Source organism: Kitasatospora humi, assembly GCF_020907985.1.
In the GTDB taxonomy this organism is placed as follows: Bacteria; Actinomycetota; Actinomycetes; order Streptomycetales; family Streptomycetaceae; genus Kitasatospora; species Kitasatospora humi.
The window spans coordinates 56,442-112,950 of record NZ_JAJJPA010000015.1; the positions used below are offsets into that span (position 1 = coordinate 56,442).

Here is a 56,509-nt window from a genome sequence, read left to right on the forward strand (position 1 = left end):
TCCGCGAAGAGCGCCCGCAGCCGCTCCATCCGCACCTGGCGGCCGGGCACGTTCACCGCGCGCAGCAGGGCGACCCAGGTGGTCACGAGGGCAGTACCGACCGCAGCGCCTCCTCGCTGCGGGCCACCACCGCGTGCCCGTCGTCGGCGGTGATGATCGGGCGCTGGATCAGGACCGGATGCTCCGCCAGCGCCGCGATCCAGCGCGCCCGGGTCGCGTCGCCGCGCTCCCACCCGCGCATGCCCAGCTCCTTGGCCACCGCCTCGTCGATCCGGGTGATGTCCCAGGGCTCCAGGTGCAGCCGGCCGAGCACCGCCTCCAGCTCGGCCACCGACGGCGGGTCCTCCAGGTAGCGGCGGACGGTGTAGTCGAGGCCGGCCGCGTCGAGCTCGGTGAGCGCCACCCGGCACTTGCCGCAGCGGGGGTTGATCCAGATCTCCATGGGATCAGGGTATGCGGTGGCACCGGCGCAACCGGGACCTTGGTCCCGTCCCGCAGAGTCGAAAGCCCTCGGCCGGGCCGCGGTCGGTTGGGCGACGATGGAGGGCATGCCCCCACAGATCCGCGACCCGAGGAGCCCCGCCGTGTCGGCGGCCACCGAGCCGTGCCACCCGGCGGCGCCGCAAGCGGCCGCGCCCGGCTCGCCGCCGCACTGGGTCCGCTGGCTGCCGGTGCTGCTGCTCTTGACCGACCTGCTGATCGAGGCGCTCTTCCCGCAGGCCACCGCGGCGGGCTTCCTGCTCACCGGTCTGCCGGTGCTGGTCGCCTTCGGCTTCGGACCGTTGCCCACCGCCCTGTCCGGTGCGGGCGCGCTGGGCCTCCAGCTGCTGCTGGCCGCCCGCGTCGGCCACCTCTACGAGCACCACCACCTCTGGGCATACCTCTCCACCGCGCTCGCCGGCCTGGCCGGCGTGATGCTCGCCGTGCAGCGGGTGCGGCAGGCCCGCCACCTGGTGCTGGCGAGCACGGTGAGCGAGGCGCTGCGCCGCACCGTGCTGCACCCGGTGCCGGAGCAGGTCGGCGAGCTGCGCACGGCGGGCCGTTACCAGGCCGCCCAGGCGGAGGTGGCGATCGGCGGCGACCTCTACGAGCTGTGCGACACCCCGTTCGGCACCCGGGTGCTGCTCGGCGATGTGCGCGGGAGCGGCCTGGAGGCGGTGCGGGCGGCTGCCGACCTGCTCGGGGCGTTCCGGGCCACCGCCCATGAAGTGGGTCAACTGGTCGAGCTGGCCGAGCTGTTGGATCGTCAGGTGCGCCGCGGGGCGGTGGAGAGCGGCGACGAGGAGCTGTTCGTCACGGCAGTGCTGCTGGAGCACCGGCGGGGTGCGGACCGGCTGGACGTGGTCAACCGGGGCCATCTGGACCCGGTGCTGCTCGGGCGCGCCGGAGTGCGGACGGTGCACTGCCCGCAGGACCTGCCGCTGGGCCTCGGGCACCTGCGCGGCCGACCGGCCCCGGCGGCGACCGGCATTCCGTTCGCCGCCGGCCAGACGCTGCTGCTGCACACCGACGGCGTCACCGAGGCCCGGGACCGGGACGGGCGGTTCTACCCGCTGACCGCCCGGCTGGCCACCCGGTACCACCACCGCCCCTCGGTCACGCCCGAGCAACTGGTCTCGTTCGTCACCGAGGACCTGGTCCGGCACGCGGGTCCGGCCCGCGACGACCTGGCCCTGCTGGCGCTCACCCCGGTGCGTTGAGCCGTGGGAAGCCGTGGCAAGAGGTGATCAGCCCCTGAAGAGGTCGTGCCCGACATCCGGCGGCACCACGTCCTGGATCGGCTTGCTGCCCCGCCCCGGAACGTGCTCGCCGGGAACGGGCCGGTGGCCCACCCGGTGCAGCAGCACCGCACCGTCATCCGCGTAGACCTCCTGGTAGCCGTGGGCCAGCAGCAGCCGGAGCCGCTCCCGCTGCTGCTGGTCGGTGGAGAACGGGAACGAGCGCCCGACGGACCGGAGCAGGACGTACTCGCAACCGCGCGGCGCCTGGTCGACCAGCACCACGTGGTCGCGCGCGGTCAGCCGGGGCGCGATCGGATTGTCCGCCTCCACCCAGACGCCGTTCGGGATCAGCTTGGCGGCCTTGAGCAGCGCGACCTGGCGGTGCCCCGGCGACCACTGCGCCGGGACGGCCAGCTCGGCCAGCCCCAGCGGCACGGCGGTGGCCAGGCTGACGCCCGCCAGGCCGACGCCGAGCCAGTGGACCCGCCGGGTCCCGACCGGGCCGTGCAGGCGCCCGAGCACCTCGATGGTCGCGGTCAGCAGGATCGGCCACAGGAAGGCGTCGTAGTGCCGGGCGACCGACCAGTGGTTGGGGTTGCTGGAGAGGATCCGCTCGGCCAGCAGCGGCACCGCGCAGAGGGCGGTGGCGGACCGCAGCGGCAGCAGGAAGAGGGTGCCGAACAGCCAGAGCAGCAGCAGCGGCTTCAACGCGTGGTCGGTGGCGGCCCGCAGCAGCAGCACCGGGTCGGTGACGGCGTGCACCGCGGCCGTGGGAGCGTCGGGGCCGATGGCGTCGTAGTGCCAGTAGTAGCCGGGCTCGCCCCCCATCGCCGGGATCAGCCACTGGACGGTGACCACGGTCGCCGCGAGGCCGGAGAGGAGGAGCCCGCCGCCGGTCAGGCGGGCGGCCCGGTCCTCGATCGGGTCGCGGGCCCGCCACAGCAGCACCACGCCGTAGGCGGCGACCATCAGGCCCAGGTCCTCCTTGGTGCAGCAGAGCAGCACCGCGGCCAGCACCACCGTGCGGTACGCGCGGGCCGTGCCGCGTTCCAGCATCAGCAGGGTCAGCGGCACGGCGAAGCCGACCTCGTGGAACCCGACCTGGGAGGCGACCAGCAGCGGCCAGCCCAGTCCGAAGACCAGGCCGGCCAGGTCGCGGGCTCGGCGCCGCAGCCCTGGTTCGGCGGCGGCGAAGGCGTGGTCGCTGATCCGCCGGATCAGCGGGACGCCGGCGGCGAACAGCAGCGCCTGGCCGAGCAGCAGCGAGCGCGGGTCGTCCCAGATCCAGTACAGGGGCGCCAGCAGCGCCAGGATCGGCGAGAAGTGGTCGCCCAGCAGCGAGAAGCCGGGCGGGAAGTCGTGGTGGTAGTACTTCAGCGTGGAGACCGGCAGGCCGAAGTGGGCGTAGCCGCGCACCCCCTGGTCGAAGATGCCCAGGTCGAACCCGCCGAGCCCGACGGAGGACCAGGCCCGCATCCCGGTGCCGAACGTCACCGCGAAGCACAGCCCGGTCAGCAGCAGGGTGCGCCGGGTGTCCGAGAGGCGTCGCGGAGCGCGGCCCTCCCGGACGTCGGGTCCGACGGTGGTGGCTTGCGGCGGTGCGGTCTGGGGGCTCACGACGTTCCTTGCTGGCGGTTCAAGAGGTGTGCGGCTGCCGGGCAGTTGCTCCTCCCAGTGGTTGTAGCGCTTGACGAGACGCTGGTAGCGCCGGAAAGCGGGCAGCCGGTCAAGGTCCAGCCGTTCGAGGGACGCGGTGGCAGGCGGAGCCGGCGATTCCGGTGTTCGGCAGCCGACGGAACCGCTCGGGGGCTCCACCGCGGTAGGTGGCGTGTCGTCAGCGCCGGCCAGGTGACCGGGGTGCGTGTGGCGAACGGGAGTTCATCGATCCACCGTCGTGCGTGGCCCGACCCGTACCGACGATCGGGCAGGCGGATCGCCGTCCTCCGCCGGGACGTGTCCAGTGCCGGCCACGGGCGGTGCCAGGGCATCGGAGGCGGGGTCGCGTGCGGCCCGGTTCTCCGAAATCCGACTGACACAGGCTCGTCAGTGCGACAGGATGTCTGTTCGTCGTACTGGCGAGTGAAAGGCAGTCCGCATGCCGCACCCCGCACCGACACGGATTCCCGAGCCGACCGAACTGCTCACCGCGGAGCTGGTGGTGGACGTGGCCGCCCCCGTGGCGCCGGCCATCTCGCCGGACGGTCGCCTGGTGGCCTACGTCGTGGTCGCGAACAGCGGGAGGGACGGACGTCCGCACGGCTCTCTCTGGGTCGCCGCCGCCGATGGCAGCGCAGCCCCGCGCAGGTTGACCGACGGCACGGCCCACGACGCAGCCCCGAGATGGGCGCCGGACTCCGCTTCCCTGTTCTTCACCTCCGACCGCGAGGAGCAGGGCGCCGCTCAACTCCAGCGGATCCGTCCGGACGCCGGCGGGGACGCCGAGGCCGAGGCCCTGACCAGGTGGCGCGGGGGCATCTGCGACCACTACCCGCTCGCCGACGGCCGCACCGTCGCGCTGCTCGCCGAGGACGAGCCCACCGCGGAGGACGAACGCCGGGCGGCCGAGGGCGACGACGCGAAGGTCTGGGGCCGGCACCTCCCGGTCACCCGGCTGCGCCTGCTCGACGTGGCGACCGGCGTGGTCCGCACCGTGGACGGCCTCGGGGACCGCGATGTCGTGGAGGTGACCCAGCGTCCGGACGGCGGCCCGCTGGCCGTGCTGAGCTGGGCCACCCCCGAGCTCGACCCCGGCGTCACCACGGCGAGACTGCATCTGGTCGCCCCGGGGACGGGAGCCGTCCAGGACCTGGGCCCAGTCGGATTCGAGGCGCAGTCCCCGGTCTGGTGGAACCACGACGGTGAATGGCACCTGGCCCACCTGGCGGTGACCCCGGGGCACTTGGTGGGCGCGCTCGCCGTGATCGACACGGTCCCGCCGGCGACCGGCCCGACCGTCGGGCAGCGCAATCTCACGGTCGGCATGTCCGCCTGCCCCACCGAGCTGGTGCAGGTCGCCGACGGGCCGCCGCTGGCGCTGTTCGCCGACGGGCTGGACACCGCGCTGCACCGGCTCGATCCGCGGTCGCTGCGGTTCCACCGACTGTCCTGCGTGCCGGGCATGCTCGCCGGGCTCACCGCGAGTCACTCCGGAGCGGGCCTCGCCGTGCTGATGAGCACCGCGCGCGAGCCCAAGAACGTCCACGCGGGACCCACGGGCGGGCCACTGCTCCGGCTCAGCGACACCAGCCCCGAACTGCGCACGATCCGCTGGGGCGTCCAGGAACGGCTCGGCTACCAGGCGGCCGACGGACTCCGGTTGGACGGTCTGCTGATCCTGCCTGTCGGCCGGACCCGGGACGAGGGCCCGTTCCCGCTCGTCACCATGGTCCACGGCGGCCCTTACTTCCGCCATGCCGACGAGTTCACGCTCAGTGTGGTCGACTGCGGCCAGTGGCTGGCGACCGCCGGATACGCGGTCTTCCTGCCCAATCCCCGGGGCGGGTCGGGCCACGGGCAGGAGTTCGCCGCCGTGGTGGCGGGCGCGGTGGGCGGTGACGAGTGGACCGACATCCTCGCCGGGATCGACCTGCTGGTCGCCGAGGGAGTCGCCGATCCCGAACGCTTGGGCATCTCCGGCTGGAGCCACGGCGGTTTCATGGCGGCCTGGGCCATCGGCCAGACCGAGCGGTTCAAGGCTGCCGTGACGGGCGCCGGCATCAGCGACTGGGGCATGCAGGCCGGGACCGGCGATTGGGGAGTCATGGACGCGGCGCTCGGTGGCAGCACCGGCTGGAACGGGCCGGGACCGCACATCCACGACCGGAACAGCCCGATCTCCTACGTGTCCCGGATCCGCACCCCGGTCCTGATCCTGCACGGCGAGGAGGACACCAACGTGCCACTCGGCCAGGCGGTCCACTTCCATCGCGCCCTGCGCCACTTCGGCGTCGAGCAGGAGTTCGTCGTCTACCCCCGAGAGGGCCACGGGCTTCACGAGCGCGCCCATCAACTCGACGCCCTCCGGCGCATCCGCGCCTGGTACGACCGCTGGCTGTGAACCCGGGTGGGCAGGTGCGATCGACGAGTGGCGAAAGCCAGTCCTCCGGACTCCGCGGCCCGCCGCGGTCATGCTCACCAGCCTGCCGCGACCACAACCGCGTTCCGCCACCGCCGGAAGCGGTGGTGGGCGGTCGACCGGGCGCCGAACTCACGCGGCACCTCCGGCCGCCGCCCATCCGCCTCGAAGTGCCGGATCACACCTTCGAACCGCAGCCGCAGCCGCCCGGATGCGAGCCGTACTCGCCGGCCGGCACCCACGGCTCAATGAACTCCCGTTCTGCTGGCGGCAGTCGGGCTCGCGGCACGCGAAACGCCCACCGGATCAAGCCCCTTGCGAGGGCGAGGGCGCAGATCGATCACGGCTTGTTGCGCGCCCTAGTGGATTGACTCCAACTCCGCCCGCTGGAGGATCAGATCGGCTTCCGCGGCGACCGGGGGCAGCCGTCGGGCCTGACGTGTCCTCAGGCCGAGGTGGATCAGCACCGCGATCAACACCGGCGCGTAGGGGGCCGAGGGCAGCTGCCAGGACCAGGGCAGGCCCCGGCCGTCCTGGTTGGGCGCCAGCCACATGGCGTACGACAGGAAGGCCACCGACACCGCGGCGAGCAGGCACCGGGCCGGCCAGGTGCGGGCCTCGGCGGCGAGCAGGACCAGCAGCGGGACGCACCAGACGAAGTGATGGGTCCAGCTGATCGGCGAGATGAGCAGAGCGGCTACCGCGGTGGCCACCGCACCCCAGGCCTCGGCCCGGGGCAGCGCCGCCGCCGACCGGCCGGCCGCCACGGCCACGGCCAGGCCCAGCAGTCCGACCAGTGCTGCCACCACCATGACCGCGCTCCCGGGATGGTCGGTGTGCAGCAGCCGGGCCGCGACGCCGCGCAGCGACTGGTTGTCGACCAGCTGGACCTCGCCGACCCGCCGGGTGTCCCAGAGGTACCTCGTCCAGAAGCTGCCCGAGGCACCGGGCAGCGCCACCCAGCCGATCAGCGCGGCCGCCAGGAAGGTGCCGATCGAGACCGCCGCGGCCCGGACCTGACGGGTGAGCAGCAGGTAGACCACGAACAGCCCGGGAGTGATCTTGATGGCGGTGGCCAGCCCGATGCCGACGCCCTTGGGGGTGCGGGAGTCCGAGCGGGTCATGTCCCACAGGACCAGGCCGAGAACGGCAAGGTTGACCTGGCCGTACTGCAGGGTGGTGAAGACCGGCTCCAGCCAGACGCCGAAACCGGTCCCCAGGAGCACCGCGGCCGCGTGGTACCGCCGGCCGGACCAGCCCGCCAGCTTCACCGAGAGGTGGACGGCGACGGCCAGCAGGCCGATGTTGAGGAACATCACGATGATCCGCAGCGTCGCGGCCGGCACCCAGGCGCTCGGCGCGAAGAGCAGCGCCGCGAACGGCGGGTAGGTGGCGGCCAGGTTCCAGCCGGGCAGCCGCATCGCGTACAGGTCCTGGCCGTGCACCACGGCCGCGCCCTCGGCCCGGTAGACCAGCATGTCCACCATCGAGTGGTGCTGGTGGTACCGGAGCGCGGCGAACACCGCGAGGGACAGCAGCGACAGGACGGCGGCCGGCCAGACGGCCGACTGCACCGTACGGGGGATGGCGGGACCGTCGGACGTGTGACCCCGGCCCGGTTCGCCCCAGAATCGCCGATCACTCGCGTGCACTGGGACGACCCCCTGTTGAGACAGCCCGGGCCATCCCTCGGCCCGGACGAGATCTGCCACCATATCCGACCCGTATGTGTGCAGCCTGTGAGGATGGATTCGTATGCGATCTTCATGGGCGCGAAACGGCGCTTCGTGATCGGTCCTCCGAAGACGGAAGAGGGCAGGTCGCGGCAGGGCCTCCGTCCACTCGGGGGGGAACGCAGGCCCTGCCGCGAGAGCGCCGCGAGACGGGGGCGGACTCTCAGGGGGTTGAGCGGGCGGCCATTGGTCGCGTCGGACGGTTACCAGCCCCGGCCGCCACTCGCGCAGCACCGGTGCAGGTCGGCCAGTCGCCGACCTGCACCGATCTGCTGGCCTTACCCGTATTTCCGCAGGTCGGAGACCCTTTACAGGTCGTAGTAGAGCTCGAACTCGTGCGGGTGCGGACGCAGCGCGATCGGGGCGATCTCGTTGGTGCGCTTGAAGTCGATCCAGGTCTCGATCAGGTCCGGGGTGAAGACGCCGCCGGCCAGCAGGTACTCGTGGTCGGCCTCCAGGGCCTCCAGCACCGCGGGGAGCGAGGACGGCACCTGCGGCACGCCGGCGTGCTCCTCGGGGGCCAGCTCGTAGAGGTCCTTGTCGACCGGCTGGAGCGGCTCGATCTTGTTCTTGATGCCGTCCAGGCCGGCCATCAGCATCGCGGAGAAGGCCAGGTAGGGGTTGGAGGACGGGTCGGGCGCACGGAACTCGATGCGCTTGGCCTTGGCGTTGGAGCCGGTGATCGGGATGCGGATCGCCGCCGAGCGGTTGCGCTGCGAGTAGACGAGGTTGACCGGGGCCTCGAAGCCGGGCACCAGGCGGTGGTAGGAGTTCACCGAGGGGTTGGTGAAGGCCAGCAGTGAGGGGGCGTGCTTCAGCAGTCCGCCGATGTAGTAGCGGGCGGTGTCGGACAGGCCCGCGTAGCCCTGCTCGTCGTAGAAGAGCGGCGCGCCCTCGGCCCAGAGCGACTGGTGCACGTGCATGCCGGAGCCGTTGTCCCCGAAGATCGGCTTCGGCATGAAGGTGGCCGTCTTGCCGTTGCGCCAGGCCACGTTCTTGATGATGTACTTGAACAGCATCAGGTCGTCGGCGGCGTGCAGCAGGGTGTTGAAGCGGTAGTTGATCTCCGCCTGGCCGGCCGTGCCGACCTCGTGGTGCTGGCGCTCGACCTGCAAGCCGGCCTTGGCCAGCTCCAGGGACATCTCGGCGCGCAGGTCGGCGAAGTGGTCGACCGGCGGGGTGGGGAAGTAGCCGCCCTTGTACTTGACCTTGTAGCCGCGCACGTCGCCCTCGGTGGAGCCGGTGTTCCAGGCGCCGGCCTCCGAGTCGATGTGGTAGTACGAGGCGTTGGCGCTGGTGTCGAAGCGCACCGAGTCGAACACGTAGAACTCGGCCTCGGGACCGAAGAAGGCGGTGTCGGCGATGCCGGAGGAGGCCAGGTAGGCCTCGGCCTTCTTGGCGATGTTGCGCGGGTCGCGGCTGTAGGCCTCGCCGGTGATCGGGTCCTGGATGAAGAAGTTGATGTTGAGGTGCTTCTCGCCCCGGAACGGGTCCAGTCTGGCGGTGGCCAGGTCGGGCACCAGGGCCATGTCCGACTCGTGGATCGCCTGGAACCCGCGGATCGACGAGCCGTCGAACATCAGCGTCTCGTCGGGATCGAAGGTGGCTGCCGGGACTGCGAAGTGCTGCATGACGCCAGGCAGGTCGCAGAACCGCACGTCGACGAACTTGACGTCGTTCTCCGCGATGAACTGCTTGACCTCGTCCGCGTTCTTGAACATCGGAGTCTCCTCTACCCGTCCGTCGGCCGGCCGTCCCAACCGTTTCGGGGTGGGCTCACGATAGGAACAGGCCGTTTCCCCGTGGTGACTCATTCGTTTCCCCCATGTTAAGCAGCCTCCTCGGGACGGATGGCAAAGCCGGGCGGGTCGGGGCAAATCGCTTCCCGGACGGGAACCTCCCCGCCGAATGGACTAGACCAGTAGTGGCGGTCGCTGGACGGGGATTCACTCGCAGGGGGAGTCGCCGCCGGTGCGCCCGGTGCGCCCGGTTACTGTGGATCCGTGGACAGCAGAGAAGCACTGGGATCGTGGCTGGAGGGCCCCAAGGCCGCAGCCGAGCGCATGGGGGCCGACTTCGGCTACCGCGGTGAGCGGCTGGGCCGCCCGCAGACCGGTCCCGGAGCGGTGGCCGGGCCGGGCCGGCGGATCGGCGCGCTGTTCGTCGACGGCTGGATCGCCAACATCATCTCCCTGGGCCTGCTCGCCCACGGCGACCTCGCCAAGGCCAACATCTACGGGCTGCCGGTCTTCTTCGCCGTCAACGCGATCCTGCTGGCGACCGCCGGCACGACCTTCGGCAAGCGGCTCTTCGGACTGCGGCTGGTCCGGCTGGACGGCAGCCGGGCGACCATCCCGCAGGTGCTGCTGCGCACCTTCCTGCTCTGCCTCGTGGTGCCGGCGCTGATCTGGGACCGGGACCAGCGCGGGCTGCACGACAAGGCGGTCGGCACCGTCGAGGTCCGGATCTGAGTCCTCGGAATCCTCGAGGACGGAACGCGTGAGAGGGGCCCTGCCGCCGGCGGCAGGGCCCCTCTCACGCGTTCCGTCCGTGTCCGACCGGCCTCAGCGGGCCTGGCCGCCCTTGGGCATCCGGGCGCCCTTGGGCATCGGGCCCTTGGGGATCGGCGCCCGGGAGAGCAGGTCACCCAGCGCGCGCAGCCGGTCGTTGGTCTCGGTCACCTTGGCCCCGGTGATGGCCCGCGGCAGCCGCATCAGGGTGATCTGCAGCTTCTTCAGCGGCACCTCGCCCTCGCCGTTGCCGACCATGATGTCGTGCACCGGCACGTCGGAGACCACGCGGGCCATCTTCTTCTTCTCGGCGGCGAGCAGCGGGCGGACCCGGTTCGGGTTGCCCTCGCCGATCAGCGCGATGCCGGCCCGGCCGACCGCGCGGTAGACCGCGTCCTGGTTGCGGGTGACCGCGACCGGGGTGGGGTTGGCGCTCCAGCCGCGCCGCATGTTGTTCAACACCGCCGCGACGGCGCCCGGCTGGCCCTCCATCTGGCCGAACGCGGACCGCTCGGCCCGGCGGCCGAAGACGATCGCGACGGCCAGGACGGCCACGATGAAGCCCAGGATCCCCAGGTAGATCGGGTGGCCGATCAGGAAGCCGATGGCGAGGAACACGCCGAACGTCAGGAGGCCGATGCCCCCGAGGATCAGGCCGATCTTGGTGTCGACCTGCTTGGTCATGATGTACGCCTGGCGGATCTGTGCGAGCCGCCCAGGAGTGTCGGATTTTTCCCTCGCCATGAGGGTCATGGTACGTGGCGCGACCTGCGGACAACGAAGCCCGGTCCCGATTCGGGTCGAACCGTGATCCGACGGCCCGCGTCGCACGCCCCCGGCACAGCCGCGGGGCCCGGTCGTTCGCACGACCGGGCCCCGCCGACTGTCAGGCCTCCGCGGCCGAGCGCCGCTCCAGCGCCTGCCGGTAGAGCCGGCCGGCCCGGTAGGAGGAGCGCACCAGCGGGCCGGACATCACCCCGGCGAAGCCCAGCTCCTCGGCCTCCTCCTGCAGCTCCACGAACTCCTGCGGCTTGACCCAGCGCTCCACCGGGTGGTGGCGCAGCGACGGGCGCAGGTACTGGGTGATGGTGATCAGCTCGCAGCCGGCGCCCACCAGGTCGGCCAGCGCCTGGCTGACCTCCTCGCGGGTCTCGCCCATGCCCAGGATCAGGTTGGACTTGGTCACCAGGCCGGCCGCCCGGGCCTGGGTGATGACGTCCAGCGAGCGCTCGTAGCGGAACGCCGGGCGGATCCGCTTGAAGATCCGCGGCACCGTCTCGACGTTGTGCGCCAGCACCTCGGGGCGGGACGAGAAGACCTCGGCCAGCTGCTCAGGCACCGCGTTGAAGTCGGGGATCAGCAGCTCGACGCCGGTGCGGCCGGCCGCGCGCTCCGCGGTCATCGCGTGCACCTGGCGGACCGTTTCGGCGTACAGCCAGGCGCCGCCGTCCTCCAGGTCGTCGCGGGCCACGCCGGTGATGGTCGCGTAGTTCAAGTCCATGGTGACGATGGACTCGGCGACCCGGCGCGGCTCGTCGCGGTCGAACTCGGCGGGCTTGCCGGTGTCGATCTGGCAGAAGTCACAGCGCCGGGTGCACTGGTCGCCGCCGATCAGGAAGGTCGCCTCGCGGTCCTCCCAGCACTCGAAGATGTTGGGGCAGCCGGCCTCCTGGCAGACCGTGTGCAGCCCTTCCTTCTTCACCAGCGAGTGCAGTGCGTTGTACTCCGGGCCCATCTTGGCCCGGGTCTTGATCCACTCCGGCTTCCGCTCGATGGGGGTCTCGCTGTTGCGGACCTCCAGGCGGAGAAGCTTCCTGCCGTCGGGTGCGACAGCGGACACGTGCGGCTCCTAGAAGTAGACGGGAGTACCCCCAGGGTACGCCTGTGCTTGTACGGTCGGCATCGGGCCGTTGCCCGGCAAACGCAGGGCAACACCGCTACCCGTGGGTAGATTCCCGGGCGCGCCCTGCGGATCGCGCCCAGGCCGGCCCGGGCCGTTCGGCGCCGGCCGGGCTCAGCGGGCGGCCGGCTCGGGCAGTTCGGCGAGCACCTCGGCGAGGCGCCGCTCCACCGCCGGGATCACCTCGGGCACCGGCACGTCCCGGCTCAGCTCGGAGCTGAGCGAGGCCACCCCCGCGTCCCGGATGCCGCACGGGATGATCCGGTCGAACCAGGTCATGTCGGGGTTGCAGTTGAGCGCGAAGCCGTGCATCGTCACGCCGCGCGCCACCCGGACGCCGATCGCGGCCAGCTTGCGGTCGTCGCCGCGCTGCCCCGCGTTGGACGGCGCGTACTCCGGGCCGGCCAGCCGCGGGTCGATGCCCAGCGGCAGGCCCATCCGCAGGGTCAGCTTGCCGATGTCCAGCACCTGCGCCGGGTCCACCTGGACGCCCGGCAGCTCGTCACCGAGCACCCAGACCCCGCTGCGGCCCTCCACCCGGGTGGTGGTCACGGCGAAGTCGGTGCAGGCCCGGATCAGCGCCTCCTCCAGCCGGCGCACATAGGCCACCACGTCCATCGGCTCGGGCAGCTTGACGATCGGGTAGCCGACCAGCTGGCCCGGGCCGTGCCAGGTGCCCTCGCCGCCGCGGTTCACCTGGACCACCGGGGTGTCGTCCAGCGGCAGGTCCTCCGGCTTGGTGCGCTTGCCGGCCGTGAACACCGGCGGGTGCTGGAGCAGTAGCACGGTGTCGGGGATCTCGTCGGCGAGCCGCAGGGCGTGCAGCCGCTGCTGCTCCTCCCACGCCTCCTGGTACGGGACCAGCTCCTCGCCGTTGCCCAGCCGGACGAACCGCACGTTCTCGCTCACCACTGCTCCTAGCCCAGACGACGCGAGCGAGCGCGGCCCCCGGCCGACCCGCCAACCTCGCCACTGTACGCCTGCCGGTCAACCGTGCGAGAGCAGCGCCAGCCGCAGGGCCAGCTGCAGCTCCAACGCGCGTTCCGGCCCGTTCCAGTCCCGACCCAGCAGCACCTCCACCCGGTCCAGCCGCTGCACCACCGTGTTCACGTGCACGTGCAGCTCGTCCTTGGCCCGGGTCAGGCTGCCGCCGCAGGCGAAGTAGGCGCGCAGGGTGCGGACCAGCTCGGTGCCGCGCCGCGCGTCGTACTCCAGCAGCGGCCCGAGGGTGCGGGCCACGAAGCCGGCCACCTCGTGGCCGTCGCCGAGCAGCACCCCGAGGAACCCGAGCGAGGCGGCCGAGGCGCCGTCGCCGGTGCGGCCCAGCGCGTGCAGGGCGCGGACGCAGCGCGCCGCCTCCGCATGGGCGGCGGCCAGCCCGGCCGGGCCGGCCGCCGGACCGCCGGCGCCGACCGTCACCGGCCGGCCGGCCAGCCGGGCCAGCCGCCGCGCCGCCGCGGCGGCCGTCCCGTCCGCACCGGCGCCCGGCTCCGCGGGCAGCAGCAGCACCACCGCGTCGTCGTGCTCGGCGCTGACCGCGCGGGCCCCGGCCGCCGGACGCCGCCCGAACAGGTACTGGGTGGCGGCCCCGGCCAGCCGGGACCGTCCCTGCGGCCCGGCCTCGGCGACCAGCACCAGGTGCGGGCGGGACAGGTCGACGCCGAGCCGGCGGCCCCGGGCCAGCAGCGCGGCCGGATCGCGGTCCGGCGCGGTCAGCAGATCGGTGAGCAGCTCGCCGCGCACCCGGTGCTCGGCCTCGGCGGCCGACCGGCGCAGCAGCAGGAGCAGCGCGGTGACCACGCCCGCCCGTTCGAAGAGCCGGCGGTCGGCGTCGTCCAGGTCCTCCCGTCCGGAGAGCAGCAGCGAGCCCAGCAGCTCCTGGCCGGCCAGCACCGCGCAGACCCAGCCGTCGCCGTGCCGCACCGCGCGGCCCTCGGTCCGGGACCGCTCCACCGCGTCGGCCAGCGCCGCCGCGGCGGCCCGCCCGGTACGGGAGTACCCCCGGCCGGGGGCGGGGGGAGGGTGCCCCTCGGCGTCCCGCACCGCGATCCGGCCACCGAGCAGGGTGGCGACCTCGGCGGCCACTTCGGCCACGTCCGCGCCGCGCAGCACCAGGTCGGTCAGTCGGTCGTGGACCTGCTCGGCCCGGTGCACGGCCGCCGCGTGCGCCCGGATCACGGTGTTGGCGGCGTTGAGCTCGGCCAGCGCGGCCCGGGTGTCGGCCAGCGCGGCGGCGGTGTCCAGCGCGATCGCGGCGTGCGCGGCCAGCGAGCAGAGCAGCGCGACCTGGTCGGGGGAGAAGGCGCGCGGCTGCCGGTCGGCCGCGAACAGCACCCCGACCACGTGGCCCCGGCCGTCGGCCGCGGACGCTCCCGTCCCGAGCAGCAGCGGCACCCCGAGGATCGCCACCAGGCCCTCCTCCGCGACTCCCGCGTCGATCCGCCCGGTGTGCCGGAACCGCTCGTCGGTGCGGTAGTCAGGGGTGGCGTACGGCCGGGCGGTCTGGGCCACCAGGCCGCCGAGGCCGTCGCCCAGGCTGAGCCGCAGGTTCTGGAAGAGGGGCGAGACCGAGCCGTCGGTGACCCGCATGTAGGTGTCGCCGGCCACCTCGTCCGGCAGGGTCAGGTAGGCGGTGTCGGTGCCCAGCAGCAGCCGGGCCCGGTGCACGATCGCCCGCAGCACCTGGTCGAGGTCGCGGGAGGCGGCCAGGTCGGTGGCGGTGTCGAAGAGTGCGGTCAACTCGGCTTCGCGCCGCCGGTGCTGTCCCAGCGTCCGGTGGACGGTGAGGGCCAGCGCGGTGGCCTCCTCGATCTCGGCGAGCGCCTCGGGCCCGGCGCCGTCGCGGCGGGCCCGGGCGGGTACGGCGGCGTAGTCCTCGGCTGCGGCTCCGGAGGCCAGCAGGTCGAGCAGCCGGCGCAGCGCGGGTGCGGCACCCGGGGCGGGCGGCGGTGCGGGGTCGCTCATGGTGCCCGACATGGTGTCAGAAACCGGCCCGGCGGCGGAAGATCACGGTGTGTGGGCAGCCACCACAGTACTGCCGTCCGGCATGGTGTTCACCGCCATGGCGGGCTCGGCGCCGACGACCCGTGCAACTCCAAACCACAACCGGCCCGTGTTCAGCGGATCGGACGCGTGCCCTTCACCCGTTCGGAGGATTGGCCGGCCATATCCGCCCAGAGCGCCCGAATGCTCGCTACATTCACGCCGATTCCCGACAGGGGCGTCGCGAACGGCACCGGGGGCCCGGGCCGCGGCGTCCGAGAGGTGTTGACTGATCATGTCCCAACGGCCTGCAACCGACAGCCCGGCCTACCATTCGCTCGACCCGGTGGACCCGCTGGACCCGCACGAGCGGCAGTCCGACCCGGCGCCGCACGGCGCAGCCCTGCCCGGGCCGCGCCAGGACGCCGGACAGCAACCGGACGGACCGGACGGGCCGGCCGCCGACGCCGCCGCGCACTCCGAGGCCGGCCGGGCCCAGAACCCGCTGCTGGCCGCGCTGATCGAGGAGGCCGGCTTCTCGCACGCGGGCCTCGCCCGCCGGGTCGACCAGCTGGGCCTGGAGCACGGCCTCGACCTGCGCTACGACAAGACCTCGGTGACCCGCTGGCTGCGCGGCCAGCAGCCGCGCGGCGCCACGCCCGCACTGATCGCCGAGGTGTTCACCCGTCGGCTCGGCCGCCGGCTCTCCGCCCAGGACATCGGCCTGGACGCCTGCGCCCCGGTCTACGCGGGCCTGGAGTTCGCCGAGACCCCGCAGGAGGCCGTCGACATCGTCGCCAGCATGTGGCGCAAGGACACCGGCCCGCAGTCCGAGCTACGCCGGATCGCCTTCACCCCGGCCGGTCTCGTGGTCCCCAGCCGCGACTGGCTGATCGGGCGCAGTGACGAACAGGTCGCCAGGGACGGCTCGGCGGGCATCTACGTGTCCGGCCCCGACGGGCCGCTGGCCAAGCTGGACCCGGCCCTCGACCACCCGGACCCGGGCGGTCGCGGCCCGCGCGGCACCCCGGCGGGCCGGGTGCCCTCGCAGGCCCGGCGGCCACTGGTCTCCGGCACCCGCACGGTGCCGCTGCCCGGCCCGGGCCAGGCCGGCGCGGCCGGTCACGACGAACGGCCGCGCCCGCAGCGGGCCGGGCTGCGGGTGGGCCGGGGCGACATCGCCGCGGTGCGCGCCGTGGGCGACCTGTTCCGGGCGCTGGACAACGCCTACGGCGGCGGCCACGCCCGGCAGGCCCTGGTCCGCTACCTGGAGAGCGAGGCCGAGCCGATGCTGCGCGGCCGGTACGGCGAGCAGATCGGCCGGGCGCTGTTCGGCGCGGTCGCCGACCTGACCAGACTCGCCGGCTGGACCAGCTTCGACATCGCCGCGCACGGGCTGGCCCAGCGCTACTTCGTGCAGGCGCTGCGGCTCTCCCAGGCGGCCGGCGACCGGGTGCTGGGCGGCTACGTGCTGATCACCATGAGCCAGCAGGCCGTCCACCTGGGCCACGGCCGGGAGGCGGTGCAGCTGGCCCGGGTCGCCCAGCAGGGCGTCGGCAGCTCGGCGCCGGCCGCCGTCCAGGCGCTGATGCACGCGGCGGAGGCCCGCGGGCACGGGATACTGGGCGACGTCCGGTCCTGCACCACCGCGCTGGTGCGGGCCGAGCGCTCGCTGGCGCTCTCCCGGACGGGCGACGAGCTGCCCTCCTGGGCCCGGTTCTTCGACGAGGCCCAGCTGGCCGACGAGTTCGCGCACTGCTACCGGGACCTCCAGCAGTGGCGGCCGGCCATGCAGCACGCCGAGAAGTCGCTGCGGTTGCGCTCCTCCGGTTACGCCCGCAGCCGGGTGTTCTGCCGGATGGTGCTGGCCGCCGCCCGGCTCGGCATGGGCGAGGTGGACGAGTCCTGCCAGCTGGCCACCGAGGCGCTGCGGGCGGCGGGTGAGATGCGCTCCGCGCGCACCGTCGAGTACCTGCGGGACTTCCACCGGCGGCTGGCCCCCTACCGGGGCAGCCCGGCCGCCCGTGCCTTCGAGGAGGCCGCCCGGCAGGCGGGGGTGCTCTGACCGGGCGTCAGCTGCCGCCCGGCGGGCGGGCTGCTCTGACCGGGCGTCACCTGCCGCCCGGGGTTGACGGGGTGCCGGGCCGGCCCGCCCGGCACCCCGTCAGACGCCGCTCGGCGCACTGCCGTCAGGCCGCCGCGCGGTCCTGGCCGGCCCCGGTGGCGGTGATCCCCAGGTCCCGCAGCACGGCCAGGGCCGCCCGGCGGCCGGAGACCATCGCGCCGTGGGAGCTGCTGGTGTCCCGGTGGTCCCCGCAGACGTAGAGGCCGGCCAGCACCCGGACCGGTCGGTGGAAGTTGTGCGGTGGCGGCATCGCCGGTACGGCGTCCGGCAGGTGACGGACGCTCAGGAAGTCCCAGTCCCGGGCGGGCACCTGGTAGAGCTCGGCGAGCCGGGTGCGGACCAGCGGCTCCGCCGCGGCGGGCCCGCCCGACCACGCGCGCCGGCCCAGCACCGTGGTGGCGACCAGTGAGCGGCCGGCCGGGGCGTAGGAGCGGTGCACCTGGCTGAGCACCAGGGAGTGCGAGACCGGCGCCGGGCCGACCGTGTGGTCCGCGTCCAGGAGCAGCAGCGGTTCGGTCAGCGGGGCGTCGGCGCAGGAGTGGTAGAAGGTCGTCACCGGGTGGAAGTCGGGCAGCCGCAGCCCCGGCAGCAACTCGACCGCGGACCGGGCGTCGGTGGCCAGCAGCACCGCGCGGGCACCGATCCAGCCGTGCTCCTCGGTCTGCACCCCGTCGGCGCCGACCGAGGTGACCCGGGTGTTCAGCTGGACGGCGCCGGCCGGCAGCATGGCGGCCAGCTGCGCGGGCACCGCTCCGGTGCCGGCGGCGGGCAGCGCCAGCCGGCCGCGGGCGTAGCCGCGCAGGACCAGGTCGGCCACCCGGCTGCTGGTGCCGAGCGCCGGATCGCTGAGCAGCGCGGTCAGCAGCGGACGCAGGAAGCCGTCCACCACCCGGTTGGGCAGGCCGCGTTCGGCCAGCGCCCGGGCGGCGGTGGTCTCCGGCCGGGCCAGCAGTTTGGGGACCGGCGCCGCGGCCAGGCGGCTGAGGGCGGCGCCGAGCCTGGCCTTCTCCAGCGGGCTGCCCAGCGGCGACCGGGAGGCCACCTGCCGGGTGCCGCCGAGCTGCGGGCTGCCGACCCGGTAGCGCCGGCCGGCGCTGTGCACCAGGACTCCGGGTGACAGCGGGCTCAGTCGCAGGTCGGCCAGGTCGAGCCGGCGGGCGAGCTCGGGGAATCCGGTGTTGAGCAGGTGGCCGCCGTGTTCCAGCCGGTATCCGTCCAGCTGGTGCCCGGCCATCCGGCCGCCGATCCGGTCGGTCGCCTCCAGGATCCGCACCTGGAGTCCGGCACGGTCCAGCGCCCGGGCGGCGGTGAGTCCGGCCAGTCCGGCGCCGACCACGACCACGTCGGGGTCGTCGGACCGGCTGCGGCGGGTGAAGTCGTGTGGGGTCACGGGTGAGCTCCCTCCCTGGTCCCGGATCTCCGGCCGGCGGACGGCTGCGGGCATGCCGGGATGGTCCAGGGGGTGATGCCCCGTCAGATGCTTGATCAGGCGGGCCGACCGCGCCGGATCCCCTGCCTCCGCGCGGTGGCGGTGGCACGGGCTGGGGGCACGCGATTGCGCCGTGCGCCGTCGCGTGCGCCCCTACGCCGGGGGTAGCGGGTGTGCGCGCGGTGCCGTGGTCAGGCCCGTGCGCTGCGGATCGTCAGCATCCCGACCGTCCGCGTCGCCCACTCGCGCACCATGCGTCACGCGGCCCGCAGGGCGTCGGCCACGTGCGGGTGGGCGAACCGGAAGCCCGCGGTGAGCAGCTTGTGCGGCAGCACCCGATGGCTGCCCACCACCTCGATCGCCATCTCGCCCAGCACCAGCCGCAGCGCCCACTCCGGCACCGACAGCACCGTGGGCCGGCCGAGCACCCGGCCGAGCGCCCGGGTCAGCTCGGCGTTGGTCACCGGGTGGGGCGCAGTCAGGTTGACCGGGCCGCTCAACTCCTCGCAGTCGATCAGGAAGCGGAGCGCGGCGACCTGGTCGGCCAGCGAGATGAAGCTCCAGTACTGCTCGCCGCTGCCCAGCCGTCCGCCCAGGCCCAGCCGGAAGAGCGGGAACAGCCGGGCACCCGCCCCGCCGGCGGAGCTCAGCACCAGCCCGGTGCGCGGGTGCACCACCCGGATGCCGGCCTCCGCGGCCGGATGGGCCGCGCCCTCCCACTCCATGCAGACCCGGGCCAGGAAGTCGTCCCCGGGCGGCGCGGTCTCGTCGACCACCCGGTCGCCGGTCTGCCCGTAGTAGCCCACCGCCGAGGCGCTGACCAGCACGGACGGCGGGGTGTCCAGCCGGGTCAGCGCGTTGGCCAGGGTGAGGGTGCCGTCCACCCGGCTGTCGCGGATCCGCTGCCGGTAGGCGTCCGTCCAGCGGTGGTCGGCGACCCCGGCGCCCGCCAGGTGCACGACGGCCTCGGTGCCGGCCAGCCCGGCCAGGTCGACCTCGCCGCGGACCGGGTTCCACCCCACCCCCACCGAGCCGTCGGCCTGCACCCCCAGCCCGGTCCGGTGGCGGACCAGCCGCAGCACGTCATGTCCGTCGGCCAGCAGGGAACGGACGAGGGCGGAGCCGATCAGCCCCGAGGAACCGGTGACAGCGATACGCATGGGGCCATCCTGGCAGCCGGAACCGGCCGGACCGCTGCTGACCCGCCCTCAGGTCTCCCGCCCTGTCTGGGAGTGCGCCCCGCCCGATACGGTGAGCCGGTGAGCACCTCCACCCCTCCCGGCTGGTACCCGGACCCGCGGGCCACCGGGCACGAGCGCTACTGGGACGGCCGCGTCTGGACCGAGCAGGGCCGGCCGACCGCACCGGCCGCGGGTCCGGTCTCCGACGCCTCGCCGGCGTACGGCCATCCGGCGATCCCGGAGTCGCTGGTGCTCTCGGAGCCGCCGGAGCCCGCGGGGTACGCCGGCCCGCCGCCGGCCCGGACGCCGGGCGGCGCGCCGCTCGACCCGCCACGACCCAAGCGCACCGGGCTGATCATCGGCATCGCGGCGGGCGGGGTGCTCGGACTGGTGCTCGCGGGCGGCCTCGCCCTCACGCTGTCCGGCGGCTCCGTCCGCAGCAGCGCCGCGGCGGGCGCACCCGCACCGGTCCCCGGCGCCGCCCGGCCCACCCACCAGCCCGACGGCGTCCAGCCGTTGGCCCCTCCGCAGTCCCTGCCGACCAGCGGCACGCTCCAGGACCGGCAGCACGGCTGGAACGTCCCGCTGCCCCAGGGCTGGCAGCCGGTCGGCCCGGACGGCGGCCACACCCTGGCGCTGGTCACCGGCCGGTACGACTGCGGCACCCCGGGCGGCTGTGTGCGCGGCAGCTTCTCGATCGACGCCGACCCCACCCGCGGCAGCGACGCCAAGCAGGTGGCCCAGGCGGCCATGGCCTCCTACGTCCAGCAGAAGTACGGCTCGGACGACCCCGATGTGCAGGGCGGCGGCGCGATCATCGTGGCAGGCCGCGCCGGGTTCGCGGTCCGCTGGCACCTCACCCCGCAGCAGGGCGCCTCGGTCTACCTGCTGCTGGTCGCCGTTCCTGCCGCCGACGGCGAGTTCACCACCATGGTCGGCTCGGTCGACGACAACTCCAAGGCGCCCGACCACTCGATCCTGGACCGCATCGCCGCCGGCATCACCGCCCTGGTCCCACCCACGGGGAGCGCCCAGCCGGGAGCTTAGGCTCTGCTGATCGCCGCGACGCCCGCCGGCCCCGGCGCCTGCTGGTGCGGGACGACACCCAGCGGTGGACGCCCGCCGCGCCGGCCCCCTGGTCAGTCGCCGAACCGCTCCCAGAGCCGGGGGAAGCGCCGGGCCAGCGTCCCGGGGTCGTCGAAGTCGAACGGCTGCCCCTCGGGCCGGCGGGGTTGGCGGGTGCCGAGGTCGGGCAGCGGCAGGCCGGTGAGCTGCTCGTGCGCCTCGTCGGCGGCGTAGCCGATCTCCTCGGCGTCGCCGTCCTCCTCCTCGTCGAAGTCGGGCACCAGCTCGGCCAGGTCGTCCGGGCGGTGCACGGCGCCCTCGAAGACCTCCCGGCCCTGGGCGATCAGCCAGCAGCGGAAGTAGTCGAACGAGTCCTCCGAGGCCTCGCCGAGCAGCAGCCGGGCAGCGCCCCACAGCTCCCAGGTGTACGCCCGCCGGAACCGAGCCTCGAACAGCCGAGCGAAGTCGATCACTTCGTCCGGCGTCAACTGCACCAGCCGCTCCACCAGCAGATCGGCCTGGTCCTGCGGATCACCGTCCGCGGCGTCCCGGGCCTCGTCGATCAGCTGCCAGAAGTCGGTCTCGTACATCACGCCCACCAGCATCGCCGCTGGGGAGCGCGGATGCATCGGTACGCGCCGGGGGAGCGGGGCGTGCGCTCGCCGGGTTGGGGTAACGCCGACTCGGTCGGGGCACCGCCCGCTCGGTCCGGGCACCGGAACGCCGCCGGCCGGTGCCCCACGGGGGGACACCGGCCGGCGGAGCTGCAGCAGACCCTTACAGACCGAGCTCGACCTCGAACTCGCCCGCCTCCAGGATCTCCTTGACGGCCACCAGGTAGCGGGCGGCGTCGGCGCCGTCCACCAGGCGGTGGTCGTAGGAGAGGGCCAGGTAGGTCATGTCGCGGATGCCGATGGCGGTGCCGCCGTCGGCCTCGATGACGACCGGGCGCTTCACGGTGGCGCCGATGCCCAGGATGGCGGCCTGGTTCGGCGGCACGATCACGGTGTCGAAGAGGGCGCCGCGCGAGCCGGTGTTGCTGATGGTGAAGGTGGCGCCGGACAGCTCGTCCGGGGTGATCTTGCTCTCGCGCACCTTGCCGGCCAGCTCGGCGGTCTTCTTGGAGATGCCGGCGATGTTGAGGTCGCCCGCGCCCTTGATGACCGGGGTCATCAGGCCCTTCTCCGAGTCCACCGCGATACCGATGTTCTCGGTGTCGAAGTAGGTGATGGTGCCCTCGGCCTCGTTGATCCGGGCGTTGACCACCGGGTGGCTCTTCAGCGCCTGGGCGGCGGCCTTGACGAAGAACGGCATCGGCGACAGCTTCACGCCCTCGCGGGCCAGGAACGAGTCCTTGGCCTTGCCGCGCAGCGACATGATCTTGGTGACGTCCACCTCGACCACGCTGGTCAGCTGGGCCTGCTCGTGCAGCGCCTTCATCATGTTGTCGCCGATGACCTTGCGCATCCGGCTCATCTTGACCGTCTGACCGCGCAGCGGGGACGGCGCGGCGGCGGCCTTCGGCGCGGCGGCAGCGGCCGGAGCGGTGGCCGGCACGGCGGCAGCGGCGGCCTTCGCGGCCTCGGCGGCGGCCAGCACGTCCTGCTTGCGGATCCGGCCACCGACGCCGGAACCGGTGATCGCGGAGAGCGCGATGCCCTGCTCGGCGGCGAGCTTGCGGACCAGCGGCGTGACGTAGGCGTCACCCGAGTCGGCGACCGGTGCGGCCGGTGCGGCCGGTGCGGCAACCGGAGCCGGGGCCGCCGGGGCCGCAGCCGCGGGAGCCGCAGGGGCGGCCGGGGCCGGAGCCGGGGCGGCGGGGGCCGGGGCAACGGCGGGGGCCGGAGCCGGAGCCGGAGCAGCCGGGGCGGCGGGGGCCGGAGCAGCGGCGGGAGCCGGAGCCGGAGCCGGAGCGGCGGCCGGGGCCGGAGCGGCCGGGGCAGCCGGAGCGGCCGGAGCCGCACCCGCCGCGCCGATCAGCGCGAGCTGGGCGCCGACCTCGGCGGTCTCGTCCTCGCCGACCAGGATCTTCACCAGGGTGCCGGCGACCGGCGACGGGATCTCGGTGTCGACCTTGTCCGTCGAGACCTCGAGCAGCGGCTCGTCGACCTCGACGGTCTCACCCTCGGCCTTCAGCCAGCGGGTGACGGTGCCCTCGGTGACCGACTCGCCCAGCGCGGGCAGCAGCACCGGGGTGGCGTCGCCGGCGGGGGCGGCCGGGGCGGCGGCCGGGGCCGGGGCGGCAGCCGGAGCGGCCGGAGCCTCGGCGACCGGAGCCGCGGGGGCGGCCGGGGCGGCGGCGGGAGCCGGAGCAGCCTCGGCGGCGGGGGCCGGGGCGGCGGCCGGGGCACCGGAGCCGTCCTCGATGATCGCCAGCTCGGCGCCGACCTCGACGGTCTCGTCCTCGGCGACCTTGATCGAGGCCAGGATGCCGGAAGCCGGCGCGGGGATCTCGGTGTCGACCTTGTCGGTCGACACCTCGAGCAGCGGCTCGTCGGCCTCCACTCGCTCACCCTCGGCCTTCAGCCAGCGGGTGACAGTACCTTCGGACACACTCTCGCCCAGCGCGGGCAGCGTTACTGAGACCGCCATGGTTTCAGCGACTCCTATCAAGTCTTGCGTTCAGGGAAGTCCGTGTGGACGGACCGGACAAGTGGTGCGGGCGAGAGCTGCTCAGTCGTGCGCGTGCAGCGGCTTGCCGGCCAGCGCCAGGTGCGCCTCGCCGAGCGCCTCCGACTGGGTCGGGTGCGCGTGGATCAGCTGCGCGACCTCGGCGGGCAGCGCCTCCCAGTTGTAGATGAGCTGGGCCTCGCCGACCTGCTCACCCATCCGGGCGCCGACCATGTGGACGCCGACCACGGCGCCGTCCTTCACCTGGACCAGCTTGATCTCACCGGCGGTCTTGAGGATCTTGCTCTTGCCGTTGCCGGCCAGGTTGTACTTGACGGTGACGACCTTCTCCTTGCCGTACAGCTCGACCGCCTTGGCCTCGCTGATGCCCACGGAGGCGACCTCCGGGTTGGAGTAGGTCACCCGCGGCACACCGTCGTAGTCGATCGGCACGGCCTTGAGGCCGGCCAGCCGCTCGGCGACCAGGATGCCCTCGGCGAAGCCGACGTGGGCCAGCTGCAGGGTCGGCACCAGGTCGCCGACGGCCGAGATGGTGGGCACGTTGGTGCGCATGTACTCGTCGACCAGGACGTAGCCGCGGTCCATCGCGACCCCGACCTCCTCGTAGCCCAGGCCCTGCGAGACCGGGCCGCGGCCGATCGCGACCAGCAGCAGGTCGGCGTCGATCTGCTTGCCGTTCTCCGTCGAGACCCGCACGCCGGCCTCGGTGTACTCGACGCCCGAGAAGCGGGCCTTGAGCTCGAACTTGATGCCCCGCTTGCGGAATGCGCGCTCCAGCAGCTTGGAGGAGTTCTCGTCCTCCAGCGGAACCAGGTGCGGCAGGGCCTCGACGATGGTGACGTCGACGCCGAAGGACTTCCAGACGGAGGCGAACTCGACACCGATCACACCGCCGCCGAGGATGACGGCCGACTTCGGGATCCGGTCGAGCTTGAGGGCGTGGTCGGAGGAGATGATCCGGTCGCCGTCGATGGTCAGGCCGGGCAGCGACTTCGGCACCGAGCCGGTCGCCAGCACGATGTGGCGGCCCTCGACCCGCTGGCCGTTGACATCCACCGAGGTGGCCGAGGAGAGCCGGCCCTCGCCCTGGATGAAGGTGACCTTGCGCGAGGCGACCAGGCCCTGCAGCCCCTTGTACAGGCCGCCGACCACGTCGTCCTTGTACTTGTGGACGCCGTTGATGTCGATGCCCTGGAAGGTCGCCAGCACACCGAAGTCGGCGGCTTCCCTGGTCTCGTCCGCGATCTCGGCCGCGTGCAGCAGCGCCTTGGTCGGGATGCAGCCGCGGTGCAGGCAGGTGCCGCCCAGCTCGCCCTTCTCGATCAGGGCGACGCTCAGCCCGAGCTGGGCGGCGCGGAGCGCCGCGGCGTAGCCGCCGCTTCCGCCTCCGAGGATGACTACGTCGAAAACGGTGCTGGCGTCGTTCGCCACGTCACGTCCTCCATGCAATGGGTGTGGATCGTCCGGGCCGGTGCTGGTTCCGCCAGTACTGGTCGGAGGCCCTTGTGAGGCGCCCAGTCGTGCCGGAAATACATCTTCGCACTTGTTCACCGCGCCTGATGTCCGGGTCCGCGCCCCGGGGGGTCGGACGGCCGGGGCAGGACCCTGCCAGGACCCGGAATGACCCCTGTCTGCGCAGGTCAAGCCGGTGATCAGGCGGCTCCGGCGGGCCGCCGCGCCGAATCCGGCACGGCCCTATTCCACTGTGTGGAACAAAGTTTCGCCGGAGGCGAACAGAGAGATGAACGTGGCCTGCCGGGCTACCAATCGGTAACCCGCGGGAAAGCCAAAGGGCCCGGTGCGAGAAGCACCGGGCCCTTTCGGAGGAGCGGGGTCAGCCCGCGGTCTCGACCGCCAGCTGCACCAGGGTGCGCACCGCGGAACCGGTGCCGCCCTTCGGGGTGTAGCCGTACGGGGCGCTCTCGTGGAACGCCGGACCGGCGATGTCCAGGTGCGCCCACTCGATGCCGTCGGCCACGAACTCCTTCAGGAACAGGCCGGCCACCAGACCGCCGCCCATCCGGTTGCCCATGTTGGCGATGTCGGCCACCGGGGAGTCCATGGTCTTGCGCAGCTCGGCCGGCAGCGGCATCGGCCAGGACTGCTCACCGGCCCGGCCGGCGATCTCGTGCAGCCGGTCGCGGAACTCGTCGCTGCTGCTCATCACACCGAAGGTGCGGTCGCCCAGCGCCAGCACCATGGCACCGGTCAGGGTGGCCACGTCGACGATGGTGTCCGGGTTCTCCTCGCCGGCCCGCACGATCGCGTCGGCCAGCACCAGGCGGCCCTCGGCGTCGGTGTTGAGCACCTCGACGGTCTTGCCGCCGTACATCCGCAGCACGTCACCGGGGCGGGTGGCGGAGCCGGACGGCATGTTCTCGGCCAGCGCCAGCCAGCCGGTCACGTTGACGGCCAGGCCCAGTCGGCTGGCGGCGACCACGGCGGCGAACACGGCGGCGGCCCCGGCCATGTCGCACTTCATGGTCTCGTTGTGGCCGGCCGGCTTCAGCGAGATGCCGCCCGAGTCGTAGGTGATGCCCTTGCCCACGAAGGCGAGGGTGCCCGTGGCCTTCGGGTGGGTGTAGGCGACCTTCACCAGCCGCGGCGGGTTGGTCGAGCCGTTGCCGACGCCCAGGATGCCGCCGAAGCCGCCCTTGGTGAGCGCCTTCTCGTCCAGCACCTCGACCTTGAGGCCGTGCTCCTTGCCGACGGCCTGCGCGATGGCGGCGAAGGACTTCGGGTTGAGGTCGTTCGGCGGGGTGTTGACCAGGTCGCGGGCCCGGTTCATCTCCTCGCCCAGCACGGTGGCGCGCTCGACCGCGGCCTTGATCTCCTTGCTGCCCTTGCGGCCGGTCAGCACGGTGAGCTCGCCGACCGGCTCCTTGCCGCCCTCGGTGGTGCGGTAGGCGGTGAAGTCGTAGGCACCCAGCAGGCCGCCGAGCGCCACCGCCTCGGCCTCCTCGGCCGACTCGGCCGGCAGCAGCAGGCCCGCCTTCTTGGCCCCGGCCAGGGTGCGCGCGGCGACACCGGCGGCACGGCGCAGCGCCTCGCCGTCGAAGCCGTCCTCGGCGGCGTCACCGAGGCCGACGGCCAGCACGAAACCGGCCTTGACACCGGCCGGTGCCGGCAGCTTGGTGGTCTCGCCCTCGGCGCCGGTGGCACCCAGGGTGGCGAGGAGGTCGGTCAGCTTGCCCTCGAACGCCTCGGCCACGGCTTCCGCGCCGGCGGCGACCACCAGGCCCTTGGGGCCCTTGGCCACGCCGATCACCAGGGCATCCGCGCGCAGCGCGGTTGCGGAGGAGGTGCTCACAGACAGTGCAGTCACGTATTTGCGTCCTGTTCTTTCGCGGTCCACGGCCGGATTGCGGCATGGCTACAGCCCAAGCATGCTCCGTCGTGGCGGCGCAGGGCTACGGTGCGCATGGTAGTCCGCAGGTTGGGATGCCGTGCCCCTCGGGTTGCAGACGGTTCTTCAGGGGCCGAGCGCGACCGCGGCCAGCGCGGCAGTGCCGGCCGTCTCCACCAGTGCCCCCAGCACGTCGCCGGTGATCCCGCCGAACCGCCGCACGCAGCGGCGCAGCAGCGCGACGGCCGCCAGCTGGCCGAGGACCAGGGCCAGTGCGTACCGAGGGTGACGGCCGATCAGTGCCACCGCCGTCGCGGCGAGGACGGTCACCGCGACCGCCGCCCGGGTCGGCACGGTCGCGGCCACCATGGCGCCCAGGCCGCCCGGTCGGGCGGCCGGCACCCGCTCGCGGCATCCCCAGGCCAGCGCACACCGCCCGGCCGCGCCGGCGGTCAGGGCGGCCAGCAGGCCGCGCTCCGCCGAATGCCCGAACTGCTCGGCCAGCAGGGCCATCTGTCCGACCATCAGCAGGACGAGGGAGAGCACGCCGAACGGGCCGATGTCGGACTGCTTCATGATCCGCAGAGCGTCCTCGGCGGGCTTGCCGCTGCCGAGGCCGTCGGCCACGTCGGCCAGTCCGTCCAGGTGCAGCCCGCGGGTCAGCACGGCCGGTACCGCCACCGCGGCGACCGCGCCGAGCAGCGGCCCGGCGCGCCAGCCGAGCAGAGCGCCGACGGCCCCGGCCAGCGCCCCGACCAGCAGGCCGACCAGCGGCGCGGCCAGCATGGCCCGGCCGCCGGCCGCGCGGTCCCAGCGCTCGACCCGGACCGGAAGGACCGTCAGGGTGCCGAAGGCGAAGCGCAAGCCGGGCAGCCGCAGCCCGGGCAGCCGTTCGTCCGGCGTGCTCAGAGCTTGCCCAGCAGCTCGGCGGCGGTCGGCAGCGGGCGCGGCCGGCGGGGTGCGGACGGCAGCGCCGGCTCGAACAGCTCCTCCGCCAGGGTGTCGGAGGCGGCCTGCAGCAGCGGCAGCGCCAGGGTCGCGCCGACGCCCTCGCCCATCCGGATGTCCTGCTCGTGCAGCGGGGTGAGGGTGAGCCGGTCGTAGGCCTTGGCGAGGGCCGGTTCACCGGTGAGCACGGCGGCCCGCCACCACTCCGGCGCCCGGAACGCCACCCGCTGGGCGATCAGCGCGCAGGCGGCCGACACCACGCCGTCCAGCACCACCGGCAGCCGGCGCACCGCGGCCTGCAGCAGGAACCCGGTGATCGCCGCGAAGTCGGCGCCCCCGGTGGCCGCCAGCAGTGCCAGCTGGTCGCCGAGCACCGGGCGGGCGCGGCGCAGCGAGTCGCGGATCGCGGCGCACTTGACCATCCAGATCCGGTCGTCGATGCCGGAGCCGCGGCCGCAGACCGCCGCCGCGTCGGTGCCGCAGAGCGCGCCGACCAGCACCGCCGCGACCGTGGTGGAGCCCACCCCGAGGTCGCCGAGCAGCACCAGGTCGGTGCCGAGCTCGGCCTCCTCGTCGGCCAGCGCGGTGCCGACCGCGAAGGCCGCGGTGGCCTCCTCGCGGGTGATCGCGTCCATCCGGTCGATCCGGCCGGAGCCGCGGCGCACCCGGTGCGCGGTGACGTCCTCGGGGAACTCCTCCACCGGGGCGTCCACCGCCACGTCGACCACCCGCACCCCGGCGCCGTAGCGGCGGGCCAGCCGGGCCACCGGGGCGGTGCCGTCCAGCACCGCGTGCACCCGGCCGGCGGTGCCGCCGGCCGGGGACAGCCGGGAGACGCCCAGCTCGGCGATGCCGTGGTCACCGGCGAAGAGCAGCACCTTGGGCGCGCTGACCGGTCGCACGGGGGAGGCGCCCTGGACCGAGGCGAGCCAGTTGCCCAGCTCCTCCAGGCGTCCCAGCCCGCCGTGCGGCTGCTCCAGCTCCTGCCGGCGCTGCTCGGCGGCCCGGCGGGAGGCGTCGTCCGGCCGCTCGACCCGGGCGGCGAACATGTCGAGATCCACGGTGGTGTCCATCGCGGGGAACCTTACCAATCAGCCCCGGGAGTGGGGTCGCCAGTGGCGGGCCGGATCTTCCGGACGTCCTTCACCGTCATCACCTGGCCGGCCACCACCAGCAGCACCTGGTCGGCGGCCTCGGCGACGGCCATGTTGAGCCGCCCCAGCGCGTCCCGGAACCGCCGGCCGGACGCGGTGGCGGGCACCACGCCCAGTCCCACCTCGTTGCTGACCAGCACCACCCGGCGGGAGGTCAACCGGACGGCGTCCGCCAGCTCGGTGCACCGCTCGGTCACCGAGGCCTCGGCGAACCGGGCCCAGTCGCCGTCGTCCCAGGCCCCGGCCCGGTCCATCACATGGGTCAGCCACAGGCCCAGGCAGTCGATCAGCACCGGGGCAGGGTCGGATCCGTCGGCCAGCACCACGTCCAGGTCACAGGTCTCCGCGGTGCGCCAGCCGGCCGGCCGGCGCTCCCGGTGCAGCGCGACCCTGGCCGCCCAGTCGGCGTCGCCCGCACGGCTGCCGCCGGTGGCCACGTAGAGGACGTCCGGGTGCTCGGCCAGCAGCTGTTCGGCCCGGGTCGACTTGCCGGACCGGGCCCCGCCGAGGATCAGGGTGCGTGTCATACGCTCCATCCTGGCCCACCGGGGTTGACCGGTGGCAGGGCGGGCAGTCTGCCTGTCTGGAGTTCGCACGACTGAGACGACAGAGACGGAGTGGACCCATGGCGTGGACCTGGCAGTACCTGGGAGCGGACGGCGCGCAGCTGAGCCCGGCGACCGGCGCGGGCGAGGAGTTCTCCAGCCAGGGCGACGCGGAGAGCTGGATCGGCGAGGAGTGGAAGGGCCTCAAGGCGGACGGCGTCGACAGGGTGGTGCTGCTGGACGACGGCGCGCAGGTCTACGAGATGAGCCTGCAGGAGGGCTGACGGGTCCGCCGGGGCGGGCCCTACTTGGTGCCCACCAGGTGCAGCAGCGCGGCGACCTGGCGGTACGGGTCCTCGCGCCCGGCCCGCTCCTCGGCGTCCAGCAGGCGGCCGAGCTGGCGGCCGTCCACCGGGGCGGCGTGGTCCGGCGTCGCGTCGGTGAAGACCCGCACGCCGTACCAGTGCCGCAACGGCACCGACACTTCGCGCAGGGTGGTGGCCAGGTCGGCGAGCCGGTCGGCGCGGGCGGTCAGGCCGAGCCGGTTGGTGTAGTGGTCGGAGTCGAAGGCCTGCAGCGCGGCCCGCCAGTCGCCGGTGAGGCCGGCCCGCATGGCCAGCGCGTCACGGTTGCGGGCGAGCAGCGAGAGCAGGCCGCCGGGCGCGATCATCCGGGCCAGCGAGGCGATCAGCGGGCCCGGGTCGGGCAGGTACATCAGCACCCCGTGGCAGAGCACCACGTCGAAGCTGCCCGGGTCGAACCAGCGCCCGCAGTGGTGGCCGTCCCCGCTGAGCAGCCGGACCCGCTCGCGCACCTCGGGCGGCTCGGCGGCGAGCACCGCCTGGGCGGCGCCCAGGGTGACCGGGTCGGAGTCCAGGCCGGTGACCCAGTGGCCGGCCCGGGCCAGCCGGACCGCCTGGGTGCCCTGGCCGCAGCCGACGTCCAGCACCCGCAGCGGCGCCTCCACCACCCGCATGCCGAAGTGCTGCAGCAGCTGTTCGGCCAGCTGGCGGCCCACCATCTCCTGGCGGACCAGGTTGTGCAGTCCGCCCTGCCGCTCCAGCCAGGCTCCGGCGCCGCCGGCGAACGAGCCGCTGCGGGCCGGCAGGCCGTGCTGCTGGCCGCCGTGGTCGCGCTCGTGGCCACCGCCGGTCTGGCCGGGCAGCGCGTACAGGCCGGGCCCGGTGCCCGGAGCGGCGGGGGCCCAGTCGTACGGCAGCGGCTGCGTGGTCAGGGGTGCTCGCCCCGCTTCACCTGCGGCTTGGGCAGCCGGAGCCGGCGCAGCTGCAGGTTGCGCATCAGGCCGTACATCACGGCGCCGCGGGTGTCGGCCTCCGGGAACCGGTTGGTCAGCGACCGGCGCAGGCCGAGGCCCAGGCGCACGAAGTCGACGATCACCAGGATCAGGAAGATCAGGAAGAGCAGCGTGGAGAGCAGCTGCAGGGCCGGCACCCGGACGATGCTGAGGATCAGGATCAGCACGGCGAACGGCAGGAAGAACTCGGCCACCGACCAGCGGGAGTCCATGTAGTCGCGGGCGAACCTGCGCACCGGGCCCTTGTCACGGGCCGGCAGGGCGCGCTCGTCGCCGTTGATCAGGGCCTCGCGCTGCTTCTCGCGCTCGGCCCGCAGCCGCTCCCGGGACTGCCGGGCCGCCTCCTTGCTGTCCTTGGGCACGCTCACCCGGGTGCGGCGGCTGGCCTCGGCCTCGCTGCGCTTGGGGGTGGGGCGGCCCTTCTTCGCCTGCGGGTCGCGAGGCTGGGGCGCGGCGTCCTGCTCGGCCAGCGCGGTGGCGGAGGAGGCGGCTTCATCTGAACGGCGTCGGAACACGATGACAAGGGTACGGGGTGACCGTCCCGTACGGCGGCCCCCGTCCCGCGCGGGACGTGAGTAGGGGATGCAGATCCACCCAGGGGAGGAGGCCGGGACGGGCCCGGTCGTAGCAGTCTTGTTGCAACCGGGTGTACTGCGGTGATCGCCCCGCTGCACCTACACTCGCAGTAGATAATTCGGTACGAGAGAGCAATCCGCAGCCCGGAGAAGGGGGCACCCGAGGCCCATGAGCGACGGAATCATGAAGCGTATGGGGCTGATCTTCCGCTCCAAGGCCAACAAGGCACTGGACCGGGCGGAGGATCCCCGCGAGACGCTGGACTACTCGTACCAGAAGCAGCTCGAGCTGTTGCAGAAGGTCCGCCGGGGTGTCGCGGACGTCGCCACCTCGCGCAAGCGGCTGGAGCTCCAGCTGACCCAGCTCCAGCAGCAGTCCGCCAAGTACGAGGAGCAGGGCCGCAAGGCGCTGTCCCTGGGCCGGGAGGACCTGGCCCGGGAGGCGCTGACGCGCAAGTCGGCGATGCAGGGCCAGATCAACGACCTGCAGGTGCAGTACCAGCAGCTGCAGGGCGAGGAGGAGAAGCTCACCCTCGCCTCCCAGCGGCTGCAGGCCAAGGTGGACGCCTTCCGCACCAAGAAGGAGACCATCAAGGCCACCTACACCGCCGCCCAGGCGCAGACCCGGATCGCCGAGTCGTTCTCCGGCATCTCGGAGGAGATGGGCGACGTGGGCCTGGCGATCCAGCGGGCCGAGGACAAGACGGCGCAGATGCAGGCCCGGGCCGGCGCGATCGACGAGCTGCTCGCCTCCGGTGCGCTGGACGACCCGAGCGGGCTGCGCAAGGACGACATCGAGGCCGAGCTGGAGCGGGTGGCCGGCGGCAGCGACGTGGAGCTGGAGCTGGCCCGGATGAAGGCCGAGCTGAGCGGCGGCTCCACCGGCCCGGCGCAGCTGGAGCAGGGCAACGGCGGCGGCGCGCAGCAGCACCAGAACGGGCACGGCCAGCAGGACACCCCGCCGCCCACCATCAACTACCAGAAGTAAGTCCACCGGCTCGAACAGCAGGGAGAAACACCGCATGATCATGCGGATCATGGCTGAGGGCCAGTTCGAGGTGGCGGACGAGCACCTGAACCGACTCAACCAGCTCGACGACGAGCTGCTCAAGGCGCTGGACTCGGACGACGAGGGCAAGTTCCGCACCGCGCTGGACAACCTGCTCGGCGCGGTGCGCGAGGTGGCCGTCCCGGTGGCGGCCGACTACCTGGGCCCGTCCGACTCGATCCTGCCGCGCGACGGCGCCACCATCGAGGAGGTCCGGGAGTTGCTGCGGGGCGAGGGCGACGGCCTGATCCCGGGCCTGCCGGAGTAACGGTCCACCGAACGCCGAAGGGGCGGCACCCGCGAGGGTGCCGCCCCTTCGGGCGTGGGAGAAGAATCGTTACGGCAGGGCCAGCATCCGGTCCAGGGCCGCCTTGGCGTACTTCTCGGTCTCCGGGTCCACCGTGATCACGTTCGGCACCCGCCCCTCGACCAGCGACTCCAGCGCCCACACCAGGTGCGGCAGGTCGATCCGGTTCATCGTGGAGCAGAAGCAGACCGAGCGGTCCAGGAAGACGACCTCCTTGTCCGGGTGCGCCTTGGCGAGCCGGCGGACCAGGTTGAGCTCGGTGCCGATGGCCCACTTTGAGCCGGGCTCGGCGGCGTCCAGCGCCTTGATGATGTACTCGGTGGAGCCGACCAGGTCGGCGGCGGCGACCACCTCGTGCCGGCACTCGGGGTGCACCATCACGGTGACGCCCGGGATCCGCTCCCGGACCTCCTCCACCGAGTCCAGGGTGAAGCGGCCGTGCACCGAGCAGTGCCCGCGCCAGAGGATCATCTTGGCGTCGCGCAGCTCCTCGGCGGTCAGGCCGCCGTTCGGCTTGTGCGGGTTGTAGAGCACGCAGTCGTCCAGCGAGAAGCCCATCTCCCGCACCGCGGTGTTGCGGCCCAGGTGCTGGTCCGGCAGGAAGAGCACCTTCTCCCCCTGCTCGAACGCCCACTCCAGGGCCCGCTTGGCGTTGGAGGAGGTGCAGATGGTGCCGCCGTGCTTGCCGGTGAACGCCTTGATGTCGGCGGAGGAGTTCATGTAGGAGACCGGCACGGTCACGTCGGCGACACCGGCCTCCCGCAGCACGTCCCAGCACTCGGCGACCTGCTCGGCGGTGGCCATGTCGGCCATCGAGCAGCCGGCCGCCAGGTCCGGCAGCACGACCTGCTGGGCGTCGCCGGTCAGGATGTCCGCCGACTCGGCCATGAAGTGCACGCCGCAGAAGACGATGTACTCGGCCTCCGGGCGGGCCGCCGCGTCGCGGGCCAGCTTGAAGGAGTCGCCGGTGACGTCGGCGAACTCGATGACCTCGTCGCGCTGGTAGTGGTGCCCCAGGATGAAGACGCGGTCACCGAGCTTGGCCTTGGCGGCGCGGGCGCGCTCGACCAGCTCCGGGTCCGAGGCGGGCGGCAGGTCGCCGGGGCACTCGACGCCGCGCTCGCTGTTCGGATCGGCCTGGCGGCCGAGCAGCAGCAGGGCCAGCGGCGTGGCCGTCGGCTCGGTGAAGGTGCTGTCAACGGTGGTGGTCACGGGCGGCTGCCCTCCTGTGCGGCCGGACAGAACCAGCCTTCTCGTCTATCTGACGCTATCTATCATAACCTCGTCGGCGGCACTCCGACGATGGCCATCGTGTCGATGTGACGCGATCGTCTCGACGGATCGGCGTGACGTCAGGTCGACTCGACTCAGTGCGCACGGGTCCCGGCGATCATGGCCGGAAGCGTGTTTGCTGGGCTCCATGAAGGCAATCGCGATCCAACGCTACGGCGGCCCCGAGGTCGTCGAGTTCCTGGAGCTGCCCGACCCCAAGACGGATCCCGACGCGGTGCTGGTCCGGGTCAAGGCGGCCGGCGTAAACCCGGCCGACCGGCACGTCAGGGAGGGCGCGGCGGACGCCCTGCTGGAGGTGCGGTTCCCGCTGGTCATGGGCTGGGACCTGGCCGGCGTGGTCGAGCGGGTCGGTCCCGCGGTGACCGAGTACCAGGTGGGCGACAAGGTGATCGGCTGCGTCCGCAAGGACTGGGTGCAGAACGGCACCTACGCCGAGCTGGTCGCGTGCCCGGTGCGCACCCTGGCCCGCAAGCCCGCCTCGCTCGACTGGGCGCAGGCCGGCGGGCTGCCGCTGGCCGGACTGACCGCCTACCAGGGGCTGCACCGGGCACTGGCCGTCAAGCCGGGTGAGACGGTGCTGATCCACGCGGCGGCCGGCGGGGTGGGCAGCATGGCCACCCAGATCGCCGTCGCCCTCGGCGCCCGGGTGATCGGCACCGCGAGCGAGCACAACCACGGCTACCTGCGCTCTCTCGGCGCCGAGCCGGTCGCCTACGGGGAGGGGCTGGCCGGCCGGATCAGGCAGCTGGCCCCGCAGGGGGTGGACGCCGCCTTCGACCTGGTCGGCGGTACGGCGCCGGAGGTCTCCCGGGAGCTGGTCGCCGACCCCGGGCGGATCGCCTCGGTCGTCGACACCGGTGTGGTCGACCACGGCGGCCGCTACGTCTGGGCGCGCCCCGACCCGGCCGACCTGGCGGCCCTCGGGCAGCTCGCCGACAGCGGACGGCTCACCGTCAACGTGGCCGCCACCTTCCCGCTGGCCCAGGCCGCCTCCGCCCAGGAGCTGCTCGCGGAGCGGCGCACCCGCGGCAAGATCGTGCTGACCGTGGACTGATCACCGGATGGTGGACTGATCACCGGGGTCCGGGAGAATGGGGGCGGTGACCACCGTCCGCAATCCGAACCCCCTGGGAGACCGGCCAGCCATGAGCACCAGCAGACCCCCGTCCGAGCTGGGCGGAGTCTCCCTGGACGAGACCGACCGCCTGCTGCTGGCCCACCTGGGCCGGGACGGCCGGGCCTCGTACGCGGAGATCGGCCTGCTCGCCAACCTCTCGGCGACCGCCGTGCGCCGCCGGATCGACCGGCTGCGGGCCCGCGGGGTGGTGCGCGGCTTCACGGTGGTGCTCGACCCGGAGCTGCTCGGCTGGCAGACCGAGGCCTTCGTGGAGGTCTACTGCCGGGAGCGGACCGCACCCGAGGAGATCCTGGCCAGCCTGCGCCAGTTCCCCGAGGTGGTCGCCGCCTGGACGGTCACCGGCGATCCGGACGCCCTGGTCCACCTGCGGGCCGCCGACACCCGCCACCTGGAGGCGGTGATCGAGCGGATCCGCAAGGAGCCCGGCATCCAGCGCAGCCGCAGCTCGGTGGTGCTCTCCCGGTTGATCGGCTGACCCGCGGCCGCTCCGACCGGGGCGCGCAGGAATCCTGCGCGGGGGGCGCCGAAGACGCTCGAAAGCTGCTCGGACCGGCGCATTCGGACGCGCGGGTGACACCCCGCGCTGCCTACGCTGATCCGAGTTGTTCAGCCGAAGGAGTACCCCTGTGAGCACCGCACCCAACCGCATGCACCGGCCCGACAACGAGCTGGTGGACCTGGTCTTCGGCTACATGCGCGAGCGGCTGCAGTACGACCCGGTGCCGCTCGACCACCCCGGCGACGGCGAGCACCTGCGCGCGCACCTGGCCGGCCTGCTGAACGAGCACGGCAACGACCCGGCCGACGTGCTCAAGCTCTACGACCACGAGCTGTCCCGCGCGGTGATCTCCGCCGACAGCCCGCGCTACCTCTCCTTCATCCCGTGCGCCCCCACCAAGGCCGCGCTCCTCTTCGACATGGTGGTCTCCTGCGCCTCGCTGCAGGGCATCTCCTGGCTGGAGGCGGCCGGTGCGATCGCCGCCGAGAACCAGGTGCTGCGCCTGATAGCCGACCGGGCCGGGCTGCCCGGGACGGCCGGCGGCACCTTCGTCTCCGGCGGTTCGGCCGGCAACCTCTCCGCCCTGGTGGTGGCCCGCGACACGGCCCGCCGCAAGCTGGCCGGCCGGGACCAGCGCAGCGGGTCCGAGACCCGGCTGCGGATCGCGGTCGCCGACCAGGTGCACTCCTCGGTGAAGAACACCTTCAACATCATCGGCGTGGAGGCCTTCAAGGTCCCGACCGTCGACCGCCGGTTCACCGGCGAGGCGCTGCGGGCCGCGCTGGCCGCCGATCCCGACCCGGAGACCGTCATCGCCGTGGTCGGCACCGCCGGCACCACCAACGAGGGCATCATCGACGACCTCCAGGGCCTGTCCGAGGTCGCCCGCGAACGCGGCATGTGGTTCCACGTGGACGGCGCGTACGGCGGCGCCGGCCTGTTCGCCCCCTCGATCAGGGAGCGCTACAACGGCATCGAGCACGCCGACTCCTTCGTCGTCGACCCGCACAAGTGGTTGTTCGCGCCGTTCGACTGCGCCGCGCTGATCTACCGCGACCCGCGCCTCGCCAAGGCCGTGCACACCCAGGACGCCGGCTACCTGGACGTGCTGCACCACGAGGGCGACGAGTGGAACCCCACCGACTACGCCTACCACCTGACCCGCCGGGCCCGCGGCCTGCCGCTCTGGTTCTCGCTCGCCGTGCACGGCACCCAGGCCTACACCGACGCGATCGAGACCGGCCTCGCGCTGGCCAGGGACACCGCCCAGCTGATCCGGGAGACCGACCACCTGGAGCTGCTGCACGACCCGCAGCTCTCCGCGGTCTGCTTCCGCCGGACCGGCTGGACCGAGCAGCAGTACTACGACTGGTCGCACCAGCTGCTCGCCGACCAGATCGGTTTCGTCACCCCCACCGGCTGGGACGGCGAGACGGTGGCCCGGTTCGCCTTCCTGCACCCGGGCACCACCATGGAGATGGTCCGGGAGATCCTGGACACCATGGCCTGAGCAGGCCGCTCCTGACCGGTCGGCGGTACTCGGTCACAGGAAGGCGCCGTCGGGCAGGTAGGCGGTCGGCGGGCGCATCCCGCGCAGCGCCAGGTAACCGGCGTTCTCCAGGGTCAGCCCCAGGTCCAGGCCGACGTCCACCGCCCACTCCGCCTCCGCGGTGGCGTGCTCCACCTCGGCCCGGGTGCCGTGCGGCACCCGGGCCAGCGTCTCGCGCAGCAGCCGGGCCGCCAGTCGGCGGGAGGTGGCCGCCAGCAGCTTGACCGTCCCGCCGTCCCGGTAGCAGTAGCCGCTGCCGGCCAGGGTGTCGACCACCAGCAGCTCCTCGTAGTGCGCCAGCATCAGCCGGTGGTCGACCCCGTGCGCGGCGCCGCGCACCCGCCGGTCGACGGAGTCCAGCAGGTCCAGGTGCCGCTCGGTGCCGCGGTGCACCGGCAGCTCGCCCACCTGCAGCAGCGCCGACCGGTCCGTCTCGCCGGTCAGCCGCATGGTCGGGTACAGGGTGAAGCCGGCCCGGCGGTAGCGGCGGGCGGCGGCCGGGTCGGTCGAGACGGTCGTCATGCCGCGCAGGCAGCCGCGCCCGTGTTCGGCGGCCCGGTCCAGCAGCAGCCGGCCGATGCCCTTGCCCTGGAAGTCGGGCAGCACCGCGGTGAGCGCCGGCACCCACACACCCTCGCGGCGCAGCGACAGCGCGAACCCGACCGGTCGCCGGTCCACCACCGCCAGCCAGCAGCCCTGCGGGTCGTGGGCGACCAGATGCCTGGTCCGGGCCCGGTGGAAGACGCTCTCCGCCTCGGTCGGCCGGTGCGCCGGCCCCGGGGAGAGCGGGCCGAAGGCGGCCAGCGCGAGCTCCCGGACGGTCTCGGCCTCGGCGTGCGAGTCGTGCAGCTGACGCAGGATCATCCGACCATCCTGGCGGCTCGGCCCCGATCCGCGTCAGTGAATTCGCGCATGTGCGAGCATGGAACGGACAACGGAACGGGCGGCGCCCGGCACCGTGGAATCCACAAGACGCCAGATCCACTGCCCGGAATCAAATCGGGCAGCCGCTGGTTGGCACTGGCGGCACTACGTCGTCACAGACCGGGAGTAAGCAGATGACCGTCCAGGACGAGACCACCGTCGAGCGTGGTCTGCTCCTTACCGATGCCGCTGCGGCCAAGGTGAAGGCCCTGCTGGACCAGGAAGGCCGCGACGACCTCGCGCTGCGCGTCGCCGTGCAGCCGGGCGGTTGCTCGGGCCTGCGGTACCAGCTCTTCTTCGACGAGCGCTCGCTCGACGGCGACGTCGTCAAGGAGTTCGGTGGCGTCAAGGTCGTCACCGACCGGATGAGCGCCCCTTACCTCGGCGGTGCCACGGTCGACTTCGTCGACACCATCGAGAAGCAGGGCTTCACCATCGACAACCCGAACGCCACCGGTTCCTGCGCCTGCGGCGACTCGTTCAGCTGATCCCCGAGCGGATCGGAAGGGGCGGCCCCCGGAGTTCTCCGGGGGCCGCCCCTTTTCCCGCTCAGTTGCCCGCGCTCACCGGCCCGCCCTGCGGCGCCGACTCCAGCGGCACCGGGGTGCCGTCCCGCAGGCTCACCACCGAGCGGCCGTTCAGCGGCTGCGAGAGGGTGCCCACCACGGACTGGCGCTTGGCCAGTGCCGGGCAGTTCTGACCGGACGGCGCGGGCTCGCTGATCACCACGTCGACCCCGACCACGCCGCCCGGCTTCTCGTTGACCTTCAGGGCGTACTTGTCGCAGATGCCACCGGTGAAGAAGACGGTCAGCTGGTTGCCGCTGGCCAGGTAGTTCTCCGGCTTGAACGCGGTGGCCGGGTGGATCGGGTCGACCGGGAGCGGCGAGCCGGGGGCCGGGCTCTTGCGCGGGGCCGAGGGGTTGCCCCCGGGCAGGGTGCCGCTGCCGCCTCCGGAGGCGCCGGCCTGGCCGGTGGCGGGGGCGCCGGACGGGGCGGCCGGGGAACCGGCGGAGGGTGCGGCGGAGGCCGAGCCGCTCGGCCCGGTCGAGGCGCCGGCCGACGCCGCGGCACTCGTGCTGCTCGTGCTGCTCGCACCGCCCGCGGCGCTCTTGGCGCCACCGCTGCTGCCGCACGCAGTGACCGCCGCCGCGACCGAGAGCAGCAGCGCGGCGGCCGCCAGGGCCCGCCTGGGGCGGGTCGGCCGACCGGTCGGCGCGGCCGGGTGGGTGGCGGTGGTCTTGTCGTCCATGGTGCGACGTCCTCCAGTTTCGGCGGATCCCTTGAACAGCGTCGGCTGCGCGGATCTGACGTGGCCCGGAGGAAACCGGTTCCCGGCCCGAGCGGGAGAATCCTCAGGCGGGCGTCACAGGCCGTACTCCGCCATCCCGGCGACCAGTGCCCTGGCCCTGGCCGGCACCGTGATCGGCCCGCTGGGCGCACGGCCCGGCTGGGCGGCGCCCTCCAGCAGCGGCCAGAAGGCGCCGAGCCGCCGGGAGGAGTCCAGCAGGGCGTCGAGGGTGTCCGGGTCGGCCTCACCGGGCAGCACGCCGGAGGCCTGGACGGGGGAGGGACTGGGCAGCATGGGATGCGCTCCGATCGCCGGCCGCGGCGCCGTCGCCGCGGCGTCCGGAGCCCGGGCGGGCCCCGCTGATCGCGACCCTAGGCCGCCGCCGCGGGGAGCGGCCAGCCCTACCCGCAGGTAGTCGCTCGGACGGTTGGGGCGGTACCGCCGCGCCCCGGCCGGTACCGTTAGGGGGTTGGCCAGCCGTCCCCCGATGAGGAGACCCTCCCGTGCGCATCGCCGTCGCCGCCTCGATCGCCACCGATCACCTGATGACCTTCCCGGGCCGGTTCGCCGACCAGTTGGTCCCGGAGCAGCTGCACACCGTCTCGCTCTCCTTCCTGGTCGACTCGCTGGAGATCCGCCGCGGCGGGGTCGGCCCCAACATCGCCTTCGGCATGGGCCTGCTGGGCCTGCGGCCGGTCCTGGTCGGCGCGGCCGGCGCCGACTTCGCCGAGTACCGCTCCTGGCTGCAGCGGCACAACGTGGACACCGACTCGGTGCACATCTCCGAGACCCGGCACACCGCGCGCTTCATGTGCACCACCGACGAGGACCACAACCAGATCGCGTCCTTCTACACCGGTGCGATGGCCGAGGCCCGCAACATCGAGCTGCAGCCGGTCGCCGAGCGGGTCGGCGGGCTCGACCTGGTGCTGATCGGCGCCGACGACCCGCAGGCGATGGTGCGCCACACCCAGGAGTGCCGCAGCCGGGGCTACGCCTTCGCCGCCGACCCGTCGCAGCAGCTGGCCCGGCTGGAGGGCGACGACATCCGCGAGCTGGTGGACGGCGCCGCCTACCTGTTCACCAACGAGTACGAGGCCGCGCTGATCGAGTCCAAGACCGGTTGGAGCGGCGAGGAGATCCTGGGCCGGGTCGGCACCCGGGTCACCACGCTGGGCGCCAAGGGCGTGCGGATCCAGCGCAAGGGCGAGCCGGACCTCACCGTGCCGTGCCCGCCGGAACTGGTCAAGGCCGACCCGACCGGCGTCGGCGACGGCTTCCGGGCCGGCTTCCTGGCCGGCCTCGCCTGGGGCCTGGGCCTGGAGCGGGCCGCGCAGATCGGCTGCATGCTGGCCACCCTGGTGATCGAGACCGTCGGCACCCAGGAGTACGAGCTGCGCACCGGCCACTTCCTGGAGCGCTTCGGCGCCGCCTACGGCGAGCCGGCCGCCGCCGAACTGGCGGCCGAGCTCGGCTGACCCCGTCAGCCCACCCGTCGCACCAGGTACGCGAAGCCCCGGTCCGCCCCGTAGGCGTCGGCCGGGGCTTCGCCCTCGTAGGCCTGCCCGCGCATCTCGCACCAGGCCGGGATGTCGAGGCGGGCGGCCTCGTCGTCGGCCAGTACCACCACCAGCCCGCCCACCGGCACCTCGCCGATCCGCTTGGCCAGCTCGATCACCGGCAGCGGGCAGCGCCTGCCGAGTTGGTCCACCACGAGCGGGGCGGTGGCCGGGCCCGCCCCCGCAGGAGCCGGCAGGTCCAGGCCCAGCGGCTCGCGGACCCGGGAGACCAGCTCGGGCAGGACGGTGAGGAACCGCTCCACCTGCTCGGCGGTGGTCCCGGTCGGCAGTGAGAGCCGCACGTTGCCTTCGGTCAGTGCCCCCATCGCCGCGAGCACGTGGCTCGGGGTCAGGGTGCTCGAGGTGCAGGAGGAACCGGACGACACCGCGAAGCCGGCCCGGTCCAGCTCGCCGAGCAGCACCTCGCCGTCCACGTAGAGGCAGGAGAAGGTGACGATGTGCGGCAGCCGGCCGACCGGATCGCCGACCACCTCCACCTCCGGCACCAGCCGCGGCACCGCGGCCCGGATCCGTTCCACCAGGGCGTGCAGCCGGGCGTTCTCGGCCGCCGCCTCGGCCTGGACGGCGCGCAGCGAGGCGGCCGCGGCCACGATCGCGGGCACGTTGACGAATCCGGGCACCCGACCGGCCTCCCGCTCGTCGGCCGGCAGCGCGGAGTTGAACCGGGTGCCCTTGCGCACCGCCAGCACCCCGACCCCGGACGGCCCGCCCCACTTGTGCGCGCTGGCCGTCAGCAGCGACCAGCCGCCCGGCACGGCCGTCCGCCCGGCGCTCTGCGCGGCGTCGACCAGCAGCGGACAGCGTTCTTCCCCGAGGGCGCCCAGCAGCTCGGCGGTCTCGGCCACCGGCTGCACCGTGCCCACCTCGTGGTTGGCCGACTGCAGCACGGCGAGTGCGGTGTCGGGCCGCACCGCGGCGGCGAAGTCGGTGGGGGAGACCCGGCCCAGCCGGTCCACCGGCACCGCGGTCACCTCCCCGCCGTCCGCCTCGAACCGCTCGGCGGTGTGCAGCACGCTCGAGTGCTCCACCGCGGAGTGCACCAGGTGACGGCCCGTCCGGCGGCGGCCGCGGAGCGCCCCCAGCATGCCGAGCTGGACGGCCTGGGTGCCGCTGGCGGTGAAGGAGACCTCGTCGGGGCGGGCGCCCAGCACCTCGGCCACGGTCTCGCGGGCCGCGTCGAGCAGCATCCGGGCCTGCCGCCCGGAGCGGTAGAGCCGGGCCGGGTCGGCCCAGCCCTCGTCCAGGGCGGCGGTCAGCGCCTGCCGGGCGACGGGGTGCAGCGGGGAGGCGGTGGCGGCGTCGAAGTAGACGTTCTCGTTGGGCGACACATCCGACACGCTATCCGGCCCTCACGGCCCATCAGCCCAGCCCCGCGAGGGCGAGGAGAATGTCCGCTTCGTCCCCGCTCGACGGGCCGTCACCCGGCCGTCCCGACGCCGTCACTCGATCGGGTGTCCGGGCCCGGAAAGGCCCCGATGACCTGGGAGTCCGCACCTGCCGGGGCTGATCGGGTAGGCGGGCGGCGCGTTACCGGGACCTGCTCGTCAGGTCCACATAAGCCTGGAGTAGGGTTTGGCCCGCATAAGCATTCAAACCGTGCCCGTGGACGGGTCGCCGGGGAGGCTCACAGCAGTACTCCTGGGGGCGGCGCGCAGCGGGCGAGACTTCGGGAAGGCGCTACGTGAGTCCCAACGGCTCCGACCGCTCGCCGCGGCGCACGATGCGGCGGAAGCTGCCTCAGGCGCTGGCACTGGGCCTCGTCATCGCGACCGCTACCGGCTGCTCGGCCAATGACCTGCCCAGGCTTGGCCTCCCCAGCCCCGTGACCACGACTGGACATCTCGTCCTTCAGATGTGGCAGGGGTCCTGGATCGCGGCGCTGGTGGTCGGCGTACTGATGTGGGGTCTGATCCTCTGGAGCGTGATCTTCCACCGGCGCAGCCGCACCGGTATCGAGATCCCGCCGCAGACCCGCTACAACGTGCCGATCGAGGCGCTGTACACGGCGGTCCCCATCGTCATCGTCTCGGTCCTCTTCTACTTCGTCGCCCGCGACGAGGCGAAGCTGACCTCGGTCTCGGCGAAGCCGCAGCACTACGTCAACGTGGTGGGCTTCCAGTGGAGCTGGGCCTTCAACTACGAGAACACCGAGACCCCTGACCCCAACAGCCAGGTCGCCGCGTACGACGTGGGTACTCCCGGGAACCTGCCCGTGCTCTGGCTGCCCGTCAACGAGTCGGTGCAGTTCCGGCTGACCTCCCGCGACGTGATCCACGACTTCTGGCCCGTCAACTTCCTGATGAAGATGGACGTGGTGCCGGGCGTGGTGAACCGGTTCGAGGTCACCCCGACCCAGATCGGCACCTATGACGGCAAGTGCGCGGAGCTCTGCGGCGTGGACCACTCCCGGATGCTCTTCAAGGTGAAGGTCGTTTCGCACGACGACTACGTGAAGCACCTGCAGGACCTGCGGGCCAAGGGCCAGGCCGGCGCGGTGCCCTCGGGTATCACGAGCATGGGAAGTGAAGAGAAGTGACCATCCTCAACGAACCCGCCGCAGCCGGCGGGGCTGGGGGCACCGTCGCGGCGGGGAAGGTCAAGCGCCCCCGTACGCCCGGCGCCACCATCATCAAGTGGCTGACCACCACTGACCACAAGACGATCGGCACGCTGTACCTCGGTACCTCGTTCGCGTTCTTCCTGATCGGTGGCATCCTGGCGCTGGTGATGCGCGCCGAGCTGGCTCGTCCCGGGACCCAGATCCTGTCGAACGAGCAGTTCAACCAGGCCTTCACCATGCACGGCACGATCATGCTGCTGATGTTCGCGACCCCGCTCTTCGCGGGCTTCGCGAACTGGATCATGCCGCTGCAGATCGGCGCGCCCGATGTCGCCTTCCCGCGGCTGAACATGTTCGCCTACTGGCTCTACCTGTTCGGCTCGCTGATCGCGGTCGGCGGCTTCCTCACCCCGCAGGGTGCGGCGGACTTCGGTTGGTTCGCCTACTCGCCGCTGTCGGACGCGGTCCGCTCGCCGGGCGTCGGCGCCGACATGTGGATCATGGGTCTGGCCTTCTCCGGCTTCGGCACCATCCTCGGTGCGGTCAACTTCATCACCACCATCATCTGCATGCGCGCCCCCGGCATGACGATGTTCCGGATGTCGATCTTCGTCTGGAACGTCCTGCTGACCGCCGTGCTGGTGCTGCTGGCCTTCCCGGTGCTCGCCGCCGCCCTGTTCGCCCTGGAGGCGGACCGCAAGTTCGGGGCGCACGTCTTCGATCCGAACAACGGTGGAGCCCTCCTGTGGCAACACCTGTTCTGGTTCTTCGGCCACCCCGAGGTGTACATCATCGCGCTGCCGTTCTTCGGCATCGTGTCGGAGATCGTGCCGGTCTTCAGCCGCAAGCCGATGTTCGGCTACTCCGGTCTGATCGCCGCGACCATCGGCATCGCCGGCCTCTCGGTGACGGTGTGGGCGCACCACATGTACGTCACCGGCCAGGTGCTGCTGCCCTTCTTCTCCTTCATGACCTTCCTGATCGCCGTCCCGACCGGGGTGAAGTTCTTCAACTGGGTCGGCACCATGTGGAAGGGCTCGCTGAGCTTCGAGACCCCGATGCTCTGGACGGTCGGCTTCCTGGTCACCTTCCTCTTCGGTGGTCTGACCGGTGTGCTGCTGGCCTCGCCGCCGATCGACTTCCACGTCTCGGACTCGTACTTCGTCGTCGCCCACTTCCACTACGTGGTCTTCGGCACCGTCGTCTTCGCGATGTTCGCCGGGTTCCACTTCTGGTGGCCGAAGATGACCGGCAAGATGCTGGACGAGCGCCTCGGCAAGATCACCTTCTGGACGCTGTTCATCGGCTTCCACACCACCTTCCTGGTGCAGCACTGGCTCGGCGCCGAGGGCATGCCCCGACGGTACGCCGACTACCTGGCCTCGGACGGCTTCACCACGCTGAACACCGTCTCGACCATCGGCTCCTTCCTGCTCGGCATGTCGATCCTGCCGTTCCTCTACAACGTCTGGAAGACCGCCAAGTACGGCGAGAAGGTCGAGGTCGACGACCCGTGGGGTTACGGCCGTTCGCTGGAGTGGGCGACCTCCTGCCCGCCGCCGCGGCACAACTTCCTCACCCTGCCGCGGATCCGCTCCGAATCCCCGGCGTTCGACCTGCACCACCCGGAGATCGCCCAGCTTGACTACCTGGAGCTGCACGGCCACACGGCCAAGCACCTGGAGGGCGTCGCTCCGGCCGAGTACGACATGCCGGGCAAGAAGCAGGAGGGTGGTGCCTGATGAAGGAACAGGGCAAGATCTTCGCGGGTTTCGCCGTCTTCATCCTGATCATGGCGATCGTCTACGGGGTGTGGACCGACTCGCACGACGGTCACGTCGAGGCGGCCGGCACCACGGCACTCTTCCTGGGCTTCGGCCTGTGTGCCTTCATCGGCTTCTACTTGGGCTTCACGGCCCGCCGGGTGGACCTGGGCGCGGGCGACAACCCCGAGGCCGAGGTCTCGGACGACGCCGGTGAGATGGGCTTCTTCGCCCCGCACAGCTGGCAGCCGCTCTCCCTGGCGATCGGTGGTGCGCTCGCGTTCATGGGCGTCATCTTCGGCTGGTGGCTGATGTTCTGGGCCGTCCCGATCATCCTGATCGGCCTGTACGGCTGGGTCTTCGAGTTCTACCGCGGCGAGAACCGCAACCAGTAGGCTCCGGCACCCACGCACCGGCGGGACCCCTCTTCGGAGGGGTCCCGCCTGTTTTGTTGCTCCGGCCGAGTACCAGATTCACCCCGGCGGGTGCAGCGGCGTGCGTCGAGCGGATCCGGGTGCGGTGATGTTCCTACGATCTGATGCGTCGTCCAACCCGAGGAGGATCCGGTGGACGTCAGATGGGCAGGAGACCGGGGGAGCAGCACCGGGCGGGGCCGTCACGCGACGGTCTGGCTGGTGCTCACCCCGCTGCTGGTCGGGCCGCTCGCGGCCTGCTCCGGCGGCGGCAACGGAACGACCCCGCCGCACTCGATCGACGCCGGCCGCCTGGTGCACACCTCGGCCGCGGGCGACACCGACCCGGGCAAGCCGTTCACGGTGACGGCGCAGGGCGGCGGCACCCTCACCGACGTGACGCTCAGCGGCCCGGACGGCAAGCAGGTGGCCGGCGCGCTGGACCCCGACGGCCACGGCTGGCACAGCACCACCCCGCTGCTCCCGGCGACCCACTACACCGCCCGGATCGCGGCGGCCGACGGCCGCGGCGGCCGCGGCCAGACCACCGCGGACTTCACCACCAAGGCGGCCGACAAGACGCTCACCGTGACCCTCGGCCCCGACCTGGGCCGGGACACCTACGGCGTGGGCGAGCCGCTGACCGCGGAGCTCTCCGAGCCAATCAGCGACCCCGCCGTGCGGCAGCAGGTCGAGAAGGCCCTCACGGTGACCTCCACGCCCGCGGTGACCGGCGCCTGGTACTGGGTGGACGACAAGAACCTGCACTTCCGCCCGAAGGACTACTGGCCCACCGGCGCCAAGGTGAAGCTCGAGTGGACCGGCCAGGGCCTGGAGATCGACGACCACGGGACGTACGGCGGCCCGGCCACCGATGTGGCGTTCACGGTCGGCGACCGGGTGGAGGCCGTGGTGGACGCCGCCAGCGACCAGCTCACCTTCAAGCGCAACGGCGCGGTGGTGAACACCATCCCGGTGACCACCGGCAAGCCCGGCTTCGACACCCGCAACGGCATCAAGGTGGTGCTCGGCCAGGAGCGCTCGGTGCAGATGAAGAGCGAGACCATCGGCATCGCGCAGGGCAGCAGCGAGGCCTACGACCTCAACGTGGAGTGGGCCACCCGGGTGACCTGGAGCGGCGAGTACGTGCACGCCGCCCCCTGGTCGGTGGCCTCCCAGGGCGTCGCCAACGTCAGCCACGGCTGCACCGGCATGAGCACCGACAACGCCAAGTGGTTCTACCAGAACACCCGGATCGGCGACATCGTCCAGGTGGTCAACAGCAAGGGGCGCCAGATGGAGCCGTTCGGCAACGGCTTCGGGGACTGGAACGTGAGCTGGGACGACTGGCTGAAGGGCAGCGCCCTGGGCAAGCCGGTCAGCACCGACGCCCCGCCGGAGGCCGCGCAGGCCGCCGCCACCCTGCGTCCGCAGTTCTAGGCCGACGGCTCCAGGGCCGCCCCCGGCAGGCCCCCGTAGACGAGGTCCAGCGCGCCGACCACGGCCGCCTGGGCCTCGTCGCGGTCCAGGCCCAGGCGGTGCACCCGCTCGGCGTACTCGTTGGCCGCCGTGCTGGCCAGCCGGTGCGCGGTGTCCCCCACCGCGGCCACCAGGGTGCCGCGCCGGCCGTGGGTCTCCACCACGCCGTCCGCCTCCAGCTCCCGGTAGGCACGGGCCACCGTGTTGGCCGCCAGGCCCAGTTGCTCGGCCAGCGCCCGCACGGTCGGCAACTTCAGCCCGGCCGGCAGGGCGCCGGCCCTGGCCTGCTCGGCGATCTGCGCGCGCAGCTGCTCGTAGGGGGGAGTGGGGCCGGCGTGGTCGATGCTCAGCTGCACTTGCTGCGGCTCCTTCTGCGGGGGGCTGACGAGGCGTCACCATATTGTGCACCCGCGACCGGGCGGCCCGGATATGCCAAGGGCCCCTGCCCGGCGGATGCCGGGCAGGGGCCCTCAGGTGGCTGACGCGCTGTGCTCTCTACCGAGAGCGGAGATCAGTGGTGGCCGTGGCCGCTGGTGATCTCCTGGTGCTCCTCGGCGGTCGGCTTGGGGATCTGGCCGTGCTCGCCGAAGTAGCCCTCGGACAGCTTGGCCCGGGTCTTGGTCATCAGGCCGACCTTGCGGGCGACACCGTTCTCGTCGACCTCGGCGGGCAGCTCGACCGGCTCGTACTGCTCGTGCGCGGTGAGCGTGTGCAGCTTGTCCTGCGGGAGCTGGGCGTGCACCTCGATGAACTCACCGTGCGGCAGCCGCTTGATGACACCGGTCTCGCGACCGTGCAGCACCTTGTCCTTGTCACGGCGCTGCAGGCCGAGGCACCAGCGCTTGGTGACGAAGTAGACGATCACCGGGACGACGAACGAGCCGACCCGCACGAAGTACGTGATGTCGTTCAGCGACAGGTGGAAGTGCGTCGCGATCAGGTCGTTGCCACCGCCGGAGAGCAGCACCAGGTAGAGGCTGATCCAGGCGGCACCGAGGGCGGTGCGGACCGGGGCGTTGCGCGGGCGGTCCAGGATGTGGTGCTCGCGCTTGTCGCCGGTGATCCAGGCCTCGATGAACGGGTAGACCGCGATCATCAGCAGGACCAGCGGGAAGAGCATCAGCGGGATGAAGACGCCCAGGTTCAGGGTGTGGCCCCAGGCCCGGATCTCCCAACCCGGCATGACACGGATCAGACCCTCGGCGAAGCCCATGTACCAGTCGGGCTGGGCGTCGGTGGAGACCTGGTCCGGGCGGTACGGGCCGTAGGCCCAGACCGGGTTGACCGAGGCGATCGCGGACATCGCCGCGATGATGCCGAAGACCAGGAAGAAGAAGCCACCGGCCTTCGCCATGTAGACCGGCATCAGCGGCATGCCGACGACGTTCTTCTCGGTCCGGCCCGGGCCCGCCCACTGGGTGTGCTTGTGGTAGAAGACCAGGATCAGGTGCGCCACCAGCAGGCCGAGCATGACGCCCGGGATCAGCAGCACGTGGATGGTGAAGAACCGCGGCACGATGTCGGTGCCGGGGAACTGCCCGCCGAACAGGAACATCGCGATGTAGGTGCCCACCAGCGGGACGGCCAGGATGGCGCCCTCCATGAACCGGATGCCGGTGCCGGAGAGCAGGTCGTCGGGGAGCGAGTACCCGAGGAAGCCGTCGAAGAAGCCCAGGAAGAGCAGCAGGAAACCGAAGATCCAGTTGATCTCACGGGGCTTGCGGAACGCGCCGGTGAAGAAGACGCGCATCATGTGCACGAACATCGCGGCGACGAACACGATGGCGGCCCAGTGGTGGATCTGACGGATCAGCAGACCACCGCGGACCTCGAAGCTGATGTTCAGCGTCGAAGCGTAGGCCTCCGACATCCTGATGCCGTTGAGCGGGGCGTAGGAGCCGTTGTAGACGACCTCACCCATGCTCGGCTTGAAGAAGAGCGTCAGGTAGACGCCCGTCAGGATGATGATGATGAAGGTGTACAGGCAGATCTCACCGAGCATGAAGGACCAGTGGTCCGGGAAGATCTTGCGCAGGTTGGACTTGGCGAGGGAGTAGATCCCCAGCCGGCCGTCCAGGTAGTCCGCGGCGGCCTCGGCCTTGTTGGCAGGCTTGGCGCGGGTGCTGGCCGGTGCGGCCGTCTTGGCGCTGGCCGAGGAACTCATGCGTTGCGCTCCCAGAAGCTCGGGCCGACGGGCAGGGTGAAGTCCTGGGTGGCGATCAGGTAGCCCGAGGCATCGGTGGTGATCTTCAGCTGCGGCAGCGGGTGGCCGGCCGGGCCGAAGATGACGCGGGCGCCGTCCGACAGGTCGAAGGTCGACTGGTGGCACGGGCAGAGCGCGTGGTGGGTCTGCTGCTCGTACAGCGAGATCGGGCAACCGACGTGGGTGCAGATCTTGGAGTAGGCGAGCACGCCCTCGAAGCCCAGGGCCGCGGACTGCGGGTCCTTGATGTCGGTCGGCTGGAGGCGGACCAGCATCAGCGCGTCCGTGGCGATGGCCTCCTGGAAGTCCTCGTCGGACTCCTGCAGACCGCCGGGGCGCAGCGCCGAGGGGCCGGGCTTGGCGAAGGTCAGCGAGCCGACCCCGATGTCCTCGGCCTTCATCGGCAGGTTGGTGTTCATGTTGATCAGGCGGATCGGGTTGGTCGGAGTGGCCTCCTTCCAGCCCGTGACGTCCAGCTTCTCCTCCGGCAGCGGGCCGAGGTCGCGCAGCAGCACCACGCCGGAGAGCGGGACCAGGGCCATCGAGCCGATCAGGGTGTTGCGGATCATCTTGCGGCGGCCGAAGCCCGACTCGGCGGCACCGGTCTTGAACTTCTGGATGACGTCGGCGCGGACGTCGTCGTCGGCCTCGATCGCGTGGCGGTCGTCGGCGATCTCGACGTCCGACATCAGGGTGCGGGCCCAGTGCACGGCGCCGGCGCCGATGCAGAAGAGCGCCACGCCCAGGGTCATGCCGAGCGCGAAGTTCAGGGCGTTGATGTGACCCAGCGGGAAGACGTAAACGATCTTCGACGGGTCGATGGCCACGTACGAGGCGATGAAGCCCACGGTGGCCAGCATCGAGACGATGAACAGCAACGACACCTGGCGCTCGGCCCGCTTGGCGGCCCGCTCGTCGATGTCGGTCCGGCGCGGCTCGTGGGGCGGCAGGCCCGGGTCCGCGAACGGGTTGTCGGCAGCAGCTACGTCGCCGTGCCCTTCGCCGGCGCCGTGCGCCTGCGGCAGCTTGTCGTCTGACATGTCCTGGCTCATGACTTCTTGGCCTTGGTGGTGTGGGCGGCAACCCAGATCGCGATGGCGATCAGGACGCCGAGGCCGAAGATCCAACCGAACAGGCCCTCGGTGACCGGGCCGAGGCTACCCAGCGAGAGGCCACCGGGGTTCGGCGCCTCGTTGGCCTGGTAGCGGACGAAGGCCACGATCTCCTGCTTCTGCTTCTCCGGCATGGTGCTGTCCGGGAAGGAGGGCATGTTCTGCGGGCCGGTCTGCATGGCCTCGTAGATGTGCTTGGGGTCGACGTTCTCCAGCGACGGGGCGTACTTGCCCTGCGTCAGCGCACCACCCGCACCGGCGAAGTTGTGGCACTGCGAGCAGTTGGTACGGAAGAGCTCGCCACCCTTGGCGATGGCGTCCGTCTCGGTCGCGGTGTACTGGTCCTTGGTCGGCGTCACCGGGCCGGGACCCAGCGAGGCGACGAAGGCGGCCAGCTGGTCGATCTCGGGCTGGCTGTAGATGGGCTGCTTGCGCGGCACCTGGGCGCCGGGCTGCTGGGCGGGCATGCGGCCGGTGCCGACCTGGAAGTCGACGGCGGCGGAACCCACGCCCACCAGGCTCGGGCCCATGGTGGTGCCCTGGCCGTTCAGGCCGTGGCAGGAGGAGCAGCCCACGGCGAAGAGCCGCTTGCCCTCGTCGATCGCGAGCGACTGCGCGGAGCTGTCAGCCTGGGCCTTCTCGGCGGGCGCGAACGCGGCGTACAGCCCCCCGGAGGCCACGAGGGCGAAGAGTAGGACGACCAGCGCCGCCAGTGGGTGGCGCCGTCGTGCGGAGAGCTTTTTCACGGATTAACCCCGGTGTCAGGATCTGGTCGTCTGGTGGTGGCCCGGTGTCGGTGACGGCACCGGCAGGGGGCAGGGAGCACGGGCAAAGGACCCGGCGCCACTGGGGCATTCGGGTCCGGCCGGCGAGCCAGCGACCTGATCGGCTACTTGATCAGGTAGATGGTCGCGAAGAGGCCGATCCAGACCACGTCGACGAAGTGCCAGTAGTACGACACGACGATCGCCGCGGTGGCCTGCTCATGCGTGAACCGCTTGGCGGCGTAGGTCCGCCCCAGCACCAGCAGGAAGGCGATCAGACCGCCCGTCACGTGGAGCCCGTGGAACCCGGTGGTCAGGTAGAACACCGTGCCGTACGGGTCGGAGGACAACGAGAGGTGGTCCTTCTTCACCAGCGAGGTGTACTCGTAGATCTGGCCGCCGATGAAGATCGCGCCCATCACGAAGGTGACCGTGAACCACGAGCGGAGCTTCTTGACGTCACCGCGCTCGGCGGCGAACACGCCGAGCTGGCAGGTGAGCGAGGAGAGCACCAGGATCGTGGTGTTCACGGAGGAGAAGGGGACGTTGAGGGCATGCGCCTTCTCGGCCCAGAAGTCTGGTCCCTTCACGGAACGCGCCGTGAAGTACATCGCGAAGAGGGCCGCGAAGAACATCAGCTCGGAACTCAGCCAGACGATGGTTCCGACACTGGTCATGTTCGGTCGGTTGACCGATCCATGCGCGTGCCCGGTTTCTGTTGCTGTTGCTGTCGCCACGACCGACATTATGTCGGTCCCTTATTCCGTCTTCACGCCGGGGGGTCTCCCTCGGAGTGTCCGGTGCGTGCGGTATGCCCGGATGCCGGTACCAGCGGCTTTGCTCCCGACGGGGGGTCTCCGAGGGCCCGTCAGCACCGTCGGCTGACCGCCCATCGCCCGGACGGGTGACGGTCACTCACGCGAGTGGCGCCAGCCGGATCCCGGTGCCGCAGAGGAGATAGTGCCGGATGCTCACCGGGACGGGGGAAGCGGGAGTAGCATCCGGAGGTGGTGGACGTGGTCTGGATCACATTCGTCTGACACATGGGAGCAGGTCCGATGACGTACGGCAGCGACGAGACGCTCACCGTCCTCGTCTACAGCGACGACCGCAACACCCGGGCGCAGGTGACCTCGGCCCTCGGCCGGCGCCCGGCCGCCGACCTGCCGGAGCTGGAGTACCTGGAGTGCGCCACCACTCCGGCGGTGCTGCGGGCACTGGAGAAGGGCGGCGTGGACCTGTGCGTGCTCGACGGCGAGGCGGTGCCGGCCGGCGGGCTCGGCCTGGCCCGGCAGGTGAAGGACGAGATCTACGGCTGCCCGCCGGTCCTGGTGCTGATCGGTCGTCCGCAGGACAGCTGGCTGGCCGCCTGGAGCCGGGCCGACGCGGCGATCTCCCAGCCGGTGGACCCGGTGGCGCTGGCCGAGGCGGCCGCCGGCTTGCTGCGCAGCCGGCTGGGCGCCCGCACGCTGTCGAGCTGAGCCGGGCCGCCTCCGGTCCCGCCGGTCAAGACGGACGGGCCGCCGGGCAGCGCGGCGCAGTCTCAGAGGAAGAGAAGGGCCGCCGTCCACCGGACGGCGGCCCTGCCGCGCTCGTTAGGCTGGCGACGACCTGTTTCGTCCGCACCTGATGCGAGCTGGAGAGTCGGCCATGGTGAATGTGAAGCCTGTGAGTGGCGGTAACCACCCCACGCAGGTGAGCCGCACCTGGCCGGACGTCCTCTCGGTGCTGCTGGGCGGCGACGACCTCAGCCGGGCCGACACCGCCTGGGCGATGGACCGGATCATGAGCGGCGAGGCCAGCCCGGTCCAGGTGGCCGGCTTCATGGTGGCGCTGCGGGCCAAGGGCGAGACGGTCGACGAGATCTCCGGCCTGGTCGAGGCGATGTACCAGCACGCCCGGCCGCTGGTCATCCCCGGGCCGGCGGTGGACATCGTCGGCACCGGCGGCGACCGGGCGAAGACCGTCAACATCTCCACCATGTCCGCGGTCGTCGCGGCGGCGGCCGGCGCCAAGGTGGTCAAGCACGGCAACCGGGCGTCCTCCTCGGCCAGCGGCTCCTCGGACGTGCTGGAGCGGCTCGGGGTGCGGCTGGACCTGACTCCGCGCCGGGTCGCCGAGGTGGCCGAGGAGATCGGCCTCACCTTCTGCAACGCCGCCACCTTCCACCCCGCGATGCGGCACACCGCCGCCGCCCGGCGCGACCTCGGGGTGCCGACCGCGTTCAACATCCTCGGCCCGCTCACCAACCCCGCCCGGGTGACGGCCCATGCCGTCGGCTGCTTCGACACCCGGCTGGCCGGACTGATCGCCGGGGTGCTCGCCGAGCGCGGCTCCACCGCCCTGGTCTTCCGCGGTGACGACGGGCTGGACGAGCTGACCATCTGCGACAGCTCCCGGGTCTGGCTGGTGCGTGACGGGCAGGTGACCGAGACCGTGCTCGACCCGCGCCGGCTCGGCATCGAGCGGGTGGGCATCGAGGCGCTGCGCGGCGCCGACCCGGAGTACAACGCCCGGGTGGCCCGTCGGGTGCTGGGGGGCGAGCACGGCCCGGTGCGCGACGCCGTGGTGCTCAACTCGGCGGCCGCACTGGTCGCCCTGGAGCTCACCGACGCGCCGCTGACCGAGCAGCTGGCCGCCGCGATGAAGCGCACCGCCGCCGCGGTGGACTCCGGCGCGGCGATCGGACTGCTGGACCGCTGGGCGGCGGCCACCGCCGGCTGACGCCCCGTCGACCGATCAGCCGTCCGGATGGTGGAAAGGGCGGTTGACCGTGTCTCCAGGGTGTGCATAAGGTCTGCGTCAGGTCATGAGTGACAGCGCGACAAGCCCCAGCTTGCTGTCCGGCAACCCTCCGTCCGTGGCGGGGTGCCCTGGGTGAAGACCGGGCTCGGCGGCGACAGGTCCGCAGGGCAAGCGCGGACCACCGGACGACACGCACCCCCGGGGTCCTTGACCCCAGGAGGAGTGCGTTCCCATGACGTCCAACCAGCTGACCGCCGACTGTGCCGCCCCGCTCGCCGTGCTCGGCGCCGACGTCCAGGTGCCGCTGGTCTCCGGTGAGAAGGTCGGCTACGCCGCGCTCGACTACGCCGCCAGCGCCCCCGCCCTGCAGCGGGTCTGGGACGACGTGGCCGGCTACGCCCCTTATTACGGCAGCGTGCACCGCGGCGCCGGCTACCTCTCGCAGCTCTCCACCGACCTGTTCGAGCAGAGCCGGCGCACCGTCGCCGACTTCCTCGACCTGCGCGACGGCGACCAGGTGGTGTTCACCCGGGCCACCACCGACTCGCTCAACCTGCTGGCCGGCGCGGTGCCGACCGACACCCGGGTGTTCGCCTTCGAGACCGAGCACCACGCCTCGCTGCTGCCCTGGCGGCAGGCCGGCCTGACGGTCGGCTACCTGCCGGCGCCGCGCTCGCACGCCGAGGCGGTGGCCGCGCTGGACGCCGCCCTGGCCGAGGCCCCGCACGGCCCCAGGCTGCTCTGCGTCACCGGCGCCTCCAACGTCACCGGCGAGCTGTGGCCGGTGGCCGAGCTGACCCGGACGGCCCACCGGCACGGTGCCCGGGTGGTGCTGGACGCCGCGCAGCTGGCCCCGCACCACCCGGTCTCGGTCCGCGAGCTGGACGTCGACTGGGTCGCCTTCTCCGGCCACAAGCTCTACGCCCCGTTCGGCGCCGGCGTGCTGGCCGGTCGCGCCGACTGGCTGGACGCGGCCGAGCCCTACCTGGCCGGCGGCGGGGCCTCGCGCACCGTGGCGCGGCAGGCGGACGGCTCGGTCGCCGTCGAGTGGCACTCCGGTCCGGCCCGGCACGAGGCCGGTTCGCCCAACGTCATCGGGGCCCTTGCCATCGCCTCGGCCTGCCGGGCGCTCGGCGAGACCGGCTTCGACCGGCTGCGGGCCCATGAGCAGCTGCTGATCGACCGGCTCACCGCAGGCCTCGCCGAGATCCCCGAGGTCCGGGTGCTCAACCTGTTCGGGGAGGGCGCGCCGCGCGTCGGGGTGCTCTCCTTCGTGGTGAGCGGCTGGAACAGCTCGCACTTCGCGGCGGCGCTCTCCGCCGAGTACGGGATCGGGGTGCGGGACGGGCTGTTCTGCGCCCACCCGCTGGTGCGCACGCTGCTGGACCAGCAGGACGCGGCACCCTCGGCGTGCGGCGCCCCCGAGCCCTCGCTGCCGGGGGAGCGCAGCCTCAACGCGATCCGGGTCAGCTTCGGCGCCGGCACGCCGGGGGAGCACGTGGACCGGTTCCTGGCGGCCGTGCGCGAGCTGGTCACCGACGGGGCGCGCTGGACCTACCGCAACGAGGGCGGCCGGTGCGTCGCGGACACCCGCCGCTGAGGTGGGCCACCCGGCCGGGGGGCGGGCGGTCGGCACCGGGGTGGCGGGCGGTCGGCGCCGGGCCGACCGCCCGTCAGCTGTCCAGGCCGATGGCGAAGGCCGCCTCCAGGTCGTGCTGGGAGTAGGTGCGGAAGGCGATGTGGGTCTCGGTGCTCACCACGCCCGGCACCTTGTTGAGGCGGCCCGGGATCACATCGGCCAGGTCGTCGTGCCGACGCACCCGGACCATCGCGACCAGGTCGCACCCGCCGGTCACCGAGTACACCTCGCTCACCCCGTCGATCGCCGCGATGGCTTCGGCGATCTCGGGGGTCCGGTCGATGCTGGTCTTGATGAGCACGATGGCTGTGATCACGGCGTGGCTCCTGGTCGGCGGATGGGCTCAGGGTATCCGGCCCGGCGGCCCAGGGCCCAGAGGGCGAGGAACCCGCCGGTGAACCCGATCACGTGCGCCAGGTAGGCGACGCCCGGCCCGGCCTGGTCCGCCGACCACCACTGCGTGGCGAACCAGAGCCCCAGCACCAGCCAGGCCGGGAAGCGCAGCGGCAGGAAGAGGAGCACCGGCACCAGCGCGGTCACCCGGGCCTTCGGGTAGAGCCGCAGGTAGCCGCCGAGCACCCCGGCGATCGCCCCCGAGGCGCCGACCAGCGGCCGCAGCGCCTGCGGGCCGGAGTGGGTGGTGAGCGCGTAGCCGTAGGTCGCGAGCAGCCCGGCCGCCAGATAGAAGACGAGGAACCGCGACCGCCCGAGCCGCTGCTCCACCGCCGGGCCGAAGACGAAGAGGAAGAGCATGTTGCCCAGCAGGTGCAGCCAGCCGCCGTGCACGAAGAGCGCGCTGACCGCGGAGACCGCCGGCAGCTTGCCCGGGGTGCGCTGCGGCGGGCAGTCCGGCAGCACCGGTGCCAGCCCGGCCAGCTGGGCGGACGTCAGCGGACGGTCGCTCAGCAGCTCCGCCGGGACGGCGCCCCAGCGCTGCTGGTAGCGCTGGGCGGCGCAGGCCCGGGCGG

Annotated in this window: 52 protein-coding genes and 1 riboswitch (2 of these 53 only partly in view); of the genes, 20 read left to right on the forward strand and 32 right to left on the reverse strand. The window is 72.6% G+C overall.

What is annotated here, in order from left to right:
* A protein-coding gene (locus LN042_RS16665; protein WP_230052012.1) for a DUF1697 domain-containing protein crosses the window boundary here: on the reverse strand, positions 1-86 show its 5' portion. Its footprint begins 463 nt before the window's first position; the window shows 86 of its 549 coding nt (coding positions 1-86); the start codon lies at positions 84-86; its stop codon lies off the left edge, out of view.
* Positions 83-442, reverse strand: coding sequence for an ArsC/Spx/MgsR family protein (locus LN042_RS16670; protein ID WP_230052013.1), 360 nt, complete (start codon positions 440-442; stop codon positions 83-85). Before LN042_RS16670 ends, LN042_RS16665 begins: the two co-directional genes overlap by 4 nt.
* A gap of 106 nt (positions 443-548) precedes the next feature.
* On the opposite strand from LN042_RS16670, the gene LN042_RS16675 reads away from it, so the two are divergent.
* Positions 549-1,700: a PP2C family protein-serine/threonine phosphatase gene (locus LN042_RS16675; protein WP_230052014.1), complete on the forward strand. Its 1,152-nt coding sequence runs from the start codon at positions 549-551 to the stop codon at positions 1,698-1,700.
* Between the two features lie 27 nt (positions 1,701-1,727).
* On the opposite strand, the gene LN042_RS16680 is transcribed toward LN042_RS16675, so the two are convergent.
* A complete protein-coding gene (locus LN042_RS16680) occupies positions 1,728-3,338 on the reverse strand; it encodes a DUF2079 domain-containing protein (protein ID WP_230052015.1) in 1,611 nt (536 codons plus the stop codon).
* Positions 3,339-3,816: 478 nt separating this feature from the next.
* Here LN042_RS16680 and LN042_RS16685 point away from each other — a divergent pair, with 478 nt between their 5' ends.
* Complete coding sequence (locus LN042_RS16685) at positions 3,817-5,778, forward strand: alpha/beta hydrolase family protein (RefSeq protein ID WP_230052016.1); 1,962 nt, start codon at positions 3,817-3,819, stop codon at positions 5,776-5,778.
* 377 nt (positions 5,779-6,155) lie between these two features.
* Here the strand turns inward: LN042_RS16685 and LN042_RS16690 are convergent, their stop codons facing one another.
* Positions 6,156-7,370: a glycosyltransferase 87 family protein gene (locus LN042_RS16690; protein WP_230052017.1), complete on the reverse strand. Its 1,215-nt coding sequence runs from the start codon at positions 7,368-7,370 to the stop codon at positions 6,156-6,158.
* A gap of 467 nt (positions 7,371-7,837) precedes the next feature.
* The gene (glnA, locus tag LN042_RS16695) at positions 7,838-9,250 is read right to left on the reverse strand and encodes a type I glutamate--ammonia ligase (protein WP_230052018.1); all 1,413 of its coding nucleotides are present in this window, start codon (positions 9,248-9,250) and stop codon (positions 7,838-7,840) included.
* Positions 9,251-9,532: 282 nt separating this feature from the next.
* Between glnA and LN042_RS16700 the strand changes: the two genes are divergently transcribed.
* The gene (locus LN042_RS16700; protein WP_230052019.1) at positions 9,533-10,000 is read left to right on the forward strand and encodes an RDD family protein; all 468 of its coding nucleotides are present in this window, start codon (positions 9,533-9,535) and stop codon (positions 9,998-10,000) included.
* Between the two features lie 93 nt (positions 10,001-10,093).
* Here the strand turns inward: LN042_RS16700 and LN042_RS16705 are convergent, their stop codons facing one another.
* The 4 genes from LN042_RS16705 to LN042_RS16720 all read right to left on the reverse strand — a co-directional run bounded on the left by LN042_RS16705 (position 10,094) and on the right by LN042_RS16720 (position 14,903).
* A complete protein-coding gene (locus LN042_RS16705) occupies positions 10,094-10,783 on the reverse strand; it encodes a DUF4191 domain-containing protein (RefSeq protein ID WP_230052020.1) in 690 nt (229 codons plus the stop codon).
* 142 nt (positions 10,784-10,925) lie between these two features.
* The gene (gene lipA, locus LN042_RS16710; protein ID WP_230052021.1) at positions 10,926-11,879 is read right to left on the reverse strand and encodes a lipoyl synthase; all 954 of its coding nucleotides are present in this window, start codon (positions 11,877-11,879) and stop codon (positions 10,926-10,928) included.
* Positions 11,880-12,053: 174 nt separating this feature from the next.
* Positions 12,054-12,851 (reverse strand): lipoyl(octanoyl) transferase LipB, encoded by a 798-nt coding sequence (gene lipB, locus LN042_RS16715; protein WP_230052022.1) that lies wholly within the window; start codon positions 12,849-12,851, stop codon positions 12,054-12,056.
* Positions 12,852-12,926: 75 nt separating this feature from the next.
* Positions 12,927-14,903: a helix-turn-helix domain-containing protein gene (locus tag LN042_RS16720; protein WP_230052023.1), complete on the reverse strand. Its 1,977-nt coding sequence runs from the start codon at positions 14,901-14,903 to the stop codon at positions 12,927-12,929.
* Between the two features lie 313 nt (positions 14,904-15,216).
* Between LN042_RS16720 and LN042_RS16725 the strand changes: the two genes are divergently transcribed.
* Entirely contained in the window at positions 15,217-16,986 is a 1,770-nt protein-coding gene (locus LN042_RS16725) for an NsdA family TPR-like regulatory protein (protein ID WP_230052024.1), read from the forward strand.
* A 124-nt stretch (positions 16,987-17,110) separates the two neighbouring features.
* Here LN042_RS16725 and LN042_RS16730 read toward each other — a convergent pair whose 3' ends face one another.
* Both LN042_RS16730 and LN042_RS16735 read right to left on the reverse strand, forming a co-directional pair.
* On the reverse strand, positions 17,111-18,436 hold the full coding sequence (locus LN042_RS16730; RefSeq protein WP_230052025.1) for an NAD(P)/FAD-dependent oxidoreductase: 1,326 nt from the start codon (positions 18,434-18,436) through the stop codon (positions 17,111-17,113).
* 296 nt (positions 18,437-18,732) lie between these two features.
* Positions 18,733-19,635 carry a TIGR01777 family oxidoreductase gene (locus LN042_RS16735; RefSeq protein ID WP_230052026.1) on the reverse strand — a complete coding sequence of 301 codons (903 nt, stop codon included), beginning with the start codon at positions 19,633-19,635 and terminating at the stop codon, positions 18,733-18,735.
* A gap of 99 nt (positions 19,636-19,734) precedes the next feature.
* Between LN042_RS16735 and LN042_RS16740 the strand changes: the two genes are divergently transcribed.
* On the forward strand, positions 19,735-20,703 hold the full coding sequence (locus LN042_RS16740; RefSeq protein WP_230052027.1) for a DUF2510 domain-containing protein: 969 nt from the start codon (positions 19,735-19,737) through the stop codon (positions 20,701-20,703).
* Positions 20,704-20,795: 92 nt separating this feature from the next.
* Here LN042_RS16740 and LN042_RS16745 read toward each other — a convergent pair whose 3' ends face one another.
* The 7 genes from LN042_RS16745 to cobU form a co-directional block, all read right to left on the reverse strand.
* Complete coding sequence (locus LN042_RS16745) at positions 20,796-21,311, reverse strand: DUF4240 domain-containing protein (protein WP_230052092.1); 516 nt, start codon at positions 21,309-21,311, stop codon at positions 20,796-20,798.
* A 187-nt stretch (positions 21,312-21,498) separates the two neighbouring features.
* Entirely contained in the window at positions 21,499-23,313 is a 1,815-nt protein-coding gene (gene sucB / locus LN042_RS16750; protein ID WP_230052028.1) for a 2-oxoglutarate dehydrogenase, E2 component, dihydrolipoamide succinyltransferase, read from the reverse strand.
* Between the two features lie 81 nt (positions 23,314-23,394).
* Positions 23,395-24,783 carry a dihydrolipoyl dehydrogenase gene (lpdA, locus tag LN042_RS16755; protein ID WP_230052029.1) on the reverse strand — a complete coding sequence of 463 codons (1,389 nt, stop codon included), beginning with the start codon at positions 24,781-24,783 and terminating at the stop codon, positions 23,395-23,397.
* A gap of 403 nt (positions 24,784-25,186) precedes the next feature.
* On the reverse strand, positions 25,187-26,677 hold the full coding sequence (locus LN042_RS16760; protein ID WP_230052030.1) for a leucyl aminopeptidase: 1,491 nt from the start codon (positions 26,675-26,677) through the stop codon (positions 25,187-25,189).
* Between the two features lie 147 nt (positions 26,678-26,824).
* Entirely contained in the window at positions 26,825-27,586 is a 762-nt protein-coding gene (locus tag LN042_RS16765) for an adenosylcobinamide-GDP ribazoletransferase (RefSeq protein WP_230052093.1), read from the reverse strand.
* Between the two features lie 17 nt (positions 27,587-27,603).
* The gene (locus LN042_RS16770; RefSeq protein WP_230052031.1) at positions 27,604-28,719 is read right to left on the reverse strand and encodes a nicotinate-nucleotide--dimethylbenzimidazole phosphoribosyltransferase; all 1,116 of its coding nucleotides are present in this window, start codon (positions 28,717-28,719) and stop codon (positions 27,604-27,606) included.
* An 11-nt stretch (positions 28,720-28,730) separates the two neighbouring features.
* Entirely contained in the window at positions 28,731-29,327 is a 597-nt protein-coding gene (gene cobU / locus LN042_RS16775) for a bifunctional adenosylcobinamide kinase/adenosylcobinamide-phosphate guanylyltransferase (RefSeq protein ID WP_372495755.1), read from the reverse strand.
* A 98-nt stretch (positions 29,328-29,425) separates the two neighbouring features.
* Between cobU and LN042_RS16780 the strand changes: the two genes are divergently transcribed.
* Complete coding sequence (locus LN042_RS16780) at positions 29,426-29,629, forward strand: hypothetical protein (protein ID WP_230052032.1); 204 nt, start codon at positions 29,426-29,428, stop codon at positions 29,627-29,629.
* A gap of 20 nt (positions 29,630-29,649) precedes the next feature.
* On the opposite strand, the gene LN042_RS16785 is transcribed toward LN042_RS16780, so the two are convergent.
* The gene (locus LN042_RS16785) at positions 29,650-30,366 is read right to left on the reverse strand and encodes a class I SAM-dependent methyltransferase (protein ID WP_230052033.1); all 717 of its coding nucleotides are present in this window, start codon (positions 30,364-30,366) and stop codon (positions 29,650-29,652) included.
* A gap of 209 nt (positions 30,367-30,575) precedes the next feature.
* Entirely contained in the window at positions 30,576-31,175 is a 600-nt protein-coding gene (locus LN042_RS16790; RefSeq protein ID WP_230052034.1) for a DUF3043 domain-containing protein, read from the reverse strand.
* A 229-nt stretch (positions 31,176-31,404) separates the two neighbouring features.
* Here LN042_RS16790 and LN042_RS16795 point away from each other — a divergent pair, with 229 nt between their 5' ends.
* Positions 31,405-32,223: a PspA/IM30 family protein gene (locus LN042_RS16795; protein ID WP_230052035.1), complete on the forward strand. Its 819-nt coding sequence runs from the start codon at positions 31,405-31,407 to the stop codon at positions 32,221-32,223.
* A gap of 34 nt (positions 32,224-32,257) precedes the next feature.
* The gene (pspAA, locus tag LN042_RS16800; protein ID WP_230052036.1) at positions 32,258-32,551 is read left to right on the forward strand and encodes a PspA-associated protein PspAA; all 294 of its coding nucleotides are present in this window, start codon (positions 32,258-32,260) and stop codon (positions 32,549-32,551) included.
* 69 nt (positions 32,552-32,620) lie between these two features.
* Here pspAA and nadA read toward each other — a convergent pair whose 3' ends face one another.
* A complete protein-coding gene (gene nadA, locus LN042_RS16805) occupies positions 32,621-33,802 on the reverse strand; it encodes a quinolinate synthase NadA (RefSeq protein WP_230052037.1) in 1,182 nt (393 codons plus the stop codon).
* 208 nt (positions 33,803-34,010) lie between these two features.
* Between nadA and LN042_RS16810 the strand changes: the two genes are divergently transcribed.
* The 3 genes from LN042_RS16810 to LN042_RS16820 all read left to right on the forward strand — a co-directional run bounded on the left by LN042_RS16810 (position 34,011) and on the right by LN042_RS16820 (position 37,030).
* Positions 34,011-34,937, forward strand: coding sequence for an NADP-dependent oxidoreductase (locus LN042_RS16810; protein WP_230052038.1), 927 nt, complete (start codon positions 34,011-34,013; stop codon positions 34,935-34,937).
* Between the two features lie 91 nt (positions 34,938-35,028).
* The gene (locus LN042_RS16815) at positions 35,029-35,496 is read left to right on the forward strand and encodes an Lrp/AsnC family transcriptional regulator (RefSeq protein ID WP_230052039.1); all 468 of its coding nucleotides are present in this window, start codon (positions 35,029-35,031) and stop codon (positions 35,494-35,496) included.
* Between the two features lie 151 nt (positions 35,497-35,647).
* Positions 35,648-37,030, forward strand: a complete 1,383-nt coding sequence (locus tag LN042_RS16820; protein WP_230052040.1) for a pyridoxal phosphate-dependent decarboxylase family protein — start codon at positions 35,648-35,650, stop codon at positions 37,028-37,030.
* Between the two features lie 33 nt (positions 37,031-37,063).
* Here LN042_RS16820 and LN042_RS16825 read toward each other — a convergent pair whose 3' ends face one another.
* Entirely contained in the window at positions 37,064-37,933 is an 870-nt protein-coding gene (locus LN042_RS16825; protein WP_230052041.1) for a GNAT family N-acetyltransferase, read from the reverse strand.
* Positions 37,934-38,127: 194 nt separating this feature from the next.
* On the opposite strand from LN042_RS16825, the gene erpA reads away from it, so the two are divergent.
* Positions 38,128-38,481, forward strand: coding sequence for an iron-sulfur cluster insertion protein ErpA (erpA, locus tag LN042_RS16830; RefSeq protein WP_230052042.1), 354 nt, complete (start codon positions 38,128-38,130; stop codon positions 38,479-38,481).
* A 61-nt stretch (positions 38,482-38,542) separates the two neighbouring features.
* Here erpA and LN042_RS16835 read toward each other — a convergent pair whose 3' ends face one another.
* Both LN042_RS16835 and LN042_RS16840 read right to left on the reverse strand, forming a co-directional pair.
* Complete coding sequence (locus LN042_RS16835; protein WP_230052043.1) at positions 38,543-39,244, reverse strand: hypothetical protein; 702 nt, start codon at positions 39,242-39,244, stop codon at positions 38,543-38,545.
* A 114-nt stretch (positions 39,245-39,358) separates the two neighbouring features.
* Positions 39,359-39,577 (reverse strand): hypothetical protein, encoded by a 219-nt coding sequence (locus LN042_RS16840; RefSeq protein ID WP_230052044.1) that lies wholly within the window; start codon positions 39,575-39,577, stop codon positions 39,359-39,361.
* 209 nt (positions 39,578-39,786) lie between these two features.
* Between LN042_RS16840 and LN042_RS16845 the strand changes: the two genes are divergently transcribed.
* Complete coding sequence (locus LN042_RS16845; protein WP_230052045.1) at positions 39,787-40,761, forward strand: carbohydrate kinase family protein; 975 nt, start codon at positions 39,787-39,789, stop codon at positions 40,759-40,761.
* A gap of 5 nt (positions 40,762-40,766) precedes the next feature.
* Here LN042_RS16845 and LN042_RS16850 read toward each other — a convergent pair whose 3' ends face one another.
* Complete coding sequence (locus tag LN042_RS16850; protein WP_230052046.1) at positions 40,767-42,191, reverse strand: cysteine desulfurase/sulfurtransferase TusA family protein; 1,425 nt, start codon at positions 42,189-42,191, stop codon at positions 40,767-40,769.
* 353 nt (positions 42,192-42,544) lie between these two features.
* Between LN042_RS16850 and ctaC the strand changes: the two genes are divergently transcribed.
* From ctaC to LN042_RS16870, 4 genes are all read left to right on the forward strand, one after another.
* Positions 42,545-43,399, forward strand: coding sequence for an aa3-type cytochrome oxidase subunit II (gene ctaC / locus LN042_RS16855; protein ID WP_230052047.1), 855 nt, complete (start codon positions 42,545-42,547; stop codon positions 43,397-43,399).
* Positions 43,396-45,165 carry an aa3-type cytochrome oxidase subunit I gene (ctaD, locus tag LN042_RS16860; protein ID WP_230052048.1) on the forward strand — a complete coding sequence of 590 codons (1,770 nt, stop codon included), beginning with the start codon at positions 43,396-43,398 and terminating at the stop codon, positions 45,163-45,165. Before ctaC ends, ctaD begins: the two co-directional genes overlap by 4 nt.
* Positions 45,165-45,581: a cytochrome c oxidase subunit 4 gene (locus LN042_RS16865; protein ID WP_230052049.1), complete on the forward strand. Its 417-nt coding sequence runs from the start codon at positions 45,165-45,167 to the stop codon at positions 45,579-45,581. Before ctaD ends, LN042_RS16865 begins: the two co-directional genes overlap by 1 nt.
* A 237-nt stretch (positions 45,582-45,818) precedes the next feature.
* On the forward strand, positions 45,819-47,039 hold the full coding sequence (locus LN042_RS16870; protein WP_372495758.1) for a L,D-transpeptidase: 1,221 nt from the start codon (positions 45,819-45,821) through the stop codon (positions 47,037-47,039).
* On the opposite strand, the gene LN042_RS16875 is transcribed toward LN042_RS16870, so the two are convergent.
* The 5 genes from LN042_RS16875 to ctaE all read right to left on the reverse strand — a co-directional run bounded on the left by LN042_RS16875 (position 47,036) and on the right by ctaE (position 51,903).
* Positions 47,036-47,434 carry a GntR family transcriptional regulator gene (locus LN042_RS16875; protein ID WP_230052051.1) on the reverse strand — a complete coding sequence of 133 codons (399 nt, stop codon included), beginning with the start codon at positions 47,432-47,434 and terminating at the stop codon, positions 47,036-47,038. The genes LN042_RS16870 and LN042_RS16875 overlap by 4 nt on opposite strands.
* Positions 47,435-47,589: 155 nt before the next feature.
* On the reverse strand, positions 47,590-49,242 hold the full coding sequence (gene qcrB / locus LN042_RS16880; RefSeq protein ID WP_230052052.1) for a cytochrome bc1 complex cytochrome b subunit: 1,653 nt from the start codon (positions 49,240-49,242) through the stop codon (positions 47,590-47,592).
* A complete protein-coding gene (qcrA, locus tag LN042_RS16885) occupies positions 49,239-50,333 on the reverse strand; it encodes a cytochrome bc1 complex Rieske iron-sulfur subunit (protein ID WP_443667705.1) in 1,095 nt (364 codons plus the stop codon). The genes qcrB and qcrA overlap by 4 nt, the downstream gene beginning before the upstream one ends.
* Complete coding sequence (gene qcrC, locus LN042_RS16890) at positions 50,330-51,139, reverse strand: cytochrome bc1 complex diheme cytochrome c subunit (RefSeq protein WP_230052054.1); 810 nt, start codon at positions 51,137-51,139, stop codon at positions 50,330-50,332. Before qcrC ends, qcrA begins: the two co-directional genes overlap by 4 nt.
* Positions 51,140-51,282: 143 nt before the next feature.
* A complete protein-coding gene (ctaE, locus tag LN042_RS16895) occupies positions 51,283-51,903 on the reverse strand; it encodes an aa3-type cytochrome oxidase subunit III (RefSeq protein ID WP_101379978.1) in 621 nt (206 codons plus the stop codon).
* A 312-nt stretch (positions 51,904-52,215) separates the two neighbouring features.
* On the opposite strand from ctaE, the gene LN042_RS16900 reads away from it, so the two are divergent.
* From LN042_RS16900 to LN042_RS16910, 3 genes are all read left to right on the forward strand, one after another.
* Complete coding sequence (locus LN042_RS16900; RefSeq protein ID WP_230052055.1) at positions 52,216-52,638, forward strand: hypothetical protein; 423 nt, start codon at positions 52,216-52,218, stop codon at positions 52,636-52,638.
* A gap of 169 nt (positions 52,639-52,807) precedes the next feature.
* Complete coding sequence (gene trpD, locus LN042_RS16905) at positions 52,808-53,881, forward strand: anthranilate phosphoribosyltransferase (protein ID WP_230052056.1); 1,074 nt, start codon at positions 52,808-52,810, stop codon at positions 53,879-53,881.
* 81 nt (positions 53,882-53,962) lie between these two features.
* Positions 53,963-54,082: riboswitch (SAM riboswitch) on the forward strand.
* A 52-nt stretch (positions 54,083-54,134) separates the two neighbouring features.
* A complete protein-coding gene (locus LN042_RS16910) occupies positions 54,135-55,502 on the forward strand; it encodes an aminotransferase class V-fold PLP-dependent enzyme (RefSeq protein ID WP_230052057.1) in 1,368 nt (455 codons plus the stop codon).
* Positions 55,503-55,575: 73 nt separating this feature from the next.
* Here LN042_RS16910 and LN042_RS16915 read toward each other — a convergent pair whose 3' ends face one another.
* Entirely contained in the window at positions 55,576-55,857 is a 282-nt protein-coding gene (locus LN042_RS16915; RefSeq protein WP_101379974.1) for an Lrp/AsnC family transcriptional regulator, read from the reverse strand.
* Positions 55,854-56,509, reverse strand: the 3' portion of a protein-coding gene (locus LN042_RS16920; protein WP_230052058.1) for a rhomboid family intramembrane serine protease. The gene runs 118 nt beyond the window's last position; 656 of the gene's 774 nt are visible here — the last part of the coding sequence; the start codon falls outside the window, past its right edge; it ends in the stop codon at positions 55,854-55,856. Before LN042_RS16920 ends, LN042_RS16915 begins: the two co-directional genes overlap by 4 nt.

Bases quoted from the DNA above. Each gene is read 5' to 3' on its own strand.
- cobU (WP_372495755.1), bottom strand. From the start codon at position 29,327: ATGACACGCACCCTGATCCTCGGCGGGGCCCGGTCCGGCAAGTCGACC.
- ctaE (WP_101379978.1), bottom strand. From the start codon at position 51,903: ATGTCGGTCGTGGCGACAGCAACAGCAACAGAAACCGGGCACGCGCAT.
- qcrA (WP_443667705.1), bottom strand. From the start codon at position 50,333: ATGAGCCAGGACATGTCAGACGACAAGCTGCCGCAGGCGCACGGCGCC.
- LN042_RS16900 (WP_230052055.1), top strand. From the start codon at position 52,216: ATGACGTACGGCAGCGACGAGACGCTCACCGTCCTCGTCTACAGCGAC.
- LN042_RS16770 (WP_230052031.1), bottom strand. From the start codon at position 28,719: ATGGACACCACCGTGGATCTCGACATGTTCGCCGCCCGGGTCGAGCGG.
- pspAA (WP_230052036.1), top strand. From the start codon at position 32,258: ATGATCATGCGGATCATGGCTGAGGGCCAGTTCGAGGTGGCGGACGAG.
- LN042_RS16835 (WP_230052043.1), bottom strand. From the start codon at position 39,244: ATGGACGACAAGACCACCGCCACCCACCCGGCCGCGCCGACCGGTCGG.
- LN042_RS16795 (WP_230052035.1), top strand. From the start codon at position 31,405: ATGAGCGACGGAATCATGAAGCGTATGGGGCTGATCTTCCGCTCCAAG.
- LN042_RS16725 (WP_230052024.1), top strand. From the start codon at position 15,217: ATGTCCCAACGGCCTGCAACCGACAGCCCGGCCTACCATTCGCTCGAC.
- LN042_RS16745 (WP_230052092.1), bottom strand. From the start codon at position 21,311: ATGTACGAGACCGACTTCTGGCAGCTGATCGACGAGGCCCGGGACGCC.
- LN042_RS16865 (WP_230052049.1), top strand. From the start codon at position 45,165: ATGAAGGAACAGGGCAAGATCTTCGCGGGTTTCGCCGTCTTCATCCTG.
- LN042_RS16785 (WP_230052033.1), bottom strand. From the start codon at position 30,366: ATGGTGGGCCGCCAGCTGGCCGAACAGCTGCTGCAGCACTTCGGCATG.
- LN042_RS16810 (WP_230052038.1), top strand. From the start codon at position 34,011: ATGAAGGCAATCGCGATCCAACGCTACGGCGGCCCCGAGGTCGTCGAG.
- trpD (WP_230052056.1), top strand. From the start codon at position 52,808: ATGGTGAATGTGAAGCCTGTGAGTGGCGGTAACCACCCCACGCAGGTG.
- glnA (WP_230052018.1), bottom strand. From the start codon at position 9,250: ATGTTCAAGAACGCGGACGAGGTCAAGCAGTTCATCGCGGAGAACGAC.
- LN042_RS16780 (WP_230052032.1), top strand. From the start codon at position 29,426: ATGGCGTGGACCTGGCAGTACCTGGGAGCGGACGGCGCGCAGCTGAGC.
- LN042_RS16675 (WP_230052014.1), top strand. From the start codon at position 549: ATGCCCCCACAGATCCGCGACCCGAGGAGCCCCGCCGTGTCGGCGGCC.
- LN042_RS16720 (WP_230052023.1), bottom strand. From the start codon at position 14,903: ATGAGCGACCCCGCACCGCCGCCCGCCCCGGGTGCCGCACCCGCGCTG.
- erpA (WP_230052042.1), top strand. From the start codon at position 38,128: ATGACCGTCCAGGACGAGACCACCGTCGAGCGTGGTCTGCTCCTTACC.
- LN042_RS16670 (WP_230052013.1), bottom strand. From the start codon at position 442: ATGGAGATCTGGATCAACCCCCGCTGCGGCAAGTGCCGGGTGGCGCTC.
- LN042_RS16705 (WP_230052020.1), bottom strand. From the start codon at position 10,783: ATGGCGAGGGAAAAATCCGACACTCCTGGGCGGCTCGCACAGATCCGC.
- LN042_RS16735 (WP_230052026.1), bottom strand. From the start codon at position 19,635: ATGCGTATCGCTGTCACCGGTTCCTCGGGGCTGATCGGCTCCGCCCTC.
- qcrB (WP_230052052.1), bottom strand. From the start codon at position 49,242: ATGAGTTCCTCGGCCAGCGCCAAGACGGCCGCACCGGCCAGCACCCGC.
- LN042_RS16815 (WP_230052039.1), top strand. From the start codon at position 35,029: ATGAGCACCAGCAGACCCCCGTCCGAGCTGGGCGGAGTCTCCCTGGAC.
- LN042_RS16840 (WP_230052044.1), bottom strand. From the start codon at position 39,577: ATGCTGCCCAGTCCCTCCCCCGTCCAGGCCTCCGGCGTGCTGCCCGGT.
- LN042_RS16685 (WP_230052016.1), top strand. From the start codon at position 3,817: ATGCCGCACCCCGCACCGACACGGATTCCCGAGCCGACCGAACTGCTC.
- LN042_RS16825 (WP_230052041.1), bottom strand. From the start codon at position 37,933: ATGATCCTGCGTCAGCTGCACGACTCGCACGCCGAGGCCGAGACCGTC.
- sucB (WP_230052028.1), bottom strand. From the start codon at position 23,313: ATGGCGGTCTCAGTAACGCTGCCCGCGCTGGGCGAGAGTGTGTCCGAA.
- LN042_RS16910 (WP_230052057.1), top strand. From the start codon at position 54,135: ATGACGTCCAACCAGCTGACCGCCGACTGTGCCGCCCCGCTCGCCGTG.